At 64.3% G+C, this 57671-nt stretch carries 43 protein-coding genes (2 of these 43 cut by a window edge); 25 read left to right on the top strand and 18 right to left on the bottom strand.

Annotated elements, in window-relative coordinates; genetic code table 11:
* On the bottom strand, positions 1 to 1314 hold the 5' portion of the coding sequence (locus AB7Z56_RS30895; protein WP_063984526.1) for an Hsp70 family protein. The gene continues 18 nt to the left of window position 1, outside the view; the window shows 1314 of its 1332 coding nt (coding positions 1–1314); it begins with the start codon at positions 1312 to 1314; its stop codon lies off the left edge, out of view.
* A 347-nt stretch (positions 1315 to 1661) separates the two neighbouring features.
* Here AB7Z56_RS30895 and AB7Z56_RS30900 point away from each other — a divergent pair, with 347 nt between their 5' ends.
* The 14 genes from AB7Z56_RS30900 (at position 1662) to AB7Z56_RS30965 (ending at position 17851) form a co-directional block, all read left to right on the top strand.
* Positions 1662 to 1799 carry a hypothetical protein gene (locus tag AB7Z56_RS30900; RefSeq protein ID WP_166098301.1) on the top strand — a complete coding sequence of 46 codons (138 nt, stop codon included), beginning with the start codon at positions 1662 to 1664 and terminating at the stop codon, positions 1797 to 1799.
* A 245-nt stretch (positions 1800 to 2044) separates the two neighbouring features.
* Positions 2045 to 3337, top strand: a complete 1293-nt coding sequence (gene oxlT / locus AB7Z56_RS30905; protein WP_063984527.1) for an oxalate/formate MFS antiporter — start codon at positions 2045 to 2047, stop codon at positions 3335 to 3337.
* A gap of 263 nt (positions 3338 to 3600) precedes the next feature.
* Positions 3601 to 4938: an oxalate/formate MFS antiporter gene (gene oxlT / locus AB7Z56_RS30910; RefSeq protein WP_063984528.1), complete on the top strand. Its 1338-nt coding sequence runs from the start codon at positions 3601 to 3603 to the stop codon at positions 4936 to 4938.
* Positions 4939 to 5117: 179 nt separating this feature from the next.
* Entirely contained in the window at positions 5118 to 5546 is a 429-nt protein-coding gene (locus AB7Z56_RS30915; protein WP_063984529.1) for a CBS domain-containing protein, read from the top strand.
* Between the two features lie 98 nt (positions 5547 to 5644).
* On the top strand, positions 5645 to 6664 hold the full coding sequence (locus tag AB7Z56_RS30920; protein WP_063984530.1) for a 2-dehydropantoate 2-reductase: 1020 nt from the start codon (positions 5645 to 5647) through the stop codon (positions 6662 to 6664).
* Positions 6665 to 6675: 11 nt separating this feature from the next.
* Entirely contained in the window at positions 6676 to 7449 is a 774-nt protein-coding gene (locus AB7Z56_RS30925) for a fumarylacetoacetate hydrolase family protein (protein ID WP_063986546.1), read from the top strand.
* 615 nt (positions 7450 to 8064) lie between these two features.
* The gene (locus AB7Z56_RS30930) at positions 8065 to 9471 is read left to right on the top strand and encodes a hypothetical protein (protein WP_231144476.1); all 1407 of its coding nucleotides are present in this window, start codon (positions 8065 to 8067) and stop codon (positions 9469 to 9471) included.
* A 271-nt stretch (positions 9472 to 9742) separates the two neighbouring features.
* Positions 9743 to 9946, top strand: coding sequence for a hypothetical protein (locus tag AB7Z56_RS30935; protein WP_063984531.1), 204 nt, complete (start codon positions 9743 to 9745; stop codon positions 9944 to 9946).
* Between the two features lie 60 nt (positions 9947 to 10006).
* Positions 10007 to 10657 carry a hypothetical protein gene (locus AB7Z56_RS30940; protein ID WP_063984532.1) on the top strand — a complete coding sequence of 217 codons (651 nt, stop codon included), beginning with the start codon at positions 10007 to 10009 and terminating at the stop codon, positions 10655 to 10657.
* A 183-nt stretch (positions 10658 to 10840) separates the two neighbouring features.
* On the top strand, positions 10841 to 11401 hold the full coding sequence (locus AB7Z56_RS30945) for a hypothetical protein (RefSeq protein WP_187387764.1): 561 nt from the start codon (positions 10841 to 10843) through the stop codon (positions 11399 to 11401).
* A 271-nt stretch (positions 11402 to 11672) separates the two neighbouring features.
* Complete coding sequence (locus tag AB7Z56_RS30950; RefSeq protein ID WP_063984534.1) at positions 11673 to 12668, top strand: NAD(P)H-dependent flavin oxidoreductase; 996 nt, start codon at positions 11673 to 11675, stop codon at positions 12666 to 12668.
* Between the two features lie 25 nt (positions 12669 to 12693).
* The gene (locus tag AB7Z56_RS30955; protein WP_063984535.1) at positions 12694 to 13662 is read left to right on the top strand and encodes a quinone oxidoreductase family protein; all 969 of its coding nucleotides are present in this window, start codon (positions 12694 to 12696) and stop codon (positions 13660 to 13662) included.
* A 256-nt stretch (positions 13663 to 13918) separates the two neighbouring features.
* Positions 13919 to 15292, top strand: a complete 1374-nt coding sequence (locus AB7Z56_RS30960) for a cation-efflux pump (protein WP_063984536.1) — start codon at positions 13919 to 13921, stop codon at positions 15290 to 15292.
* Positions 15293 to 15520: 228 nt separating this feature from the next.
* Positions 15521 to 17851: a PAS domain-containing sensor histidine kinase gene (locus AB7Z56_RS30965; RefSeq protein WP_063984537.1), complete on the top strand. Its 2331-nt coding sequence runs from the start codon at positions 15521 to 15523 to the stop codon at positions 17849 to 17851.
* 188 nt (positions 17852 to 18039) lie between these two features.
* On the opposite strand, the gene AB7Z56_RS30970 is transcribed toward AB7Z56_RS30965, so the two are convergent.
* Positions 18040 to 18933: a LysR family transcriptional regulator gene (locus AB7Z56_RS30970; RefSeq protein ID WP_014496684.1), complete on the bottom strand. Its 894-nt coding sequence runs from the start codon at positions 18931 to 18933 to the stop codon at positions 18040 to 18042.
* A 224-nt stretch (positions 18934 to 19157) separates the two neighbouring features.
* Between AB7Z56_RS30970 and AB7Z56_RS30975 the strand changes: the two genes are divergently transcribed.
* From AB7Z56_RS30975 to AB7Z56_RS30995, 5 genes are read left to right on the top strand one after another with little or no spacing between them, the layout of a single operon-like run.
* The gene (locus AB7Z56_RS30975) at positions 19158 to 19634 is read left to right on the top strand and encodes a formate dehydrogenase subunit gamma (RefSeq protein WP_014496685.1); all 477 of its coding nucleotides are present in this window, start codon (positions 19158 to 19160) and stop codon (positions 19632 to 19634) included.
* Complete coding sequence (locus AB7Z56_RS30980) at positions 19631 to 21187, top strand: formate dehydrogenase beta subunit (RefSeq protein ID WP_063984538.1); 1557 nt, start codon at positions 19631 to 19633, stop codon at positions 21185 to 21187. Before AB7Z56_RS30975 ends, AB7Z56_RS30980 begins: the two co-directional genes overlap by 4 nt.
* Positions 21188 to 21197: 10 nt before the next feature.
* Positions 21198 to 24071 carry a formate dehydrogenase subunit alpha gene (gene fdhF, locus AB7Z56_RS30985; RefSeq protein ID WP_063984539.1) on the top strand — a complete coding sequence of 958 codons (2874 nt, stop codon included), beginning with the start codon at positions 21198 to 21200 and terminating at the stop codon, positions 24069 to 24071.
* A gap of 4 nt (positions 24072 to 24075) precedes the next feature.
* Complete coding sequence (gene fdhD, locus AB7Z56_RS30990) at positions 24076 to 24906, top strand: formate dehydrogenase accessory sulfurtransferase FdhD (protein WP_063984540.1); 831 nt, start codon at positions 24076 to 24078, stop codon at positions 24904 to 24906.
* Entirely contained in the window at positions 24893 to 25129 is a 237-nt protein-coding gene (locus AB7Z56_RS30995; protein WP_028151503.1) for a formate dehydrogenase subunit delta, read from the top strand. Before fdhD ends, AB7Z56_RS30995 begins: the two co-directional genes overlap by 14 nt.
* Here the strand turns inward: AB7Z56_RS30995 and AB7Z56_RS31000 are convergent.
* Both AB7Z56_RS31000 and AB7Z56_RS31005 read right to left on the bottom strand, forming a co-directional pair.
* Positions 25086 to 28073, bottom strand: coding sequence for a bifunctional [glutamine synthetase] adenylyltransferase/[glutamine synthetase]-adenylyl-L-tyrosine phosphorylase (locus AB7Z56_RS31000; RefSeq protein WP_063984541.1), 2988 nt, complete (start codon positions 28071 to 28073; stop codon positions 25086 to 25088). The genes AB7Z56_RS30995 and AB7Z56_RS31000 overlap by 44 nt on opposite strands.
* A complete protein-coding gene (locus tag AB7Z56_RS31005; RefSeq protein ID WP_063984542.1) occupies positions 28070 to 29524 on the bottom strand; it encodes a sensor histidine kinase in 1455 nt (484 codons plus the stop codon). The genes AB7Z56_RS31000 and AB7Z56_RS31005 overlap by 4 nt, the downstream gene beginning before the upstream one ends.
* A gap of 280 nt (positions 29525 to 29804) precedes the next feature.
* Here AB7Z56_RS31005 and AB7Z56_RS31010 point away from each other — a divergent pair, with 280 nt between their 5' ends.
* From AB7Z56_RS31010 to fcl, 4 genes are all read left to right on the top strand, one after another.
* Positions 29805 to 29969, top strand: a complete 165-nt coding sequence (locus AB7Z56_RS31010; protein ID WP_231144474.1) for a hypothetical protein — start codon at positions 29805 to 29807, stop codon at positions 29967 to 29969.
* 447 nt (positions 29970 to 30416) lie between these two features.
* Positions 30417 to 32726 carry a polysaccharide biosynthesis tyrosine autokinase gene (locus AB7Z56_RS31015; RefSeq protein ID WP_225048739.1) on the top strand — a complete coding sequence of 770 codons (2310 nt, stop codon included), beginning with the start codon at positions 30417 to 30419 and terminating at the stop codon, positions 32724 to 32726.
* Between the two features lie 69 nt (positions 32727 to 32795).
* Positions 32796 to 33866 (top strand): GDP-mannose 4,6-dehydratase, encoded by a 1071-nt coding sequence (gmd, locus tag AB7Z56_RS31020; RefSeq protein WP_231144472.1) that lies wholly within the window; start codon positions 32796 to 32798, stop codon positions 33864 to 33866.
* Positions 33838 to 34824 (top strand): GDP-L-fucose synthase, encoded by a 987-nt coding sequence (fcl, locus tag AB7Z56_RS31025; RefSeq protein WP_283018562.1) that lies wholly within the window; start codon positions 33838 to 33840, stop codon positions 34822 to 34824. The genes gmd and fcl overlap by 29 nt, the downstream gene beginning before the upstream one ends.
* Before the next feature lie 44 nt (positions 34825 to 34868).
* Here the strand turns inward: fcl and AB7Z56_RS31030 are convergent, their stop codons facing one another.
* From AB7Z56_RS31030 to AB7Z56_RS31070, 9 genes are all read right to left on the bottom strand, one after another.
* Positions 34869 to 35231: a helix-turn-helix domain-containing protein gene (locus AB7Z56_RS31030; protein ID WP_071915570.1), complete on the bottom strand. Its 363-nt coding sequence runs from the start codon at positions 35229 to 35231 to the stop codon at positions 34869 to 34871.
* Positions 35232 to 35496: 265 nt separating this feature from the next.
* A complete protein-coding gene (locus AB7Z56_RS31035; protein ID WP_231144471.1) occupies positions 35497 to 36948 on the bottom strand; it encodes an undecaprenyl-phosphate glucose phosphotransferase in 1452 nt (483 codons plus the stop codon).
* Between the two features lie 208 nt (positions 36949 to 37156).
* Positions 37157 to 38197, bottom strand: a complete 1041-nt coding sequence (locus AB7Z56_RS31040) for a peptidylprolyl isomerase (RefSeq protein WP_283018561.1) — start codon at positions 38195 to 38197, stop codon at positions 37157 to 37159.
* Positions 38194 to 38787 (bottom strand): hypothetical protein, encoded by a 594-nt coding sequence (locus AB7Z56_RS31045; RefSeq protein WP_208072374.1) that lies wholly within the window; start codon positions 38785 to 38787, stop codon positions 38194 to 38196. The genes AB7Z56_RS31040 and AB7Z56_RS31045 overlap by 4 nt, the downstream gene beginning before the upstream one ends.
* 2 nt (positions 38788 to 38789) lie before the next feature.
* Positions 38790 to 40604: a putative porin gene (locus AB7Z56_RS31050; protein ID WP_231144469.1), complete on the bottom strand. Its 1815-nt coding sequence runs from the start codon at positions 40602 to 40604 to the stop codon at positions 38790 to 38792.
* Between the two features lie 52 nt (positions 40605 to 40656).
* Positions 40657 to 41376 carry an energy transducer TonB gene (locus AB7Z56_RS31055; protein WP_231144468.1) on the bottom strand — a complete coding sequence of 240 codons (720 nt, stop codon included), beginning with the start codon at positions 41374 to 41376 and terminating at the stop codon, positions 40657 to 40659.
* 9 nt (positions 41377 to 41385) lie between these two features.
* Positions 41386 to 41790 (bottom strand): ExbD/TolR family protein, encoded by a 405-nt coding sequence (locus AB7Z56_RS31060; protein WP_283018560.1) that lies wholly within the window; start codon positions 41788 to 41790, stop codon positions 41386 to 41388.
* A gap of 4 nt (positions 41791 to 41794) precedes the next feature.
* Complete coding sequence (locus AB7Z56_RS31065; RefSeq protein WP_425364295.1) at positions 41795 to 43735, bottom strand: DUF2341 domain-containing protein; 1941 nt, start codon at positions 43733 to 43735, stop codon at positions 41795 to 41797.
* Complete coding sequence (locus tag AB7Z56_RS31070) at positions 43736 to 45529, bottom strand: ShlB/FhaC/HecB family hemolysin secretion/activation protein (RefSeq protein ID WP_231144467.1); 1794 nt, start codon at positions 45527 to 45529, stop codon at positions 43736 to 43738.
* Between the two features lie 178 nt (positions 45530 to 45707).
* Between AB7Z56_RS31070 and AB7Z56_RS31075 the strand changes: the two genes are divergently transcribed.
* Both AB7Z56_RS31075 and AB7Z56_RS31080 read left to right on the top strand, forming a co-directional pair.
* The gene (locus tag AB7Z56_RS31075; protein WP_283018559.1) at positions 45708 to 46496 is read left to right on the top strand and encodes an RNA polymerase sigma factor; all 789 of its coding nucleotides are present in this window, start codon (positions 45708 to 45710) and stop codon (positions 46494 to 46496) included.
* A complete protein-coding gene (locus tag AB7Z56_RS31080) occupies positions 46477 to 46710 on the top strand; it encodes a FecR/PupR family sigma factor regulator (RefSeq protein WP_354114731.1) in 234 nt (77 codons plus the stop codon). Before AB7Z56_RS31075 ends, AB7Z56_RS31080 begins: the two co-directional genes overlap by 20 nt.
* Before the next feature lie 48 nt (positions 46711 to 46758).
* On the opposite strand, the gene AB7Z56_RS31085 is transcribed toward AB7Z56_RS31080, so the two are convergent.
* From AB7Z56_RS31085 to AB7Z56_RS31105, 5 genes are all read right to left on the bottom strand, one after another.
* Positions 46759 to 47613, bottom strand: coding sequence for a lytic transglycosylase domain-containing protein (locus AB7Z56_RS31085; protein ID WP_231144465.1), 855 nt, complete (start codon positions 47611 to 47613; stop codon positions 46759 to 46761).
* Positions 47613 to 48131 carry a hypothetical protein gene (locus tag AB7Z56_RS31090; RefSeq protein WP_231144464.1) on the bottom strand — a complete coding sequence of 173 codons (519 nt, stop codon included), beginning with the start codon at positions 48129 to 48131 and terminating at the stop codon, positions 47613 to 47615. Before AB7Z56_RS31090 ends, AB7Z56_RS31085 begins: the two co-directional genes overlap by 1 nt.
* Before the next feature lie 59 nt (positions 48132 to 48190).
* A complete protein-coding gene (locus AB7Z56_RS31095) occupies positions 48191 to 49369 on the bottom strand; it encodes a polysaccharide biosynthesis/export family protein (protein ID WP_231144463.1) in 1179 nt (392 codons plus the stop codon).
* Between the two features lie 357 nt (positions 49370 to 49726).
* A complete protein-coding gene (locus AB7Z56_RS31100) occupies positions 49727 to 49939 on the bottom strand; it encodes a hypothetical protein (protein WP_231144462.1) in 213 nt (70 codons plus the stop codon).
* Between the two features lie 285 nt (positions 49940 to 50224).
* On the bottom strand, positions 50225 to 57671 hold the 3' portion of the coding sequence (locus tag AB7Z56_RS31105) for a filamentous haemagglutinin family protein (protein WP_441256715.1). Its footprint extends 5930 nt past the window's final position; only the last 7447 of its 13377 coding nucleotides appear in the window; its start codon lies beyond the right edge, outside the window — the gene reads right to left on this strand; its stop codon occupies positions 50225 to 50227.

The raw sequence follows: 57671 nt of genomic DNA on the forward strand, positions 1-57671 counted from the left end.
CGTAATCCCACCGCTTGCGGTCCAGCGATCGGGATCGGGACTGTGTCCAATCAGCGCGAGGCCGTAGGCGATCGACTCGAACTGGTCGCCCGACATCAGCCGTTCGTTGCCGAACCGGTCGGCGAACAGCTTTCTGACGGCCGGAACGAAGGAAGTCCCGCCGGTCAAGAACACCTTCTCCACCTCGCGCGCGGTGATGCCCGCTTCGCTTAGCACCTTGTCGACGGTGGCAGCCAGCCGGGCGATGTCGTCGGCAATCCAGGATTCAAAATTCTTCCGTGTGATGGTCGCACCGATGTCGACGCCGCCCCCCTTGAAGCGGAAGTCCACCTCGTCCCGCGCCGACAGCGCGACCTTGGCGTCGGATACCGCGCGGTAGAGCGAAAAGCCGAGGTCGAGATCGACGATGGTGATGAAATCTTCAAGGAGCTTCGGCTTCAGCGCGCTGCGCGCAAGCTCCCGGAGCTCGCGCAGATCGCCATTGCTCTTCATCATCGCGAGCTGATGCCAGCGCGCGAGGTTGGTATAGTGGCCGGTGGGGACCGGCAGCACCTTGTCGAACGAGCGGAAGCTGGACCCCTTGCCCAGCCGCGGCGAGACGACGTGGTCGACGATGCGGTAATCGAACGTGTCGCCCGCAATCCCGATGCCGGCGTGTCCAAGCGGCTCCGCACGCAAGGCACCACCCACGCGCGAGAAACGCATCACGGAGAAATCGCTGGTGCCGCCGCCGAAATCCGCAACCAGGACGGTGGCATCGCGCTCCAGCCGTCGGGCGAAGGAGAACGCCGCGCCCACGGGCTCGTAGACATAGCGCGCGTGGCCGGCGCCGAGGCGTTCGAACGCGGCCCGATAGCGCTGCATCGCCAGCGCTTCGTCGGGATTGCCGCCGGCGAACCGCACCGGGCGGCCGACCGTGATGTTGGACGTCTCGAAGCCGAACTTTTCGCCGCCATGGCGCGCCAGCGTGCGCAGGAACGCCGCCAGAATGTCCTCGAACTTGAAGCGCTGCCGAAACACTTGCGTGGTGTTGAAGCTGGAGCTCGCCGCAAACGTCTTGAACGACTGCAGGAAGCGGTAGACGTGGCGGCCTTCGAGGAACGTCTCGATGGCCCATGGACCGCCTTCGGCCTGGGCGCCGGCGCCCGGCCGATCCTCCCAGAAGCACAGCGCCGAGACGTAGACGCTGTGGCGCTGGCCGCCGTGATCGAAGCGGATGGCCTCGACCCGGCGATCGTCCGCCGCGATCGCGACGACCGTGTTGCTGGTCCCAAAATCGATGCCGATCGAGACGGCGGGCGAGGCGCTCGACATGAACCACTCTGACAGTTGATTGGAAAAGGGGGCAGACCACTAACGGCTTTGGCTGGGCCTGCCAAGACCTTGAATGTTGCGGTGCGGTTGGATTTGGAACCCGCGCGCCGCTCTGTCCGCGCTCTTTTGCCTCCGTAATGGGGGCCTTTTGGGGCCGGTCTCGCAACTCCAGCAGCCCGGCTGGCAATTTTGAGCTCGGTTCGGTCCCTTTAACGGATCATTATGCTGCAATGCGGGAGCATGCATGCTGCTATGCAATGGCATGCATGGACACTGGCATCTGGTATACGTAGATTGCCCTTCGAAATGAGACAGCATCACTGACCGTCTCGAGAAAGGGAATTCAGATGTCCAAGACCGCTTCCGTCGCGCTCGCCCCCTCCGCCTCGCTGTTCACCCGCTTCCTGGCTGCGGTCGATCGCTTCCTGATGGCGAGCGCCGAGATTTCGAATCACAACGGCGACCTGCCCCGCTTCGGCCTGTAAGCAGCGCCTCCCGCGCGGCAAGCGCGACGCGCCGGTTTCAGAACCGTCCACATACTACTTTTGATGAATGGCCCCGCAGGACGGGGCCATTTCTATTTGCGTTGTCCCGAGTCACAGCCGCAACCGATGAAGGTCCTGCGGCATTTGCGCACGGTGACCGGACCAGCGCTTGAACCTTGGCATAATGAATACAAGAATGCCTCTCCAGCGCTCGCAGAAAAATTAGAGGCGCCACGGGAGGCTTTATGACGGACATGGTGCAGGCAACGGTTCCAACCGCCGCGCGGGTTAGCGACACGTATCGCTGGGCGCAATTGGCGGTCGGTGTAGCGGCGATGGTGATGATCGCCAATTATCAATACGGCTGGACGTTCTTCGTCCCCGACATCCAGAAAAAGTTCGGCTGGGATCGCGCCTCGATCCAATGGGCCTTTACGCTCTTCGTACTGTTCGAGACATGGCTGGTGCCGGTCGAAGGATGGTTCGTCGACAAATACGGCCCGCGCATCGTCGTGCTCGTCGGCGGCGTGCTCTGCGCCATCGGTTGGGCGATCAATGCGCAAGCCACCACGCTCAACGGCTTCTATCTCGGCATGATCATCGCGGGCATCGGCGCCGGCGGCGTCTACGGCACCTGCGTCGGCAATGCGCTGAAATGGTTTCCCGACAAGCGCGGTCTTGCTGCCGGCATCACGGCGGCCGGTTTCGGCGCGGGCTCCGCGCTCACGGTTGCGCCGATTCAGGCCATGATCAAGGACAGCGGATTCCAGACCACCTTCCTGTATTTCGGGCTCGGCCAGGGCATCATCATCTGCATCCTCGCCTTCTTCCTCTACGCGCCGAAGGCCGGACAGGTGCCTCCCGTTGTGCAGAACGCTGCGTTGCAACAGACCCGCCGCAACTATCAGCCGACCGAAGTGCTGCGCCAGCCGATCTTCTGGCTGATGTACTTCATGTTCGTGATCGTCGGCGCCGGCGGCCTGATGGTGACGGCGAACCTGAAGCCGATCGCAGTCGACTGGAAGGTCGACAGCGTTCCGGTGACGCTGATGGCGGTGACGATGACCGCGGTGACGTTCGCAGCCACGATTGACCGCGTGCTCAACGGCCTGACGCGTCCGTTCTTTGGCTGGATCTCCGACATGATCGGCCGCGAGAACACGATGTTCATCGCCTTCGGCATGGAAGGGTTCGGCATCTGGATGCTCTATCTCTGGGGACACGACCCGCTCTGGTTCGTGCTGCTGTCGGGCTTCGTGTTCTTCGCCTGGGGTGAGATCTACTCGCTGTTCCCCTCGACCTGCACCGACACGTTCGGCGCCAAGTTCGCGACCACCAATGCGGGCCTGCTCTACACCGCAAAGGGTACCGCCGCGCTGCTTGTCCCGATCGCCAACTACATGCAGCAATCGTCGGGCACGTGGGACAGCGTGTTCATCATCGCGGCCGGCGCCAACATCCTGGCTTCGCTGCTGGCGATCATGGTGCTCAAGCCCTGGCGCAAGGTCGTGGTCGCGAAATCGACCGCCGCCGCCTGACGCGCGCCACCACATCTAAACCAAGCACGACGCCCGGCCTCACGGCCGGGCGTTTTCGTTTTTTCAGAACCCGTCTTGGCTACCGCTGACCTGAAGGGAACCGTGCACTTTTCTTGCGCTGCGTCACAAGATTGGGCTTGCCTTCTGGAATATGGTATACCAATGTCCCCGCCGCGCTTGCGACGATAAGCCACAATATTTGCGACACTGGGTCATCTTGCAATCCCAGGTCGCATTCAATCAGGCGCGTTGGGAGGTTATTGATGATTTCCAGCACGGACGGCGCCGTCACAGCTGCGCCTCTTCGCACCGGTTTCCGTTGGTTCCAACTCGCCATGGGCATCGTCTGCATGGCGATGATCGCCAATCTGCAATACGGCTGGACGTTGTTCGTCGATCCGATTGACGCCAAGTATCATTGGGGCCGCGCGGCGATCCAGCTCGCTTTCACCATCTTCGTCGTCACCGAGACCTGGCTGGTGCCGATCGAGGCCTGGTTCGTCGACAAATACGGTCCGCGCATCGTCGTCATGTTCGGCGGCGTCATGATCGCGCTGTCCTGGGTGCTCAACTCCTACGCTGACTCGCTCACCCTGCTCTACGCCGCCGCGGTCGTCGGCGGCATGGGCGCCGGCGCGGTGTACGGCACCTGCGTCGGCAACGCGCTGAAATGGTTCCCCGATCGCCGCGGTCTCGCCGCCGGTGCGACCGCTGCCGGCTTCGGCGCGGGCGCCGCGCTCACCATTGTGCCGATCGCGACCATGATCGTAACGAGCGGCTACCAGCACGCGTTCCTCACCTTCGGCATCGGCCAGGGCCTGATCGTGTTCGTGCTCGCCTTCTTCATCCAGCCGCCGCGGATCTCGATCCCGCCGAAGAAGAAGCAGCTCAATCTGCCGCAGACCAAGATCGACTTCACCCCGCCGCAGGTGCTGCGCACCCCTATTTTCTGGGTGATGTATCTCGTTTTCGTCATGGTCGCCTCCGGCGGCCTGATGACCGCGGCGCAGATCGGCCCGATCGCGCACGACTTCAAGATCGCCGACACGCCGGTGACGCTCGCGGGCTTCCAGATGGCGGCATTGACGTTCGCGATCTCGCTCGACCGCATCTTCGACGGTTTCGGACGTCCCTTCTTCGGCTGGGTCTCCGACACGATCGGCCGCGAGCACACCATGTTCATCGCGTTCGGCACCGCGGCGGTAATGCTGCTGACGCTGTCGGCCTATGGAAACATACCGATCGTGTTCGTGCTCGCGACCGCGGTGTACTTCGGCGTGTTCGGCGAAATCTACTCGCTGTTCCCTGCGACCTGCGGCGACACCTTCGGTTCGAAATACGCAACCACCAACAACGGCATGCTCTACACCGCGAAAGGCACGGCATCCCTGCTCGTCCCGCTCGCCAGCGTGATCTCGGCAACGTACGGCTGGAAGGCCGTGTTCGTGGTCGCGGTGGCGCTGAACGCGACGGCGGCGCTGACGGCGCTGTTCGTGATCAAGCCGCTGCGCCGCTCCTTCATCCTCGGCAAGGAAGCCGAGAGCGCCAACGCTGCGACCGGCACCGCCAAGACCGGCAACGCCAAGACCGAGACAGCGTAGCGACCACACGCCTTTCAATCGGTCGAAAGGGGCGCAGCGATGCGCCCCTTTTCCTTTTTGGCACGATGACAAACGTCAGTATTGCTGCCGCAAGAATTTTCGGATCAGCCAAATCGAATGCTTGACGATTGGCATTATGTATACCACACTTCCCCTGTCATTCACCTAGGGAGGTTGCAATGCTGGTCGGAGACATTCTGCGCAAGAAGACACCGCGCGTTGTCACGGTGCGAATGAACGAAACGGTGGGTATCGCCGCCAAGCTGATGCGCGCCAACAATATCAGCGCGCTGGTGGTCAAGGACGTGGTCCGCTCCGAAGGCAACACCGCGGTCGGCATGTTCACCGAGCGTGACGTGGTGCGCGCCGTCGCCGAGCATGGTGCCAACGCCATTAACGTCAAGGTCTCGCAGCTCGTGTCGGTGCAGCAGCTGGTGTCCTGCAGCTCCTCAGACACGATCGAGCACGTCCGGCATCTGATGAACCGCAATCACATCCGTCACCTGCCGGTCATCGACGATTACAGCCTCGTCTCCGTCATCAGCATGCGCGACATTGCTGCTGCCGTTGACGAAGCGATCAACGGCTCGCCGCAAGCAGCAGCTTAAAGCGTCACACTTCCCCTGCGACTGCCGGCCCCGGCTCGGACCTCTCCGAGCCGGACCGGATCTTTCGTCCCAAAATTCCGGACACCCGCGAGGATTTCATGAAGATCTGCATCTACGGCGCCGGCGCGATCGGCGGATATCTCGGGGTTCAGCTCGCACGCGCTGGCGCCGACGTCAGCCTGGTCGCGCGCGGCGCCCACCTTGCCGCGATGCGCGAGCGCGGGCTGACCCTGCTCGCGGGCGAGGAGAAGCACACCGTGCATCCGCGCTGCACCGACGATCCCGCCGAGCTCGGCGTGCAGGACTACATCATCATCACGCTGAAGGCGCATTCGATCACCGGCGTGATCGAGAAGATGCAGCCGCTGCTCGGGCCGCACACCCGCATCGTCACCGCCGTCAACGGCATCCCCTATTGGTATTTCTACAAGCACGGCGGCCAATACGAGAATTCGACGCTGGAGAGCATCGACCCCGGCGGACGGCAGTGGCGCGAGATCGGCGCCGAGCGCGCCATCGGCTGCATCGTCTATCCCGCCACCGAGATCGAAGCGCCCGGCGTGATCCGCCACGTCTACGGCAACAATTTCCCGCTCGGCGAGCCCTCCGGCGAAATCACCTCGGACGTGCAGCGCCTCGCCGATCTCTTCGTCGCCGCCGGGCTGAAAGCGCCGGTGCTTGATCGCATCCGCGACGAGATCTGGCTGAAACTCTGGGGCAATGTCTGCTTCAACCCGATCAGCGCACTGACCCATGCAACGCTCGACGTGATCTGCACCGATCCCTCCACGCGTGCGCTGTCGCGCGCGATCATGGTGGAGACGCAAGGCATCGCCGAGACGTTTGGCGTCAAATTCCGCGTCGACGTCGAGCGCCGCATCGAGGGCGCCCGCAAGGTCGGCGCGCACAAGACCTCGATGCTGCAGGATCTCGAGCGCGGCCGTCCGATGGAGATCGACCCGCTCGTCACCGTGGTGCAGGAGATGGGCCGCCTCACCGGCATCGCCACGCCCGCGCTCGACTCGGTGCTGGCGATGGTGACCCAGCGTGCCCGAATCGCCGGCCTCTATGACGGCGTCTCCGCGCCTGCCGATCCCCGTGCACTGGCGGTGGCGTGATGGCGGGCGAGATGAAACAATGGCTGCGCTTCCGCCATGCCGGTGCGACCGGTTTCGGCACCCTGACGCAATCAGGCATCAGCGTGCATGAGGGCGAGATGTTCGGCCGCCATGCAGCCACGGGCAAGACTCTGGCGCTGTCGGAGGTCGAGCTGCTCGCGCCTTGCACACCCAGCAAGATCGTCGCGCTCTGGAATAATTTCCACGCGCTCGCCGCCAAGCTGAACCAGCCCGAGCCGCCGGAGCCGCTCTATCTGTTGAAGGCGACCACCACCATCACGACGCCGGGCGCCGTGATCCGCCGTCCCTCTTATTACGACGGCAAGACCACCTATGAGGGCGAGCTTGGCATCGTCATCGGCAGGACCTGCGCCCGTGTCTCGCCGGCCGAGGCGGACAGTTTCATCTTCGGCTACACCTGCGTCAACGACATCACCGCCAACGACATCCTGACCAGCGATCCCACTTTCCCGCAATGGGCCCGTGCCAAGGGCATCGATGATTACGGCCCGTTCGGCCCCGTCATCGCAACCGGCCTCGATCCGGCCAAGCTCACCGTGCGCACCATCCTCAACGGGGCGGAGCGGCAGAATTATCCGATCTCGGACATGATCTTCACCGCGCAGGAGCTGGTCAGCAAAATCTCCCACGACATGACCCTGCTTCCCGGCGACCTCATCGCCGTCGGCACCTCGGTCGGCGTCGGGGTGATGAAGGAGCCGGTGAATACAGTGACCGTCGCGATCGACGGCATCGGCGAGCTCACCAACGAGTTTCGGCTGTAACTCGCTGCGTCATTCCTAGGCCGCAAATCCATCGTGGGCCCGGAATGAAGGCTCGCCGGCCATTTGCGCCGCAGCCCGACAAAAATTGATCCTGCGCAAATCGGCGGTCGCGGCTGCCGCTATCCTTCCCGGCAACAGATCGATTTCTGATGCAAGGGAGGATGTCATGTCGAATGCCAGTAATGCACTTCTCTGGGCGGCTCTGTACTTCGCTCTCTCGTTCGCTGCGATCTTCGTGGTCTGGTTCGCCGACAAGATGCGCACGAACTTCCTCGGGAAATGATAGCCCGAGGCTCGCCGGCTCGCGCCGACGCCTGCTGCTAGCCTCCCCGAAAGGGGCCCACGCAGTGCCGTAGCCCGGATGGAGCGAAGCCTAATCCGGGACGGGCGTTTCTGCGCGCGCAGACCGCGGATTGCGCTTTGCTCCATCCGGGCTTACAGGCCTTGCCCCGCTCCCCGGGAAAACCTGGCACCCTGCTCTCCGCCAATCGACTGACGCAACCAGCAGTGGATCGCGCGACCGGAAACATCTGGCAACCCCGCCCGCCCCTTGATCTCGGTTCCGCTCTCCAATAGCAACTATGGCGAGAATGTGTCCCGGGTGGGGAAGTCACGATGTGGCTGTTTTTCGTGGTTGCCTGGTTTGTCCTGCTAGCCGCCATCGCGATCCTCGCCCAGCAGGCGTTTGGTTATGACGTCGCGCACTTGCCCGCCCTGTTTGCGGACCTGCCTATGCCGCAGCGTCTCGCAACCGGCGCGATCGTGACGCTCGGGCTGGCGCTGATCGGCGCCCCCGCCTGGCGGCTCTCGCGTCAGGACCGGCGCCTCAATACCCTGCGCGACCGCCTCAAGAAGACCCGCGAGGATGTCGTCGTCGCCCACGCCCTGCAAAACCACCTCGACGCCACCGTCCAGCACCTGATCGAAAGCGATCCCCGCGAGGCCGTCTCCGCCCTCCATGACAAGCTCGGCGAGACTGAGCAGCGCGCCCTGCTCCAGCAGGGCCGCAACGAATCCACCGACATGCACGACCAGCTCGCCGAGATCCGCCGGCGCCAGCAGGGGGTGCGAGAGATGGTGGGAAAGGTCGCCGATCAGCGGCGCGCGGTCGAGCCTGTTTTCACCGAGATCCGCGACCGCCAGAACCAGCTCGAACGCTCCCTGCTCGACCTCGAGACCGACGACCGCAAGAACAACCTCGCCGACCGCCTGAAAGATGTTGCGCGCGACGTATCGGCGCTGCTGTCACGGGTGAACGCGGTCCAGGACACTTTCGTGACCCTCAGCCAGTACAAGGAAGATCTGGCGAAATCCCATGCCGAGCTGGTCCCGCTGCGCTCGTCGGACGCCGGCATCAATGCCCTGATCGGCGAGCTCGGCCTCAGCCATGACCGCCTGGCCAAGAGCATCGACGAACTCGAGACCGGCGGCGAGGCGCCGCTCGACACTCGCGTCGAGACGCTCTCGAAGAACAAGATCGAGATCGCGCAGCGCCTCGCCCGCATCGACGACAGCTTCAACATCCTGAAAGCGATCCGGCTCGATTTCGAGGAGCTCGGCCAGCGCCAGGCCCTGCTCGAACGCTCGCTCGCCGACGTCGAAACCGACCCCGACGGCAAGACCCTCGTCGACCGCCAGAACGCGCTGAACGATTTCGTCCTCCAGTCGCGCCAGCGCCTCGGCGTGTTGCAGGAGACGCTGGCGACGCTGAACGCGTTCAAGACGGAGCTGTCGAAGTCGCAGGCCGACCTCGTTCCGCTGAAGGCGCCGGTGTTCGGCATCGAGGCCCTGATCGCGGAGGTCGGCACCACCCGCGATCTTCTTGCGAAAACCGTCGGCGAGATCGAGGCGAACGGCGACGTCACCCTCGCCTCACGCGTCGATGCCCTCGCCAGGAGCAAGCGCGAGGTCGAAGACCGCCTCGCCCGCATCTTTGACAATTTCAACGCGCTCGATGCCTTGCGCAAGGACATCGGCGGCATCTTCTCGACGATCCGGAACAGCTTGAACAGGATCGGGTGAGAGACGCGTAGCAGCAGCGTAGGATGGGTAGAGCGCAGCGAAACCCATCATCGCTCCCCGCGCAGATGGCCGATGGGTTTCGCTGCGCTCTACCCATCCTACCGACCAGGCCGCGCAGCCCGAAACATCCAGACACATCACATCCCTGTACACCCGATCAATGCCGCCAACATGTCCCGCGGGTGCCGCAACTTGGACGCATTCGGCCGCCTTCTATGAGGCGTGTCTGGGGGCACGGCCGTGCCGTGTTTGGACCAAACCTTCTAGGGGTATGACTGTGAAGAAAATTGTAATTGCTCTGGGTGCGACGCTTGCTCTGGTGACGGCTGCGAACGCTGCGGATCTGCCGCGTCGCCAGCCCGTTCCCGTCTATCCTGCGGAGCAGGCGCCGATCGGCAAGATGCCGATTGGCAAGAGCCCGATTGGAAAGGCCCCGATCGGCAAGGCGCCCGGCCCGGTCGCTGCGCGCTACTGACGCGCAACGGAAATACGCGCAAGAAATCTGCGTAAGCGGCCGGTAGTCGAGGGGCACAACGTGACGAACACATCTGATCGATCGGGATCCTGCATCCTCGCGGGATTCGCTCTCGCGGCGATGCTCGCCTGCACCACCCCCTCGGCCTCGGCCCACGAAGCGAACAAGCGCGTTGCCGACGCCAATGCGCTTGCTACGACCGACTCCGCATCACGACCGGCGCCGCAATCGACGCGGCGCCCCGTCGCGCGCGCAGAGAAAGGTCCCTACTACGTCGACTTCCGCGCGCGGACGGCGGCGAGCTGGGGCCATGCGTTCGTCTGGTATGGCAAGACCAGCGAGCGCGCCGTCGAAGTCGCGGGCCTCACGCCCGCCGGCGACACCTGGGCTTATGTGCTCGGTCACCTCACCTGGGTGCCAGCCGAAACCGGCGCGAGCTACGGCGATCTCGATCCGGACTATCTGACCGCGAACTACCGCGTCTATCTGAGCGAAGCCGACGCCAAGCGCGTCTTCGCCTATATCAAGAAATTGCAGGCGAGCTCGCCGGTCTGGAACGCTGAGACCACCAACTGCACCGGCTTCATCGGCGACATCGCCGAGTTCATGGGCCTGCAGGTCCCCTACCGCTGGCAGCGCCCGGAAAAATTCGTCAACAGCCTCAAGGAAATGAACGGCGGCCGCCAGATGGTGCGGCTGTCGGCGGAGTAGCCGTTATTCGCCTTTGACATGATTGGCGAGCATTCCTCGACAGTGCTATTGTAGGTGGTGAGCAGGCGCTGCGGGAAAGCGTCTGGCGTAGCGTAATCAAAACTCAATCGAGGCAAGACCGAGGACTATAAGCAACGCGCCCAGGTGCCGCTCATCCGTTCCACAACCTTCACGGAGGTCGAGATGGCTAACAATCAGACGGGCTCAAGTGCTGACCGGTTGAAGCATCCATTTCTCGAAAAGCTCGGCGCGATACCGGCCGCAGCCGAGGGCCTCTTCGCATACAGCGCGAAGATCGTATGCGGCAAGCAATCCGAGGCAAGCTGCTGTTGTGTCGCCGGCGCCCGGCCGGGCGTGTATGCGACCGAGGTCAACATTCAAAATCTCAACCTGGTGACGGCACCGGTTCTGAAGTTCGTCGTGCCCTTGATCAACTCGGGCGCTGTTGTTGCGCGTGAACCCGACGTCGCCGATCCGACCACGTTCGCTGCACGTCAGGTAGAGGTCATCAAGCTTCCTCCGTTGGGGGCGACGATGGATGATTGCTGCCGTATCGCAGAGATGCTGCTGGGCGCGACCCCGAGCGGAGACACCGCGCTCACCATCGCTATCTTGACGATTGTCAGCCAATTCGAACTGTCTGTCTCCGTCGTCTACACCGCGAACCCTCTGAGCGGAGACGGCATCAGCATCGACGTCGAGTATATTCCATCGCGACTCCTGCGGCTTCGTGGCCAAGGTTGACGCGGGATCCAGTTGGCGCTCGGCCTTCCGGGCACCCTTGGAGCAGCACCTTTGCTACCTCTCCGCCGTCGCCCCTTTTCGTCAGGACGACGGCAGGAGAATACGCCAAGCGCCCCGCACCAAAATTATCCGCCCCACGGAATCCCCTCACGCCTCGCATGATCGCCCCGCCCCCACCGCACGGCGGCGCAATAGACATTTCCCGACCCCGGCGGCATCCTGCCGCCATCAACCGATAACAGAGCGCCACGCGAGGCGGGGGAAACAGATCATGCTGCAGACACGGTTCACAAAGCTCGTCGGCGTCGAGCACCCGATCGTCCAGGGCGGCATGCAATGGGTCGGACGCGCCGAGCTGGTCGCCGCGGTCGCGAACGCCGGCGCGCTCGGCTTCATCACGGCGCTGACCCAGCCGACCCCGGAAGACCTGACCAAGGAGATCGCGCGCTGCCGCGACCTCACCGACAAGCCCTTTGGCGTCAACCTCACCATCCTGCCCGCGATCAAGCCGCCGCCCTACGCCGAATACCGCGCCGCCATCATCGAGGCCGGCATCACCGTGGTCGAGACCGCCGGCAACAAGCCGCAGGAGCATGTCGACGAGTTCAGGAGGCATGGCGTCAAGATCGTGCACAAATGCACCAGCGTCCGCCACGCGCTCTCGGCCGAGCGCATGGGCGTCGACGCCATCTCGATCGACGGGTTCGAATGCGCCGGCCACCCCGGCGAGGACGACACCCCCGGCCTGATCCTGATCCCGGCCGCCGCCAACAAGATCAAGATCCCGATGATCGCCTCGGGCGGCTTTGCCGATGCCCGCGGCCTCGTCGCCGCCCTGGCGCTCGGCGCCGAGGGCATCAACATGGGCACCCGCTTCATGGCTACCAAGGAAAGCCCGATCCACCAGCTCATCAAGGAGAAGATCGTCGCCAATGACGAGCGCGAGACCGAGCTGATCTTCCGCACCATGCGCAACACCTCGCGCGTTGCCAAAAACGACATCTCGACCAAGGTCGTCGCCATGGAGAAGGAAGGTGCGAAGTTCGAGGACATCCGCGAGCTGGTTGCGGGCGCCCGTGGTAAGATGGTCTATGCGACCGGCAATTCGGACGAAGGCATCTGGTCGGCGGGCCAGGTGCAGGGCCTGATCCAGGACATCCCGAGCTGCGCCGAGCTGATCTCCCGCATCGTGCGCGAGGCCGAAGCCATCATTCGCAGCCGGCTCGAAGGCATGATCGCTCATCCGAGCGCACAAGCCGCTGAATAATCACTGCAAGAAGCGAGAGTAATTCATGAAGGCTTATGTCTACGGCCCTGACGGCGCTCAGATTTCCGACGTCGCTCAACCAAAGCCTAAGGGCACGCAGGTGCTGGTCCGCGTCCGCGCCTGCGGGCTGAACCGCGCCGACACCGGCATGCGCAAGGGCCACGCCCACGGCGCCGCCGGCGGTGCCGGCACCGTGCTCGGCATGGAATGGGCCGGCGAGGTCGCCGAGCTCGGACCGGATGCCAAGGGCGTGAAGGTCGGCGACCGCATCATGGGCTCGGGCGGCGCGGCGTTCGCCGAATACACCCTGGCCGATCACGGCCGGCTGTTCCGCGCGCCCTCGAACATGAACTTCGAGGAAGCCGCCACCCTGCCCGTCGCGCTCGCGACCATGCACAACGCGGTCGTCACCGTTGGCGGCGTTCAGCCCGGGCAAGCCGTGCTGATCCAGGGGGCGAGCTCCGGCGTCGGCCTGATGGCGATGCAGATCGCGCGGCTCAAGGGTGCCAAGCTCGTGATCGGCTCGTCGACCGATCCCTATCGCCGCGGCCGGCTCAGGGAGTATGGCGCCGACCTCGCCGTCGACTCCTCCGACCCCAAATGGGTGGACGAGGTGCTGAAGGCGACGAACGGCGAAGGCGTCGACCTCATCGTCGACCAGGTCTCGGGCAAGGTCGCGAGCCAGAACCTCGCCGCCACCAAGGTCAAGGGCCGCATCGTCAATGTCGGCCGGCTCGGCGGCACCCATGCCGACTTCAACTTCGACCTGCATGCCGCGCGCCGGATCGACTATGTCGGCGTCACCTTCCGCACCCGCACCATCGAGGAGGTCCGCGAGATCTTCGACGAGGTCCGCAAGGACATCTGGGGCGCGGTCGAGTCACGCAAGCTGCAGCTGCCGATCGACAAGGTCTATGCCTTCGCCGACATCGACAAGGCGTTCGAGCACATGGAGGCGAACAAGCATCTGGGGAAGATCGTCGTGACGCTGTGATCCCTGGCCGGGCGACGAGCGCGCGGTCTCGTAGGGTGGGCAAAGCGAAGCGTGCCCACCACAGCGGTTGATCAGGAGACACTCGTTGGTGGGCACGGCGCTACGCGCCTTTGCCCACCCTACGAGACTGAGCCGGTGGCATAAGCGAGCATTCAATTCGGAAGCATTCGCAATAGTTTCGCTCCTGCAACTCACTCGCGACTACAGCTGTGGATCGTCGCTTGATGTTCAGCCCTAGGCTGCTAAATCCCGGGCCATGAGCGCACAGCACAACAAGACCTCGGTCGCCGCAATCTCGATCTTCGCCAGCGGCGGCATGGCAGCGGCCAAGTTTGCGGTCGGGATCGCGATCGGCTCGCTGGCGCTGATTTCCGAGGCCCTGCATTCCTCGATCGACCTGGTCGCGACCATCATCACCTGGGCGGTGGTGCGGGTGTCCGACAAGCCGGCCGACGAAGAGCACCATTACGGCCACGGCAAGCTGGAGAGCATCTCCGCGCTCGGTGTCACCGCCCTGCTCTACGTGCTGGCCGGGGGCATCCTGGTCGAATCCTACAGCCGCCTGCGCGAGGGAACTCCGCCGCCGACCATCTCGGCCGTACCGTTCGTGGTGCTGGTGATCGACATCGTCGTGAACTTGTGGCGTGCCCGCGCCCTGCACCGCGCCGCACGGGAAACGCGCAGCCAGGCGCTCGCGGCGGACGCGCTGCATTTCGCCTCCGACGTACTCGGCTCGTTCGCCGTGATCATCGGCCTGATCCTGGCCGCCCTCGGCTTCTGGTGGGGCGACGCCGCGGCGGCCGCCGCCGTCGCCGTGATGATCGCCCTGCTCGGCCTGCGCATGGCCGGCTCGACCGTGCAGACGCTGGTCGATCGCGCCCCCGAGGGCGCGCAGGAGAAGGCCACGGCCGCGATCCTTGGCGTGCCCGGCGTGATCGACGTCGAGCGGCTGCGGCTGCGCATGGTGGGCGCGACCACGTTCATCGACACCATCGCGAAGGTGCCGCGAACCTATCCGATCGACCGCGTCGAGGAGATCAAGCGCAAGGCGCAGGCGGCGGTCGACAAGGCATTCGGCGACGCCGACCTTACCTTCACCGCCGTCCCCGTCGCGCGCGACAACGAGACCGTGCGCGACCGGATCATGGTCATCGCACACAATTCCGGCCTCGCCATCCACCACGTCACGGTGCACGACCTAGGCGCCAAGCTGATCGTCGGCATCGACCTCGAGGTCGACGCCGGGATGCAGCTCGACGCCGCCCATGACATCGCCAACACGCTGGAGCGCAGCATCCAGGAGGAGTTCGGCGCCGACGTCGAGGTGGACGTCCATATCGAACCATTGGAACCGGAACTGCCGTTCGGGGTCGATGCCGTGCCGGAACGGGTGCGGGCCATCGCCTCCGCCCTGACGGAATATGCCGCCGGCGGCGAGATCTACGACATCCACAATGTGCGTGTCCGCAACACCGACGCCGGCGAGATCGTCAATTTCCACTGCCGTGCCACGCCCTCGATGAGCGTGATCAAGGTGCACGAGCATGTCGACGCGATCGAGCGCGCGCTGCGCCGCGCGTTCCCGGGCGTGAAGCGCGTGATCAGCCACGCCGAGCCACCGCGGGCGTGACGCGAAATGTGCGGGGAGTCACACGTTCTCGTTTCGGACTCGCCACGCACGTAAGTTTGCGGACGCAAAATGCGCAAACTGCGCGTTGGATAAGAATAAATTCGCGTTAACGATTCGTTGACTCTCGACAGCCTGCGAAAACTGGATTCAAATCGGTCATGATTCGGAAGCGACGTGGGGCTGCTTCCGAACTCAAGTTGCAAGCAGGTTTTCCAGGGGGCAGAAGGCATGTCGCGTGCAGACGCCGCGAACGTGCGCGTCCAATCCGATTCAATCAAGGGATTGGCGCAATCGATCGCGAAACCTGCCTATCATCGGCTCCTGATCGCGGAGCCGGCGCTGCGCCGCGCCGTGCCGACGCTGATCATCGCCTTCCTGGTCACGATCTGTCTCGGCGCGTTCGTGCAGGTCGTCGATCAGACGCGCCAGAAGCGGCAGGTGCTCCGCCACGACATCTCGGCGCTGGCCGACCTGCTCGCTGAGCGGATCGATCGCCTGACCTCGTCGCGGCAGGAGCGGCTCAAGAACATCGAGAACCTGCCGACGCTGCTGCCCGATCTCATCCCGTCCTGGGGCACGGCCTCCGGCCGCCACGTCGTCGTCACCTCGGCCGGCGTCGATCGCCGCATCCTCGCCCGCATTCCGATCGACCGCGACCCCTCAGGCAACGACCGCCTGCTCGATGCGATCACCACGGCGCAACTGGTCGCGGCGCCGCCGCGCGACAACAACGTCTCCGACATGACGCTGCCGAACGGCAACGCCGCGATGGCGACCTCGCGGCAGATCAAGTCGCTGCCGGGCCTCGTCACCGTGATCCAGGAGCGCAACGAGCCGATCTGGGGCTCGGACGCCGCGCTCTCGGTGACGCTGTCGGCGACCACCGGCTTCGTCGTCCTGATCCTCGGCTTCGCCTTCCACTGGCAGTCGACGCGCGCCCGCGAGGGCGACCTCATCAACGACGCCGTGCGCGGCCGCATCGACACCGCGCTCAACCGCGGCCGCTGCGGCCTGTGGGACTGGGATCTGTCGCGCGGCCGGATCTTCTGGTCGCAGTCGATGTTTTCGATGCTCGGCCTCGACGGTCGCAACGAGCTCCTCACCTTCGGCGAGGTCAACGCGCTGGTGAAGTCCGACGACATCGACCTGTTCGAGATCGCCGACCAGCTCATCTCCGGGAAGATCGACCATATCGACCAGACCTTCCGCATGCAGCACGTCGACGGTCACTGGATCTGGCTCCGCGTCCGCTGCGAGAAGACGCACGGGGCGACCGATTCCAGCGTGCACCTGATCGGGATCGCCGTCGACATCACCGAGCAGAAGAGCCTCGCTGAACGCACCGTCGAAGCCGACCTCCGCCTGCGCGACGCCATCGAGACCATTCCGGAGGCCTTCGTGCTGTGGGACGCGAGCGACCGCCTCGTGCTCTGCAACTCGCACTTCCAGCGCCTGCACAAGCTGCCCGACAGCGCCGTCATCCCCGGCACCTCCTACGAGACCGTGCTCGAAGTCGGCCGCATGCCGGAGGTGCGCACCCGCCACAACGAGACGGCCAGCCAGGGTCCGGGCGCACGCACCTTCGAGGCGCAGCTCGACGACGGCAGCTGGCTGCACATCAGCGAGCGCCGCACCAAGGACGGCGGCTACGTCTCGGTCGGCACCGACATCACCCGCATCAAGGAGCACGAGCAGAAGCTGGTCGACAACGATCTGCGCCTGCGCGCCACCGTCATCGACCTGAAGCGCTCCCAGGCCGCGCTGGAGCGCCAGACCAACGAGCTCGCCGACCTCGCCGAGAAGTATCAGCGCGAGAAGACCCGCGCCGAGGAAGCCAACCAGACCAAGTCGAAATTCCTCGCCAATATGAGCCACGAGCTGCGCACGCCGCTCAACGCCATCATCGGCTTCTCCGAGATCATGGGCTCGGGCATGTTCGGCGAGCTCGGCTCGGAGAAGTACCAGGAATACTGCCAGGACATCCTGACCAGCGGCCATTACCTGCTCGAAGTCATCAACGACATCCTCGACATGTCCAAGATCGAAGCCGGCCGCATGAAGCTCGACATGGAAGAGCTCGACCTCGGACAGACGCTCGCGGAGTCCCTCCGTGTCGTCTCCGGCCGCGCGCAGGACAAGCATCTGACGCTCGACGCCGGGATCGAGAAATCGATCTCGGTCGTTGCCGACCGCCGCGCGACCAAGCAGATCATCGTCAACCTGCTCTCCAATGCGGTGAAGTTCACGCCCGACGGCGGACGCATCGTGGTGCGCAGCCGGCAGCTCGACGACAAGATCGTGCTGTTGATCGCCGACACCGGCATCGGGATCGCGCCGCATTCGCTGGCACGGCTCGGCCGCCCCTTCGAGCAGGTCGAAAGCCAGCTCACCAAGACCTATCACGGCTCCGGACTTGGACTTGCGATCGCGCGCTCGCTGGCGCAGCTCCACGGCGGCTCGATGCGGCTCCGCTCGAAGATCGACGTGGGCACCGTCGTCCGCGTGACCCTGCCGCGCGATGCGATCAAGGCGGCGTCCGGGATGTCGGCTGCGGCCTAGAGCATGGCGGGAAGCTCGCCTGCGGCCATCCTTCGAGACGCCCGCCTCCGGCGGGCCCTCAGGATGAGGGCGGAGTACGCGGCAGCTGTTTCAACGAACGCCGATACAACGGAGCCTCATCCTGAGGAGCCCGCGAAGCGGGCATCTCGAAGGACGAGGCGCTTGCTCGGGCCCTCCCGCTCTGGCCCCTACAGCTGCAGCGACGGCGCGACTTCGCGCGCGACGTTGACCAGCGCCGCGATCAGCGGCGTCATCGGATCGCGCTGCGGGATCACCATGCCGATGCTGTAATTGACATCAGGATCGGTGATCGGGATCGAGCGCACCGTATCGGACAGGCCGAGCGTCTCGGCAAGCTTGGCCGGCATCACGCTCGCCCAGCGCCCCGTCTTCACATGCGTGAACAGCACGAGCAGCGAGTTCGAGGTCAGGGTCGGCGTCGCCTCCGCGCCGACCGAGCGGAGCGCGCGATCGATGATGCGGCGGTTCTGCATGTCGGGCGTCAGCAGGCACAGCGGCACCTGGCCGACCTCCTTCCACGTCACCGTCTCGCGATCGCCGAACATTCCGTCCGGCGCGGTCAGCAGACGATAGCTCTCGTTGTAGAGCGGAATGGTGCGCACCTTGCCGATCGGCTCGTTCTCGATATAGGTCAGCCCCGCATCGACCTCGAGATTTTCGAGCAGCCCCAGCACCTCGGATGAGGTGGTGGACTGGATGCGGAAGCGCACCTCGGGATGCTTGGCGCGGAACGGCGTCGTCAGCTGGGCGACCATGCCGAGCACGGTCGGGATCGCCGCGATGCGGATTTCGCCGGAGAGCTGATGCTTCAGCCCGTTGATCTCGTCACGCATGGCGCGGGCATCGCCCACGATCCGCCGCGCCCAATCCAGCGCCCGCTCGCCCTCGGGGGTAAAACCCTGGAAGCGGGAGCCGCGCTGCACCAGCATCACGCCAAGGATCTCCTCGAGCTGCTTGAGCCCGGTCGACATCGTCGGTTGCGTCACGCCGCAGACTTCTGCAGCGCGTCCGAAATGCCGCTCCTTCGCCAGCGCCAGCAGCAGTTCAAGCTTGTCGATCAACCGGTCGTCCCCTCGGATGCCATCGTGGCATGCAAGCTAGCACGGCGGGTCATTACCAACACGGAAAAACCGGCAAGCGGAACGCGATTAATTGCATTTCCGTATCGTCCGATTGCACTTCCAAATCGATCGGAATTCGCAATCGCAGCATGAGACAGCTTTATTGATCTTCGAACGATTCCAAATAGTTTGCGATCAAGGGACGCTCAATCTGAGAACAAAGAATGACAGCGGTTTACGAGCCTTGGGACGAGACGCGCGGCGCCGAGATCATCGCCGAACATGCGAAGCAAGAGGGCGCGACGCTGGTCATCCTGCACGCCCTTCAGGAGGCGTTCGGCTATGTGCCGGAGGCGGCGATTCCCATGGTGGCGCAGGCGTTGAATCTGTCGCGCGCCGAGGTGCATGGCGTGTTCACATTCTACCATGATTTCAGGCACAAACCCGCCGGCCGCCATGTGCTGAAGCTTTGTCGCGCGGAAGCCTGTCAGGCTGCGGGGGGCGATGCTCTCGCCGCGCGCGCCGAAGCGAAGCTTGGCGTGCCCCTCGGCAAGACCACCGCCGATGATCGCGTCACGCTGGAGCCGATCTACTGCCTCGGGCTGTGCGCGACCGCACCGTCCGCCATGCTCGACGGCCGCCTCATTGGCCGGCTCGATGAGAAGCGCCTCGATGCACTGGTCGCGGAGGCACAGCGATGAGCATGCGTCTATTCGTCTCCCGCGACGCGGGTGCGATTGCGGTTGGCGCCGACGAGGTTGCGCTGGCGCTGGAGCAGGATGCGGCCAAGCGCGGCGTTGCAGTCGAGATCGTCAGGACTGGCTCGCGCGGCATGTACTGGCTGGAGCCGCTGGTCGAGGTCGCGACGCCGCAGGGCCGGATCGCGTTCGGCCCGGTCACCGAGGCCGATGTGCCCTCCCTGCTCGATGCCCTCGCCAGCAACACGCCGCATCTGCTGCGGCTGGGCGCAACCGAGGAGATCCCCTGGCTGAAGCGCCAGACCCGCCTCACCTTCGCCCGCTGCGGCGTGATCGATCCGCGCTCGCTCGACGACTACCGCGCCCATGACGGCTATAAGGGCCTCGAGCGCGCGCTGTCGCTCGGCTCGGATGCGATCCTCGCCGAGGTCACCGCATCCGGCCTGCGTGGCCGCGGCGGTGCGGGCTTCCCGACCGGCATCAAGTGGAAGACCGTCGCGCAAGCGAAGGCCGACCGCAAATTCATCGTCTGCAACGCCGACGAAGGCGACAGCGGCACCTTCGCCGACCGCATGATCATGGAAGGCGACCCCTTCCTGGTGATCGAGGGCATGACGACCGCCGGCATCACCGTCGGCGCGACCAAGGGCTACATCTACATCCGCAGCGAATACCCGCACGCAGTCGAAGCGATGAACGCGGCCATCAAGGCAGCAAAGCGCGGCGGCTATCTCGGCGACAAGATCGGCGGCTCCACCTACAGCTTCGATCTCGAAGTGCGGGTCGGCGCCGGCGCTTACGTTTGCGGCGAAGAGACCTCGCTGCTGGAAAGTCTCGAAGGCCGCCGCGGCCTGGTGCGCGCCAAGCCGCCGCTGCCCGCGCATCACGGCCTGTTCGGCAAGCCGACCGTCATCAACAACGTGCTGTCGTTCGCCGCGATCCCCTTCATTCTCGCCGAGGGCGCCAAGGCCTATGCCGATTTCGGCATGGGCCGCTCGCGCGGCACGATGCCGATCCAGCTCGCCGGCAACATCCGCCATGGCGGGCTGTTCGAGACCGCGTTCGGCGTGACGCTTGGCGAGCTCGTCGACGACATCGGCGGTGGCACGTTCACGGGCCGCCCGGTCCGCGCGGTGCAAGTCGGCGGCCCGCTCGGCGCCTATTTCCCGCGCGCGCTGTTCGACACCCCGTTCGACTACGAAGCCTTCGCCGCACGCGACGGCCTGATCGGCCATGGCGGCATCGTCGTGTTCGACGACAGCGTCGACATGCGCAGGCAGGCGCGCTTCGCCATGGAATTCTGCGCCATCGAATCCTGCGGCAAGTGCACGCCCTGCCGGATCGGCTCGACCCGTGGCGTCGAGACCATCGAAAAGATCATCCGCGGCGAGCGCGTGAGCGAAAATCTCGCGCTCGTCGAAGACCTCTGCAACACCATGAAATTCGGCTCGCTCTGCGCACTCGGGGGCTTCACGCCCTACCCCGTGCTCAGTGCATTGAAGCATTTCCGGGAAGATTTCATCCCGGCCCCGACCACGCTTCAGGCCGCGGAATAGGAGAACGACGATGTCTCTGATCGAAGAAATCGACTACGGCACACCGCGCTCCAAATCGACGACGATGGTGACGCTGACCATCGACGGGAACCAGGTCACGGTGCCCGAGGGCACCTCGATCATGCGGGCCGCGATGGACGCGGGCCACCAGATCCCAAAGCTCTGCGCGACCGACATGGTCGACGCGTTCGGCTCCTGCCGTCTCTGCGTCGTCGAGATCGAGGGCCGCGCCGGCACGCCGGCCTCCTGCACCACGCCCGTGATGAACGGCCTCGTCGTGCACACCCAGAGCGAACGGCTGAAGAAGCTGCGCAAGGGCGTGATGGAGCTCTACATCTCCGACCATCCGCTTGACTGTCTCACCTGCGGCGCCAACGGCGATTGCGAATTGCAGGACATGGCCGGCGCCGTGGGCCTCCGCGACGTGCGCTACGGCTACGAGGGCGAGAACCACGTCTTCGCAAAATCCCATGGCGAGATCAACGCCGCCTGGATGCCGAAGGACGAGTCCAATCCTTACTTCACCTACGATCCCTCCAAGTGCATCGTCTGCTCGCGCTGCGTCCGCGCCTGCGAGGAAGTGCAAGGCACCTTCGCACTGACCATCTCTGGCCGCGGCTTCGACAGCCGCGTTTCGCCCGGCATGAGCGAGAGCTTCCTCGGCTCCGAATGCGTCTCCTGCGGCGCCTGCGTGCAGGCTTGCCCGACCGCGACGCTGACGGAAAAGTCGGTGATCGAGATCGGCCAGCCCGAGCACTCCGTCGTCACCACCTGCGCTTATTGCGGCGTCGGCTGCGCCTTCAAGGCCGAGATGCGCGGCGAGGAAGTCGTGCGCATGGTGCCGTACAAGGACGGCAAGGCCAATCGCGGCCATTCCTGCGTCAAGGGCCGCTTCGCCTGGGGCTACACCAACCACAAGGAGCGTATCCTCAACCCGATGATCCGCGAGCGGATCGAGGATCCCTGGCGCGAAGTGTCCTGGGATGAGGCGTTCTCGTTTGCCGCTGCCAAGATGCGCGGCATCCAGAAGAAATACGGCCGTGACGCCATCGGCGGCATCACCTCGTCCCGCTGCACCAACGAAGAAACCTATCTGGTGCAGAAGCTGATCCGCGGCGGCTTCGGCAACAACAATGTCGACACCTGCGCCCGCGTCTGCCACTCGCCGACCGGCTATGGCCTGTCGCAGACCTTCGGCACGTCGGCCGGCACGCAGGACTTCGACTCGGTCGAGGACACCGACGTCGCGGTCATCATTGGTGCAAATCCCGCCTCCGCTCACCCGGTGTTCGCGTCGCGCCTGAAGAAGCGGCTGCGCCAGGGCGCAAAGCTGATCGTAATCGATCCGCGCCGGACCGAAATGGTGGAATCACCGCACGTGAAGGCGCTGCACCTGCCGCTGATGCCCGGCACCAACGTTGCGGTCGTGACCGCGCTGGCGCATGTCATCGTCACGGAGGGCCTCGCCAACGAAGCCTTCGTGCGCGAGCGCTGCGACTGGGCCGAGTTCGAGGAATGGGCCGCCTTCGTCGCCCAGCCGAAACACAGCCCGGAAGCCACCGCGATCCTCACCGGCGTCGATCCGCAGGTGTTGCGTGAAGCCGCGCGCATCTACGCCACTGGCGGCAATGGCGCGATCTATTACGGCCTCGGCGTCACCGAGCACAGCCAGGGCTCGACCACCGTGATCGCGATCGCCAACCTCGCGATGGCGACCGGCAATATCGGCCGCCCCGGCGTCGGCGTGAACCCGCTGCGCGGCCAGAACAACGTGCAGGGCTCTTGCGACATGGGCTCGTTCCCGCACGAGCTGCCCGGCTATCGCCACATCTCGGGCGACGCCGTGCGCGACCAGTTCGAAGCGCTCTGGAACGTCAAGCTCAACCCGGAGCCGGGCCTGCGCATTCCCAACATGTTCGATGCCGCAATCGAAGGCACGTTCATGGGCATCTACGTGCAGGGCGAGGACATCCTCCAGTCCGATCCCAACACCAAGCACGTGGTGGCGGCGCTGTCGTCGATGGAATGCGTCATCGTTCACGACCTCTTCCTGAACGAGACCGCAAACTACGCCCATGTCTTCCTGCCCGGCTCGAGCTTCCTCGAGAAGGACGGCACCTTCACCAATGCCGAGCGCCGCATCCAGCGCGTCCGGAAGGTGATGTCACCGAAGAACGGCATGGCCGACTGGGAGGTCACCATCGCCCTCGCCAAAGCCATGGGCTTCGAGATGAACTACAGCCATCCGTCCGAGATCATGGACGAGATCGCGGCACTGACGCCGACGTTTACCGGCGTCTCCTACGCCAAGCTCGACGAACTCGGCTCGGTGCAATGGCCCTGCAACGAGAAGGCGCCGGAGGGCACCCCGGTGATGCATATCGGCGGCTTCGTCCGCGGCAAGGGCAAGTTCATCGTCACGGAATATGTCGCGACCGACGAGCGTACCGGCCCCCGCTTCCCGCTGCTGCTCACCACGGGCCGCATCCTCAGCCAGTACAATGTCGGCGCGCAGACAAGGCGCACCGAGAACGTGGTCTGGCATGCCGAGGACCGGCTCGAGATTCATCCGCACGACGCCGAGCAGCGCGGTGTACGCGACGGCGACTGGGTGCGGCTCGCGAGCCGTGCGGGCGAAACCACGCTGCGCGCGGAGATCACCGACCGCGTCTCACCGGGCGTCGTCTACACCACCTTCCATCACCCGGACACGCAGGCCAACGTCATCACCACCGACTATTCGGATTGGGCCACCAACTGCCCCGAATACAAGGTCACGGCGGTGCAGATCTCGCCGTCGAACGGCCCGTCCGACTGGCAGAAGGCCTATGACGCGCAGGCGCAGCACTCCCGCCGCATCGCGCCGGCCGAGGCCGCGGAGTAACGGCATGCACGTGCCGGTCCAGGCCATCGACCGCGAGATCTGGCGCGACGGTGCCGCGTCCGAAGGCACGCGCCTGATCCCGGAGGAGACGCCGCTGGCGCTGACCTATAACGGCGGCAGCTATGCCGTCATGATGGGGACGCCGCAGAACCTCGAGGATTTTGCGGTCGGCTTCAGCCTGGACGAAGGCATCATCAGGTCGGTCGACGACATCAAGTCGCTCGAAGTGGTCCGCCTCGACGACGGCATCGAGCTGCGCATGTGGCTGGCGTCGGAAGATGCCGCGCGCATCAGCGAGCGGCGGCGGCACATTGCCGGCCCGACCGGCTGCGGCATTTGCGGCATCGATTCAATCGCCGAGGCCGTGCGGCCTGCGGCCGTCGTCCCACCAGGGTCCAGCTTCACGCCGCAACAGATCATGACGGCGATACAGGCGATCGCGCCCCTGCAATCGATCAACATGCAGACGCGCGCGGTCCACGCCGCGGCCTTCTGGTCGCCATCGAATGGCATTGTGGCCCTGCGCGAGGACGTCGGCCGCCATAACGCGCTAGACAAGCTCGCAGGTTCGCTGGCGCGCAGCCGGACGGACGCTAGCGTGGGCATGGTGCTGCTGACGAGCCGTGTCTCGGTCGAGATGGTGCAGAAGACGGCCGCAATCGGCGCCCCGGTGCTGGTCGCCGTCTCGGCGCCCACCGCGCTCGCGGTTCGCACCGCGGAAGCCGCCGGCATCACGTTGATCGCGATTGCCCGCAGCGATGGGTTTGAAGTATTCACGCACCAGAGTCGCGTTACGGCTCATCGTGCTCAGGAGATTATCGATGTCGTCGCCTGACCGCCTCGTCTACATGGCCAACCAGATCGGTACCTTCTTCAAGAGCCAGGGCCACGACAAGGCCGTGCCGGGGATCGCCGACCACATCAAGAAGTTCTGGGATCCCCGGATGAAGCGCGCGATCTTCGCCCATCTCGACGCGGGCGGCGCAGGCCTGGAGCCGAACGTGCGCGAGGCTCTCACCTCGCTGAAGCAGACGACGTCCCTTCCAGCAGCGCCGTAAATACGCGCCTCACCTCGCTCTGCGTTTCCTTCACGCGCGCCTCCAGCGACGAGAAGTCGGGCGCATCGCCGGCGCGCGCCATCACGCGCTGAAGGTCGGTGCCGGCGGTCTCGGGCTTGAAGCCGTCGCTGACGCAGAGCCGCAGGATCTGCGTCAGGTCGTGATAGAGCCGCGCCGCCGCGCGAAGGATCTCCGCCTCCGATTGCGGGAGCACGTTGAGCTTGGCGGCGTTGTCCAGAACCTGAAGGGTGCTGACGTCGAGAATTTCAGGCTTGTCATGGGCGTGCACGAGCTGGAGATATTGCGCGATGAAGTCGATATCGACCATGCCGCCTGCAGCGTATTTGAGATCCCAATGGTCGCTCTCGCCCTTCTCCTGCGCGATGGCGCGCCGCATGTCGGCGACGTCGTTGGCAATGGTCGCCCGATCGCGGCGGCGGGTCAGGACATCGCGGATGATACGCTCGATCCGCTCACGGAATTCATCCGAGGCCGATACCACGCGGGCGCGGGTCAGGGCCATGTGCTCCCAGGTCCAGGCCTCGTTGGCCTGGTAGTCCGCGAATGAGACGAGGCTCGACGCCACCGGACCGGCGCGTCCCGACGGGCGCAGCCGCATGTCGATCTCGTACAGCACACCGTAATTGGTGCGTGTGGTGAAGGCACTGATCAGGCGCTGGGTGAAGCGCGCGAAGTAGTGGGCGCCCTGAAGCGATTTGGCCCCGTCGGAGTCCGGATTGTCGCTGTCGAAATCGTACAGCAGGATCAGGTCGAGATCGGACGATGCCGTCATCTCGCGGCTGCCGAGCCGGCCCATCGCGATGATCGCGGTCTCCTGATCCTTGATACGTCCGTGTTGGGCGGCGAAGCGTTCGGCGACAAGATCGTGCACGGTGTGGACGATGCCTTCGGCGACATCGGCGAAAGCCGTGCTGGCCTGCTGCGCCGAGACAGTACCGGAGAGAATGCGCGTGCCGATCAGGAACAGGCTCTCCTGCCCGAACAAGCGGAGACGGTCGAGAAATTCCTCATAGGAGTCGGCGTCGCGCACCGTCGCGGCCAATCGCGCCGACAATTCCTGCTTGTCCGGCATCGCGCCGAAGAATCTGGGATCGATCAGGCCGTCCATGAGCTGCGGCTTCCGCGCCAGCATCTCGCCGAGCCGCGGCGCCGCGCCGAGCACCAGCGCCACGAGCGCGACGAGATCGCGGTTCTGGCCGAGCAGCGTGATCAGCCGCCCGCCAAGCTGGAGTGCCTGGAGGAACTGATCGAACGCCACGACGGCGCGATCCGGCTCCTCGGCCCGCGCGAGGCCGTCGATCAGGGCCGGCACGAATTCGACGAAAGCGCTTCGCGTCTGGTCGTTGCGGAACACGCGGTAGTCGCCTGTGATCCAGTCGCGTATGGTCTGCGCGAGCGCGGCCGGCTTCTTGAAGCCGAGCGTCGTCAAATATTGCAGCAGGCGCGGATCGTCAGGACCTGCGCTGTAGTCGAGCGCCGGCAGCTTTGCCGTGCCGGTCGGGTCATCGCCCTCGAACAGCTTTTCGTAATGTCCCTGCACGATCTGGAGCTGCCGCAACAGGTCGCGCGCAAAGGCTTCGCGATCCGGATAGCCAAAGAAGCGCGCAAAGCGCTCGACCGCCTCCTTGTCGTCGGGCAACGCATGGGTCTGCTCGTCGGCGATCATCTGGAGGCGGTGCTCGACGCGGCGCAGGAATTCATACGCAATGGTCAGCTCGTCACGCGCGGCAAAGGTGATCCAGTTGCTGGTGGCGAGAATATCGAGCGCAGCGAGCGTCGGCCGCACCCGCAACTCCGGATGGCGACCGCCGGCGATCAGCTGCTGCGTCTGCGCGAAAAATTCGATCTCGCGAATGCCGCCACGCCCGACCTTGACGTTGTGCCCCTCGACCGCGATCTCGCTCTGGCCGCGATAGGTCTGCATCTGACGCTTCATGTCGTGGACGTCGGCAAGCGCGGCGAAGTCGAGATGCTTGCGCCAGACGAACGGCGCGATTTCGGCGAGCAGCGCCTCGCCCGCTTTGGCATCGCCGGCGCAGGCACGCGCCTTGATCATCGCAGCACGCTCCCAGGTGCGCCCTTCCCGCTCGTAATAGTTCAGCGCGGCGTCTCGCGAAATCGCCACTTGCGTCGAGGACGGATCGGGACGCAGGCGCAGGTCGACGCGGAAGACGTAGCCGTCATAGGTACGCTGCTGGAGAATGCGCGCCACGCCCTGCGTCACCCGCACGAAGAACGGCTGCGGCTCGATGTCGGGTGCGAGCGTCGTGGCATCGGGATCGAAGAACACGATGAGGTCGATGTCGCTGGAATAGTTCAGCTCGCCCGCCCCCATCTTGCCCATCGCGAGCACGATCAGGCCGCAGCCCTCTTCCGGAGCTTCGGGATTCGGCGGCAGGATCTTCCCACGTGCGGCTTCCTGCCGCAGCTGGTACTGGAGCGCCGCCTGCACCGAGGATACCGCGACATCGGTCAGCGCCGCCGTCACCCGCATCACCGGCCAGACGCCGCCGATATCGCACAGCGCAGTGAGAAGCGCCGCTTCGGCCTTCATCCTGCGAAGCAGCCGCATCACCTCGGCTTCGTCGCCTGCCGCGAGCACCGCGTCCCTCGCCTCCGCGATCAGCAGGGCGAGATGCGCATCCGGATCGCATTCCAGCAACCGGATCAGCCGCAGCGGGTCAGTGCGCACCAGATCGAACAAATAGGGCGAGAATTCTGCGATGCCGGCCAGAATATCCCGCGCGAAGGGATGAGCCAGCAACACGCCAAGACGGGCCGATTGCGCCGGCTCGAGCTCGGCCAGCCAGCTTTCAAGACGTCGTTCGTCGGTGGTGGAAGCGGCAATATGGGGAGCCTCCGCAAAGCGCGCGGCGAGGCTCTCACCAGTCTTGTCCGCGTTTCCCGGCGCGGAGTGGTTCATGCCACCTTCTGTGGCACATCCTGCATTGGCGGAGCAACCCTGTCGCCGGCGCGCGCCGGGAGCACCAGCGTGGCGACGAGGCCAGGCTGGGCATCACCCAGCCGCAATTCTCCGCCATGCAACGTCGCAACCGCGGCGGCAAGGCTGAGACCGAGGCCGGAGCCCGGCAGCGTGCGGCTGGCTTCAAGCCGCACGAATCGCTCGACGACATGCTTGCGGTCGGCTTCGGGGATACCAGGGCCACGATCGGTGACGCTGAGCAGCACCTGGTCTCCCTCGCGCCTCGCCTCGATGATGATCTGCCTGGAGTCCATGCTGACCACGGTTCCACCGGTCTGCGCGACCGGCTTGCCGTACTTGATCGCGTTCTCGACCAGGTTGGCGAGCGCCTGGCTGATCAATTCGCGGTTGGCGTGAACCGGCGTCGGCTCGGCCTTGACCTTCAAGGTCATGCCATCGTCCTCGGCCAGCGGCTCGTAGAGCTCGTGGATGCCGCCCGCGACTTCGGCGGCGTCGAAATCATCCATGTTGCCACGCGCCTGGCCGGACTCGGCGCGCGCGATCATCAACAGCGCATTGAAGGTGCGGATCAAGCCGTCGGATTCCTCGATGGTCCGCTCCAGCGCCGCTCGGTAATCGGTCTCGCTGCCCGATTTCGCCAGCGCCTCCTCGGCGCGGTTGCGCAGACGCGTCAGTGGCGTCTTGAGGTCGTGGGCGATGTTGTCGGAGACTTCCTTCAGCCCCGCCATCAGCGCCTCGATCCGCTCCAGCATCGCATTGAGGTTTTCCGCAAGACGATCGAGTTCGTCGCCGCTGCGCCCCACCGGCAGGCGCCCGCTGAGATCGCCGGTCATGATGCGCTGCGCGGTGCCGGTCATCGCATCGATGCGCGTGAGCACGCGGCGCGCGACGAAGATGCCGCCGCCGAGGCCCAGCACGACCACGATCAGGATCGACCATTGCGCGGCCTTGGCGACGATCCCGAACAGGCGCCGCCGCTCGTCGAGGTCGCGGCCGATCAGGAGGCGGAAACCGTTTTCGAGCTCGGTGACGCGCACCAGCGCGCGATGGTCGCGCTCGTCGGCGTCCTCGATCCGCTTGTAGGCCGTCTCCGACCAACCGCGCGTCGCCATTACGCCCGGCGCCAGCGAGCCGACATTGCCGGCGATCGCCTGCCCGGTCGGCGTGGTCACGAGATAGAGGTTGGCGCCCGGCCGCAGCGCCCGGTACTCGATCGCGAGCACGAGGCCGCGCAGGCCGCGACGGCCGTAGATCTCGTTGATCTCCGAGGTCTCGGCATTGACCGTCTGCGTGATTTCCTCGGTGATCAGCCGCCGCGTATTCCAGGCGAAATAGCCGAGCAGCGAGGCCGCGAAAATCGCAAACAGGAACAGGTAGACCAGCGTCAGCCGGAATGCCGTGGTGCGGACGAGTTTACCGAATGCCGTCACGGATCCGGTACCCAATCAGAGCGCTGCGCGTGCTATCACCGGTCATCGCAACTTCTCATATTCTCTTTTTGTTTCAAGCAGTTACCGCATCTTATGCTGTCTGGTTCCCGGCCGTCTCTGGCGAAAAAGCGGCAAGTTGGCGCGACTCTCTTCCGAGGCATCTGGTCAGTGGAATGGAACGTTAAAGTGGCACTCAATTCGAACCAAGTTAAATCCCTGCAAGCTGGCGTTCATGCGGACGGCGGGGCTATCTGGTCATGGGCGGGAGCGGCGATCGGGTGTGGCCTTCCGCTTCACTGACCTTGACGGTAAACGGCGCGCAAATGGTGTTCGCCGCGACGTACTGACGTTGAGCGGCGCGCCCAACCATGCCCGCGAATACAAGGTCATCTTGAAACGCGATGGCGTCGATCCGCGCGTCGAGAAGCGTCCCGGCAAGACGTGAGGCTTGGACCGCAAGCCACTGAACTTTGCGAGATCACGGAATGGCACCCGCCCCGGCCGATGCGCCATTTCCTCGACACGCCGACGCGAAAGGACGGCGCGTGACATCCGGCGTCGTCCGCCGCGATAACACATAACATATCGAACGACGCACCTACATCAGTTCATATCAAACTGTTGCAAATGTGTATTATTTGTTCGCTAGAGAAAGCCATCAACGTTACGGGGGCTGGCGTCACAACTCGGCGGGCCGGGCTCGGTCATGGCAAGACCATGAGTCGAGATACTCCTAGCTGGTAGAGTTATGCGACGATCAATGCCTCTCCCGCTGCCCTTGGGACCAGACAGGGTGAGATGCCCCGGTCAGGTGGAATTTCGCTGCGGTCGTGGCAGCGCCTTTTTGCTCCGAGCAACCGCCCGCCCGCCGAGGATGTGATCGACGATGGACATGCCGTTGCACAGAACCCGCGTCAACTATAGCGGTGGGCGGGAAGAAGCTTCGTCCTCGATGTCGGCCTTGATCGACCAACTGTCCGGACTGGCCCGGCGACAGTATCGGGTCATTCTCATCGTGCCTGCCGTGGCCATAGCCATCGGCCTGCTCTATCTGCTGGTCACTCCCTCGCAATACACCGCGACCGCTACGCTTTTGATCGACAGCAGCACGCTGCGGGTCCTGCAGAACCAGTTGCAGCCGCAGGGGGATATTCCGCTCGACACGCTTCAGGTGGGCTCCCAGGTCGAAATTCTCGCCTCGCGCAAGCTGGGACTCGACGTTGTAAGAAGCCTCAAGCTCGCCGACGATCCGGAATTCGCCGGTGGCTGGAGCCTGTTCTCGCGTCCGGACGTCACCTCAAACACGGTGGAAGAACGCGAGCAGAGGGCGCTCGATGAGTTTCTGGCCCACCGCTCTATCACGCGCGGCGACAAGACTTATGCGCTGAACATCTCATACACGTCGCGTAGCCCCGAGACCGCGGCCAAGGTCACCAACGCGATCGCGGAGGCCTATATCGACGACCAGCTCGGCGCAAAATACCAGACAGTCACCCGCGCAGGCGCCTGGCTGCAGGACCGGATCAACGAGCTGAAGTCGAAGGCGGCGACAGCCGATCGCGCCGTCCTGGAGTTCAAGGAAAAGAACAACATTGTCGACCTCGGCGGACCGAACGTATCGGCCGGCAGCGCGAGCCGGCTCATCGGCGAACAACAGCTGTTCGAACTGAACAGCCAGCTCGCCGCCGCCCGCGGCGCCACCAGCGAGGCCAAGGCCCGGCTCGACCGGATCGAGCAAGTCCGGAAAATGGACGTCAGCGAGGGCGCCGTCGCAGATATCCTGAAAAACGAGGTCATTACGCGGCTCCGCAATCAGTATGTCGACCTGTCTGCGCGCGAGGCCAACATCTCGACGAGATATGGTGCGGACCATACGGCCGCGATCAACCTGCGCGACCAGATGGAGGAAACGCGCCGAAACATCCGCGGGGAGCTCGGACGGATCGCTGGCAGCTACAAGAGCGATTACGAGATCGCCAAGACGCGCGAAGAAAGTTTGGAGCGGTCGCTGGCCAGCCTGGTATCCGAGGGCCAGCTCACCAACCGCGATCGGCTTGGATTGGCCGAGCTCGAAAGCTCGGCCAAGGTATATCACACGCTCTACGACACTTTCCTGCAGCGTTATATGGAGGCGATACAGCAGCAGTCGTTTCCGATCACCGATGCACGCGTGATCAGTCCAGCCGTCGCGCCGAAGAAGAAGAGCAAGCCGGTGGCGTCATTCGTCCTTGCCATCGCGCTCACGATGGGCCTGATGGCGAGCTTTGGAATTGCAGCCTGGCGCGAGGCAGTCGACGGCGTCTTCCGCACGGGATCGCAGGCCGAACAGGAATTGGGCGTCCGTTGTCTGTCGGTGATTCCGCTCGCGGCTGGACAGGCACCTCGTGCACCATCACCTCCGCGATCGATCGCGACCGGATTCGATGCAGAGGCCGGTCGACTGGGTCCGCCGCCGCAAACCGTGGAGAACGTGGCGGCGGATACACCCCATTACGCATTCATCGATCCGTTGAAGCGACGCGCAGTCGACGATCCGATCTCGGTCTTCACCGAAGCGTTTCGCGCAATCAAGATGAGAGCGTGGCTGGAATCCACCATCCGCGAGAACAGGCTGATCGGCATCACCTCGACCGTCGCGGGCGAAGGCAAATCCACCGTTGCCGCGAACCTTGCGTCGCTGTTGGCCGATGCCGGTCGACGCGTGATCCTGATCGACGCGGACCTTCGCAATCCTACGCTTGCCCGCTCGCTCACGCCACGGCCGTCAGCCGGATGGCTGGAGGTGCTGAGCGGGAAGATCGATCTCGCACAGGCCACGGGTCGAGACGCCGCCACGGGACTGGCACTGCTGCCTCTGCTGCTGACCGAAGCTCCGGTCCATTCCGACGAGGTGCTGGCATCGCAGGGATTTCGAACCCTGCTTGATCGACTGCGCGAAAGCTATGATTATGTTATCGTCGACCTTCCGCCGATCGCACCTGTCGTCGACGTGCGTGCGATCGTCCCGGTGATCGACTCCTTCGTGTTCGTGGTAGAATGGGGAAGCACCAGGATCAAGGCGGTGCGGCGCCATCTGCTAGCCGAGCCGGACCTTCACGATCGCCTGCTTGGCGTGGTGCTGAACAAGGCCGATCTGAGGGTTCTCGAAAAATTTGAGCAGCCGGGTGTTTATCAGAATGGATACTACAGAAGTGGCAGCTAGAGGTGCCGTTGAATCGATGCTTGGAGGGCGCCACGCCGGATCCCCGCTTCGGCGGGAGCGAGCGCTCGGATGAGCAAGCGGATCGCTCTCATCACCGGCGTGACCGGTCAGGACGGCGCCTATCTCGCCGAATATTTGCTGTCGCTCGGCTATGTCGTGCACGGCATCAAGCGGCGCTCGTCCTCGTTCAACACCGCGCGCGTCGATCACCTCTACCAGGACCCGCACGTCGGCAACGTGCCGTTCCTGATGCATTACGGCGACATGACGGATTCGACCAATTTGATCCGCCTGGTGCAGCAGATCCGGCCGACCGAGATCTACAATCTCGCCGCCCAGAGCCATGTCGCCGTCAGCTTCGAGAGCCCGGAATACACCGCCAACGCCGACGCCATCGGCGTGCTGCGCCTGTTGGAAGCGATCCGCATCCTCGGCATGGAGAAGGAGACGCGGTTCTACCAGGCCTCGACCTCCGAGCTCTACGGCCTGGTGCAGGAGATACCGCAGAAGGAGACCACGCCGTTCTATCCGCGCTCGCCCTACGGCGTTGCAAAACTCTACGGCTACTGGATCACGGTGAACTACCGCGAAGCCTACGGCATGTTCGCGTCGAACGGCATCCTGTTCAACCATGAGAGCCCGATCCGCGGCGAGACCTTCGTGACCCGCAAGATCACCCGCGGCGTCGCCCGTATCGAGGTCGGGCTGGAACAGACGCTCTATCTCGGCAATCTCGAAGCCAAGCGCGACTGGGGCCATGCCAGGGACTATGTCGAGGGCATGCACAGGATCCTGCAGGCCGACAAGCCCGACGACTTCGTGCTCGCCACCGGCGAGATGCGCTCGGTGCGCGAGATGGTCGAGCTGTCCTTTGCGCATGTCGGCCGCCGCATCGCATGGCGCGGCAAGGGCGTCGAGGAGACCGGAGTCGACGAGACGAGCGGCAAGACGGTGGTGAAGATCGATCCGACCTATTTCCGTCCGACCGAGGTCGATCTCCTCGTCGGCGACGCCAGCAAGGCGCGCGAGGTGCTCGGCTGGACGCCGAAGCGCAGCTTCGCCCAGCTCGTCGAGGAGATGATGACGAGCGACCTGGCGGAGGCAAAACGGGATGCGGCCAGTGGCAAACGCACCGTTTGAGCTGAGGGGCAAAAGCGTCTATATCGCCGGCCATCGCGGCATGGCCGGAGCCGCGCTGGTGCGCCGGCTGGCGCGGGAGGACGTGCGGCTCATCACGGTCGACCGGCGCGAGGTCGATCTCTGCAACCAGGCCGCCGTGTTCGACTGGTTCGCCAGGACGCGGCCGCAAGTGATCTTCCTCGCCGCGGCCAAGGTCGGCGGCATCGTCGCCAACAACACGCTGCGCGCCGAGTTCATCTACGACAACATCGCGATTGCCGCGAACGTGATCCAGGCCGCGCATCTCAACGGCGCCGAGAAGCTGATGTTTCTGGGCTCGTCCTGCATCTATCCGAAGCTGGCGCCGCAGCCGCTGCGCGAGGACTCGGTGCTATCAGGCCCGCTGGAGCCGACCAATGAGCCCTACGCGATTGCCAAGATCGCCGGCATCAAGATGGCGGAGGCCTATCGCAGCCAGTATGGCAGCGACTTCATCAGCGTGATGCCGACCAATCTGTACGGGCCCGGCGACAATTATCACCCTGAATTGAGCCACGTCGTCGCCGCCCTGATCCGCCGCTTCCACGAGGCGAAGGTATCGGGAGCAAAGAGCGTCATCGTGTGGGGCACCGGCACGCCGCGGCGCGAGTTCCTCTATGTCGACGACATGGCGGATGCCTGCGTGCACCTGATGAAGACCTATTCGAGCGCGGAGCTGGTCAACATCGGCACCGGCGAGGATATCACCATCGCCGAGTTCGCGCGCGTCGTGGCCGCCATCGTCGGCTACGGCGGCGAGATCAGTTTCGACACCTCGCGCCCCGACGGCACGCCGCGCAAATTGCTGGACGTCAGCCGTCTCGCTAAGCTCGGCTGGCGCGCGACGACCTCGCTCGAGGACGGCGTGAGGCGCGCATACGAGGCGTTCCTATCGAGCCATCCAGCCGCGGTACGCCAGCTGTCTGAGGTCTTGCGCTAGACGAGTAGGGATCATACGGACGGCCCGAAAGGCCGGTTCTGGCGCTAGCCGCTGTCGGGGCGCCGCAAGCGCGTTCCCTGGCGCGCCCGAAGTTCCTCTTCGTATTTCAGCTTTTCCAGCAGCATGTCGGTCACAAGACGTCGCAATTGCGCGTTCTCGAGCTCTAACCGCTTGATTGTGTCTACACTGCTGGCGTCGGCCGAACCGAGCGGCCGGCCATCGGCTTCGCTGCGCCGGCCACCAACCGGCTCGGACGAGTCGGGCATCTTCTTCCAGCGGTGGTAGGTCATGATGCTGACGCCAAGCGCCTTCGATATTTCCCGCTGGGTCTTCCCCTTGGCCGCAAGTTCGTTGGCTTGCGCCAGCTTGGCCGAAATCTCCTCCGAGGCATGCCTCTTGCCAACCATCGTGGTCCTCTCCGGCCAGAATCTTGCCAGTCCGGACTTAGTAAGCGCGAATCGTGAACGTTTTCAATAGGCCAGCGAGAAATCCTGGACCGGCTATCGGCCGGCAGACCCGTCAGCGCATGCGTCCGCCGATGCGAGAGGACATCATAAAGTGCGGTCCCGTGCTCCAACCGGTCGCGCCGCCGAACAGATCATTCCCAAATGTACCAATGTTAACTCTTGCGACGACACCGCTTCGAGGCCGGTTGCGGCCGAAAAGCTCTGGTCAATATGCGTTGCGCGGCCGGACCAATTCGAACGCCGTCTTCAGCATGATATGAATATCCAATATCAGGCTCCAATTATCAATATACCATAAATCGAGTGCAACTCTCCGTTCCATGAGCTCGAGCCGCGGCGTGCCCCCGCGATAGCCTTGAACCTGCGCCCAGCCGGTAATACCCGGCTTGACGTGATGGCGGAACGCGTAGTTCGCGATCATGCTGCCGTACTCGTAGTCGTGCACCAGCGCGTGCGGCCGCGGCCCGACGATCGACATATGGCCCTGGATCACGTTGAGCAGCTGCGGCAGCTCGTCGATGCTGGTCTGGCGGATCAGGCGTCCGACCCGGGTCACGCGCGGATCCTGCTTCGTGGCCTGCACGACCGTGCCGCCGTCCTCCTGGACCCTCATGCTGCGCAGCTTGTAGATCACGAACGGCTTGCCGTTGAAGCCATGGCGGCGCTGCCGGAAGATCACCGGCCCCTTCGACTCCAGCTTGATCGCGACTGCGACGAGGATCAGTGCGGGGGACAGTACGACCAGCGACGTCGCCGCCACGATGATGTCGAGCAGCCGCTTGGTCAGGCGATCGAGAACCGACAGCGGCGCCGGCTGCACCTCCACCATGTAGAGCCGTTGAGGCATCGAGGTCTGGTGGCGCAGCACGGTCGACACCGCGCGATCGGGCAACAGGCGCACCGGAAGCGGAATGATGCGCAACCGGTCGAGCAAGGCCTCGATGTCGCGGGGACCGGACCAGGACAGCGCGAGCACGATCTCCTCGGCAGCGGCCTCCCGTATGCGCTTCATCAATTCGTCTTCGTGCCTCCCCGGAGCAGAGAGTTTTGGCGCTTCGTTTCTCGGCAAAATGATGCGCTCGACCTCGTGGAGGCCAAATCTGGCGAGCAGGTCGCTCCTTCCGAACTGGGCCAGCTCGCCTTGCGTTCCGAACACCACCACACGCCGGCCGCGGATCGTGCCGGCGACAAGCGCCGAACGAAGGCGTCGTTTCCCCAGCCAGCGCGCGACGAGAAGGCCGGCGCCGCCGATCGCGAAGAGGCAGACGACCGAGCCACGCGAAGCGTCGCCGCCGGATTTGAACAGAAACAGCACGACCGCGAGGACGAGAGCAGCGAGACACCAGCCGGCCAGGACCCGCCCGCCGTCGAGCTCGTCGTCCAGCAGCTGGTTCAACCGGTAGAGACCGAGGAAATGTGCGACCAGGACATAGGCGAAACTCGCCACCAAACCGAGCCCGGCATAGAAGGAGCCGTCGGCGGTGCCACCAAGCGCGCGCTGATAGGCGATGCCGCCGATGGCGCCCGCTGCGACGATGATCAAGCAGTCGACGGCCGCGAACAAGGGTTCGATGAAGCTGAACGGGATCGCCAGACGGACCCTCGATCGGCCTTCGAACGCCGATATCGGCTCACCCGCATTGGTCAGATCGGTCACAATTCGCCCCCGGGTCGGTTCGCGATCCGGATATCACGGGCATTGTACCATAATTATGATACTTTTACTGTCGATTAACCAATGCATCATCCGTGGATGACGACGCCTTCGCCTCGTCATCCGATTGACATGAATCTGCAATCCGCCGCGTGCTCAAGCGCGATGAGATCAGGCTGAATTGCCATCGCGCTTCAGGCTATTTGTTCGTCTAGCGCAACGGCGCAGCGTCCGGCTTGGCGTCGGGTTTGGGCTCGATCAGCCTGGACAGCGCGATCTCGTTGACCACGGGCGGGGTCTGCTTCAAGAGCTCCGCCACATAGGCGCGGCGGTTGGCCTCGATGCGCTCGGCCCGCATCCGCTGCACGAGGGCCTCCCGCACGTCCGCCAGCGGCCGCGTATGCGACGCCTCGGTGTCGAGCAGCTTCAGGACGTGCCAGCCGTCCTCGAGCCGGATCGGATCGGCAATGCCTGACTTCGGCAGGCCGGTGACCTGGCCACGGATCTCGGTGCGCATATCGGGCTCGGCGACCCAGCCGATCTCCCCTTCCCGCCCCGCAGTTGCCGCATCGTCGGACGATGCCTTCGCGATCGGACCGAACTCCGCGCCCGGCTGCTTGATCTTCCGCACGACGTCATCGAGCTTCTTGCGCGCGGTGTCCTCAGCCGCCTTGTCGGCGTCCTTGGCGAGGTTGACCACGATCTGGGCGAGACGGAAGCGGCGGGGAACGAGGAACGCGCTGGCATTCGCCTCGTAGACGCTCTTGATGTCGGCCTCGCTCGGATAGCTGTCGCCGAGCGCCGTGACTGATTGCAGGTAGCTCTCGACGATCAAGGTATCGCGTGCGCGCGCAAGCTGCGTCACGACGGCCGGCTGCTGGTCCCACTTCTTGGCCGCGGCCTCCTTGAGCACCAGGCGGTTGGCGAGGATCGCGCGCACGGTCTGGCTCAGCAGCGCCGGATCACGCGCCATCGCGGCCTGTTGGCGCGCATCGAGAAGCTGGATGGTGGCGCGCACCTCTTCCGCGGTGACGTCGCTGTCGCCGACGCGGGCGATGATCTCGCTGCCCTTCACGGCCGCATTGTCCTGTGCCGCAGGAGCTGGCTGGACCGCCGCCGGAGTAGCCGGCGCAGGCGTTGCGCGCGGGGCTGCGGGCTGGGGTGGATTGCGCGTCTGCGCGAGTGCCGGCGATGACGCCGCGGCGTGGAGCGCACCGGCGAGCAGCACGAGCTTGAAAACGTTCCGGGTCATGGCTTGGCCTTCTGTTCGATGATCTGGTCGCGAAGATCCTGGGCGGCGTTCTGATGCTCGACCCGCTTGAACCCGATCACGGGATCGTGGTGGATCACCTTCTCCAGCGGATCCATCTTTTCATATTGCTTGACGGTATCGTCGGCGATCCTGACGAGACGGACATTCTTGGCCTCGCAGGCCTTGGCGCTCGCCTTCCACGTCGTCGCCTCGCCCTCGAACTTGGAGCGCTCCGCGTCCTTGGTCCGCGCAACGCTCGCCGCCTCACCATAGGCGGCCTTCCACTTCTCCAGGGAATCGTCGCGCTCGGCGATCCGCTCGTTGAAGTCCTTCACCGCCTGGCGATAGGCCTGCTCGGCCTCCTTGACCTGGGCGCGATAGCCCTCGATCTGCTTACGCAGACGGTCGCGCTCCTGCTCGGCCGCGGTCAGCTTGGCCTGGACCGCGGCCCGTTGATCCTCGGCGGCACGCGCCTGCGCGGTGGCGCTGCGCAGCGCCTCGCGCAAGCGATCGCTTTCCTGGTCGGCATGGGCGGCCGAGGCGACGACGAGCGCCAGTGCAGCAATTGACGACAGACGCAACAGCCGCATGATCAGAACCTCGCGTTGAGATCGAGCTGGACGATGTCGACTTTGTACGGCAGGCCGGCGATGTTGTTCGCGCTCATCCAGCGCACCGAGCCCCAGATGTTCTCGCCGAGGCCGACATTACCGCCGATGAAATAGCCCTTGAGATTGGTGCCACCGAGGCCGAAGTCGGAATCGACGAACGCGTCAACCATCGCGTCGGACTCGAGGTACTTGTAGCCGACATGCGCGTTCCAGTCCCAGAGATGCTTGATCTCCTTGTTGCCGACGGCCATGCGCGCGAGCCAACCCTGATTGCCGCCGTTGTACACGCTCGCGCTGCCGTCTGTCGTTGAGCCGAGATTGTTCACGGCGACGGAAGCGACTGCTGCGCGATCGAAGGCGGTGTTCCAGATATATTCTGCGTCGAGGATGACGTGGATCGGATTGAACTGGGTCAAGTCAAGCTGAGCACTCGCGACAACGGGCCGGAAATCGCTGGCAAGACCATAGTACTGGTAATCAAAGGTCTGCACCGGGATCGGCACGTCTGGAATATTGCGTAATCTCATATAGGTGTTGCCCTTCTGGGCAAAGCTCGGGCGAAGGAGGTCGGTATCGCATGTGTCGCTCGCCAGATACACAAGACACGAACTCGACAGCCGCCCTCTCACGTTCGTGAAGTCGTAGTAGGCGACCGCCATTGTCAGATTGGTTTCGGCATCGAACCTTGCGGCGAACCCCGTCTGCGCGCCGAACAGCCACTTGTCGCGGCTCGGTAGCTTGACCGGTACGACATTGTTGCGCTGCAGATCCGCGATGTTCAGGCCGGCGTTCAGATCGGTGTTGAACACCGGAAAGGCACCGCCAACAAAGAACGGTGTGAAGCCCTCGTCGATCTCATGTTTGGCTTGCACGGCAAAGCCGTCGAAGCCGAGGTCTTTGTACCAAACCAGATCGGTAGGCGACCAGAACGGATTATCGAACCGGCCGACCGAGGCCACGACATCCTGCACGGGTTGATACTTGACGAACGCACGATCGAGCCACAGCGCATATTTGGAGAAATTTCCGCCATTGCCACCGAACGTCTGATTGGTCGAGACCGGAGAGCTATTCTCACCCGTCGCGATCCTCAGACCCGCGGTAAAGCCATCGAACAGATCGATGTCGGCACCAAGCCTGGCCCGGAAACGGAAACGATTGCGATCCTGCGAGACATTGTATGACGGCGGGAAATAGGGGTTGGGCGGGGCGTTGCTCTCCTCTTGGAATGGCGACCCTGTGTTGATGGCGCTAAAATTGGTGAGCGGCGCATTTCCGGCCGGGAAATAATCTCCCTCATACCGCGCGCGGATGTCGCCGTAGAATCGGATCCGCTGCGCCCATTCCGGATATTTGCCGGGCGAAGCCCAATTCTCCTTGTGGGCGCGGTCCATCACCTCGGCCCTGATCTCCTCGCGCAACTGCTTCTTGACGATCTCGGGCACGTAAGTGACGCGCTTGGTGCCGGGCGGCGACGTTGCGTCGGCAGCGCTCGTCGCCTTCTTCTCCGCGCCTTCCGCTTTGGCCGCGGCGTCGCGCGTCGCCTGGCGGGCGACATAGGCTTCGTCGTCGGCCTGCTTGACCAGGACCGCGGCCTGTTCCTCGCTCAACGTTCCCTGCTTCACGAGCAGATTGATCAGATTGACCGTCGCGTTCGATGAAGGCGGCGCGTCGCGCGAGACGGTCGGACGCTTGCCCTGCGGCATCCCGTCGTCCTGCGCCGCGGCGGGGACTGCGAGCGCAAGCAGCACCGCTGCCGTCGCTGCCAGTTCTCGCGTCTTCATTTCACGCCACATGACATCACCTCTTCTGCTCTCAACTCACTCACAGTCACTCGTCTCACCGCACTCACCCCCGGTTCTGGCCCGTGAGGCGGATGATCATCGGCATCGGCATGTCCTTTGGCGGCGGCTCGCGTGCGCGCAGGCCGCCCACCACCTGGTCGCGGATGGCCACGTCGAGCGCACCGTCGCCCGTCGATGGCGACAACTGCACGCGACTGACCCGGCCCGAACTGTCGAGCCACACCCTGGCGACGGTGCGGAACGCGGCGTCGCGAGATTTTTCATTCGCCTGCAGTCCCGCGTCGATCTGCGATTGCAGCATGCTCGCGTACCAGCCGAAGCGGCTGTTGCCGCCGCCTCCGCCGCCCCCGCGTCCCTTGCCCTGTGCAAAGCCGCCGCTGCCCGGCCCGGTGCCGAGACCGAGATCCGGCGGCCCCGGCGTCGGATCCGGTCCGGCATCGGGCGGCGCGTCCTTTGGAATGTCGACCGGCTTCTCCTCGACGACATCCTTGACCGGCGTCTGCTCCATCACCTTTTGCTCGGGCTGCTGTTCCGGCTGCTGCTCGGGCGGGGGCGGCGGTGGTGGCGGAGGCGGCGGCGGTGGAAGCACCATCGTCACCTGAAGCTCGTTCACCTTGCGCGGCGGATCCTTGTCGCCACTCATCACCATGATGACGACGCCGACCACCAACGTGATCACGACCAGCGCCGAGCCGCCGAGCAGCAGATAGCGCCGCCATGCCGGCGGGCCGTCGTCGTCGTTGCTGTCGTCGTCCCACGCCATCGTCCAGTCTCATCGCGCCGACGGCTTGGTCGCCATGCCGACCTGGGTGAAGTTGAGGCGGCCGAGCAGATCGAGCACGTCGACGACGTTCTGGTACTGGGTCTGGCTGTCGCCGCGCACGACGATCGGGAATTCGGGCGTCAGCGCACGCTGCTGCACCAGTCGCTGCTCGAGCTCGGGCAGCGTCACGGGAATGGTGTCGAGGAACAGCTTGCCGTCGTTGGCGACCGTGATCGCCTTGGTGGTCTGCTGTGCGAGGCTCGGCACCGCGCTCGCCTTCGGCAGGTTCACCTTCATGCCCTGCACGGTCGCCGTGGTCATGATGATGAAGATCACCAGAAGCACGTAGGCGAGATCGAGCATCGGCGTGATGTTGATGTCGTCGTACGGCTTGCTTTCGGACTGGACTTGCATGGGTTCACTCCGCCGCCTGCTTCACCGGCTCTTCCGGCAATTCGTAGGACTCAGCGATCCGCGTGATGAACTCATCGACGAAGACCTGCATCTCGCTGCTGACATCCTTGATGCGGATCGTCAGGTAGTTGTAGGCAAACAGCGAGGGGATCGCGACGCCGAGGCCCGCGACGGTGGCGACCAGCGCGGCCGCGATACCCGGCGCAATCGCATTGACGTTGACGTCGCCGCTGGCCGCGATCGCCGCGAAGGTGATCATGACGCCGACCACTGTGCCGAGCAGGCCGAGGAACGGGCCGCCCGAGATCGCGATCGTCAGCATCACCATCAGGCGATTGAGGCGCTGGCTCTCCCGCACGTAGCCACTGTCGAGCACGGCGCGGATCGACTGGATGGCCTGCGGCGACAGCCGGCGGTAACCGCCACCCGCAAAGCGGCGCCGGATCTCCTGCGCACCGGCCGCGAACAGGCGGTAGAGCGGCGCGGCATGGACCACCTTGCGCTGCTTCTTGCCGAGCTCGCCCCCGAAGCTTGGATCGTTCTCCTGATTGTCGAGCTGGAGCAGCCCGCCGATGTCGGTCGAGGTCTCGCGAAAATGCTTGAGGAAGATCGTGTTACCGGCCGAGACGCGGTTCAGATACGAGATGCGATCGACCATGACGTACCAGCTGATCAACGCCATGATCCCGAGCAGGCCGATGACGACCCAGCCGTCCAGCGTCACCGAGCGCAGGATCACGCCGAAATAGCCGCCGCTGAACCAGCCCGCGTTCTCCTCGTCGACGCTGAAGGAGATCAGCTTGGCCTGGTCGGGCCCCTGCCCGACCGCCGACAGCTTGATGAAACCGGCCGAACGCGCGACCTTTGCGATCGCAAGCTCGTCGACGTCACCGGCAAAGCCGGCGGCAGAGCCAGAAGGCGCGGCTGCGGGTGGCGTCGCCTGAGCCGCGTCGGCTGCGGGCGCGGCTGCATCCGCGGCGGGAGCTGCCGCGGTAGCGGCGCGACCGAGTTGCGCCACGCCGGTCATGGTGGGCAGGGCCGCAGCAAGCGTCGCGACCTGGTTGCCGTCGACGTAAAGGATGATCTGAGCACCCTTCGCCGTGAACGCGACCTGGTGCCAGGTCCCGGCCGCGATCGCCGTCCCGCCGGCGGCACGCTGCGTGTTGCCGCCGCTCGTGACCTCCACGAACGCCACACCGTTGTCCAACCCAACCGTCAGCCCGTTCGCGCCCTCGTTACGAGAGAACAACACTGCGCCCGGCTGCGGCGCAATCATCTTGATCCAAAGCGACCAGCTGAGTTCACCGCCTTCCGCGGTCACGAGCGAGGGCGAGCCGGGAAGCGTAAGCGCAGTCTGCCCATCGAGGCGCGCGCCCTGCCCGATGATGGCGCCGTCAGCAGCCGGGACCGCGTTCTGGGCGGTGTTCGCCCAGGCGGTGATGTCCTGCGCCGGCGTCGAGCGGTCGTTGAAATGATAGACCAGCAGGGTGTCGGGATCGTAGGTGCCCTTCGCGTCGACCGCGGTCGGCGCCTTCTGGTTTCCGTAGTAGAGCCAGATGTCGTTCTTGGTCCCCGGCTTCAGGTCGGGAACGCCGACCCAGACCAGCGCTTCGCCGAGCAGCGAGTCGTATTTCTCGACATGGTGCTTGAGCGGCGTCTTGTCGTCGCCGGCAACGAAGCGAAGGTCGCCGCCGTCCTCCTTCGCCCCACCGAAGCGAAAATTGCCGACATGCAGACGCACGAGAATCGGCGTGGTGCCGATGGCATCGCTGATCCCTGCGCCGGACGGACCGGTGTCGATCGTGATCTTCTTGCGCAGCGTCCACTGATCGTTCCACCACGCCGCCGCGGGCGACGGCCACAGTGCGGCGAGGAAGACGAAGGCGAGCATCACCGGCGCGCTCAGGCGAAGTCCGGGGCGTGATCCAAAGCGAAGGAGCGACATCTAGAATTCTCCCCAGACCCGAAAGCTGAACCGTGGATGATTGGCGACGGTGACCTGCTGGCTGGTCAGCGGCATACCGACGAAAACAATGCTGTTGAGGTAGCGAAGGGTCTTCATGCGCATGCCGACTCCGTAGCTTGCGAGGTCGAAATGCGATTCCTGATCGATGAGCGGCTTGTGGATTCTGGTATTGCCGCCGTCGGCGAAAGCGAAGAAACGAATGTCGTCGAAGGCGTTGTACTTGATGGATTCGCCGAGCGGATTGGGCAGCTTCTGCTCGAGATATTGTGCGAGATTGGGCGTGCGCAGCTCCAGCGTGCCGGCGACGCCGTAATCACCGATCACCTCGGATTCGAGATAGCCGCGCACCGTGTCCTGTCCGCCGAGGCTGAATTGCTCGCTGGACACCAGCGGCTGATCCGCCGCCTGTCCCTGCAGTTTCGCGTAGAGCTGGAACCCGCCGGCGAAATCCTGAGTGTGCGAGATATCGGCGTGCAGCGTGATGAAGCTCGCGGTCGCGTCGAAACGCTTGGCGTCGAACTCGTCGCGGCTGGAGCCGATGCCGCGCAAGCCTGCCGTGATCGTTGCGTTGAGCTGCGTGAGCCGCCCCTCGCCCTGCCAGGTTGCGCCGTAGGTGCCGACGAGCGGCACATAGGTCACGGGCGAGTCGAAGGCATCGGAGCCGAGCTTGAGCGACTGCTTGAAATCCTTGTAGTCGATCCCGAGGGACAGCGTGTGGAACAGTTCGCCCCTGGACGGCAGCGTCAGCACCGCACGCCCACCGACCACCTGGCCGGGACCGACAACGTTCGAGCCGCCGACGGTCGCGACCGAGCTGTCCGAGGTCAGGCCATAGACGAGGACACTGAGCCAGTCGATTTCGGTCCGCGCCAGGTACGAACCCGACACGACCATGGCGTCCTTCGGGTTCATCGGCGAGACCTGGTACGTCCAGGTCATGGAATGACCGAGCTGCCAGAGATTGTCGTAGCGCATCGAGATGCTGGTACGCAGCGGCGTGGTGCTCGGGCTCTGCTTGTTGTTCAGCTCGATGCTGCCGTGGAGCGGAAGCGTGTCCTCGATGTTGAGATCGACGTCGACGGTGCCGGGCGCGACGCCTGCTCGCAGCGCCGGCGTGACGCGCCGGTCGGGCCAGCGGTTCAGCGCGACGATGTCCTTCGTCACGTCCTGAAAATTCGGTAGCGTTCCTTCCTTGAGCGACGGCGCAGCGCTCTTGACGTTGTCGAGGTCGAAATAACGCGAGCCCTTGACGCGGAGGCGTCCGACCCGGTTCTCGGTAACCTTGAGCACGACGAAGCCGCGCTGCGCATCCTGCTGCGGCACGGCCACGCTGACGGTCTGAAGGCCCTTGTCGTGATAGGCCTTCTCCACCGCGGCGCGGGCCTTCTCGACATCCTGCGAGCTCTTGTCCGGACCGAGGAAGGGATAGACCGCAGCCTCGATCTCGATCTGCGGCAGATTGTCCGCGCCCTCGACACGATACTCGTCGATATCGAAACGGGTTTCCGGTGCTGCCGGCTTGGCCGCCTCCGCCTCACTCTTGGCCGGCTTGGCGTTTGCGGGCGCAGCAGCAGCGGGCTTCGCCGCAGCCGGCTTGCTCGCGTCGGCCTCGGATTTCGCCGCGGCCGGCTTCGTGCAGATCGCGCAGATGATCAAGCCGCAGATGGCGAGACGCGAGGCACATGCCGCATCAGACCGACCACTCCGCACAGCGCGCAGCGGCGGCGGCGCATGACGGCGCGCGCCATTATGATACAGACGACGCGAATTCACCTCAGCCTCGATATCATGCTCGCATTGCAGACGCCCTTCGGCGACCGCAGCGTCCTTCGGACAGCCCGAAACCGACCGAGACGCCGGTCTGCGAGGGCCTTATCCGATAGACGTTGCGCGCGCAGGCGCAGCGAAAACTTTTTTACGATGCTCGCGACACCGCTCAATCGCTCGTGTGATGATTTCACGCAACATAACGCCACTATCACTCGATGCCTGTTACTCGATAACAGTTCGTCACATTACCGTTGTGCGGCCTTACTACCGTCCGGCCACAAATTGGGGACTGAGTGAAGTGGGGCGTAGCATGACCATCGACAGCATCAGCAGCTTGCGGACGCTTCTGCTCGCAGAGTATGTCGACTTCGATCGCAGGTTGACGCGCCGACTGGGCTCCTCGGACCTTGCTTCGGAAGCGCTCAACGAAACCTACCTTCGTCTCGAAGGCATGCGCGAGCTTGGGCCGGTGCGCAGCCCGAAGGCTTATTTATTCCGCATCGCGCTCAATATCGCTGCGGACCGCCGCCGCGCCGAGAAGCGCCGCCTCACCGTCGACGAGGTCGATGCCCTGCTCGAAATTCCCGACGACCGGCCCGACGCTGCGCGCGTGATCGAGGATCGCTCCGAGGTCAATCTGCTCAGGCACGCAATCGCCGAGCTTCCCGAGCGCCGCCGACGCGTGCTGATGCTCTCGCGCATCGACGGCATGCCGAACCGAGAGATCGCGGCCCTTCTCGGCGTCACCGTCCGCACTGTCGAGACCGACCTCAAGCAGGCAGTCGAGCATTGCGCTGATCGTCTCAAACGTCCCGTGCGGACCAAATTCGGTTTTCAGCGTCCAGCTTCGTCTTACGTACATAGATATGCCGATCGCGAGCATCCGCTCACGCCCGGCGTGTGCCGGAAAGCGCTGGATCGTGACGAAGCGAAGCCATCAGGTCGATCACTTGGATCCCTTAATCCGTGAAGCCCTTTCATGGATCATGCGCCTCAAGTCGGGCGAGGCGACGCTTGCAGATGCCGAACAGCTTATGGACTGGCGCGGGCGAAGTTCCGCGCATGAAAATGCTTTCCGCGATGCGGTAAAGTGCTGGCGCGCCATCGGCCAGGCGCTTGCAACCGGCCGTCCCGCGCCGGCAAGCCGGCGGCGACGCGCATCGAAGGGCAAAGCGCGCACCTAATGCCTCAGGCCTGACCTGCGAGCCGCAGGTTCCTGCTCCTGCAGCCTGTCAATGCAAATCAGACGGCGTCTTGCGGTCGGCTACGCTGCGCAGGCGCGTGTTCAGAGCAGCGAAATTGATCGTGCTCCCCCCCGTCAGGACGCGACCACGTGCGGGCGCGCTGCTTGCCGAAGTCCGTCCGAACGTCGGTGGTGGAACGGAGCCGGTGACGGCGACGCCGTTGGCCGCCAGATGCGCGCGGACGCGCGTGCAATACTCGACCGACAGATACGAGAATCGTGTCTCGCCATGGCCGGCGCGATATTTCATCGTCGCGGTGCAGAGATCGCCGTTGGCCCGGCGCCAGGCACCGGCGAGATAGCGAACGCCGTAATGCACGTTGACCTCGGGCGAAGCCAGCTCCGCCGGCGTCCCGGCAAAACCCATCATCCGTGCAGTCGGCAGCATCACCTGCATCAACCCGACTTCGCCGTCCATGCCGACCACGGCGGGATTGTATCGGCTCTCGACCGCCATCACCGCATCGACCAGCGCGGGCGGCAGGCCGAAAGCCAGCGCTTCGCGCTCGACCAGTTGCCGGTACTCGGCACGGCCAGCGCGCCAGTCGCGGCCGAACATGGCGCTCGTGCGGTACGTGAAATTGGCAAGCAGCGGATTTGCGGGAGGAAAATCGGCGGCGGTAAGCGGACGCGGCGCAAACGGCTCCAGCGCCAAAGGCTCCACTGCGCCATCATCAGCATCGTCCACAGAAGCCGCGACGTGGCCGATTTCGGCCTTGCTGCGCTCGTCGTGCTTCTGGGCGCGCGCCTCGCCGCTCGCGACGATCAGCAGGCACAGCGCTGCGACCCGCCACGACCAGCGTATGCTTCGACTGGCTTGCAGATGTGAAGCGGATCCAGGCATCAGCGGTGCGGCGGCACGATGGTAGGAGCGGATGGCCTAAAGGGAACGGCCGAACGACCGTAATTTGAGCCATATTGCTGGCGAATCGCCGCCTCGTTCGGGTTGCCGACACGCACGTCGGACGAGCGCGCGTCGACCGGTGGCAGGTTGAGCGAAGGATTGACCTTGTTGACCTCGCGCTTGAGTTGCTGATTGATGCAACCGAACGCGCTCTCGTTTCCGATCTGCACATCGACGCAGCGTTCGTACGTGGACTTCGTCGCCTGCCCGCCGATGATGGTGCCCTGCCGCTCCACCGGCGGATTGCCCGGATTGGCGGATTGCGCCCCCGCACCTCCCGCCGCCGCGAGCGCGACGAGACCGGCCGCGAGAGCGTGGCCACCCGTGCGCGCGGACCAATACAAAACTCGGCTCATAGCCCTGTTCCTCCACCAGCCGGCAGGTTCGTTGGCCGGGCCGCGGGCGAGCATTAACATAATTCGATATCGTCGAATCGTATCCTGCACGATGAGTAACATTTGCGGTCCCGCCGTCAAGGCGCCTCCTCCGCCTCCATCATCGGAATGCCCGACCGGCTTCACTGCAAGACGGTGGTCGTCGAGGAGGTCGGCCCCGGGAAGCGGATGTTGTTGACGAGGCTCACTCCGCTCTCCGCGGTCACGAGCGCCGTGTTGATGAAGGTCAGAACCTTCGTGACATCCACTTGCGCAGCGTTAGCGGCGTAGAGCACGTCGAACGGACGCATCGATAGCTTGGTGGCGATGAAATATCCGGCCGGATCCTGGAAGTTGACGTTGAAGACGATCGGCACGGAATCGCCGTCGAACCTGGAGCAGTCGACGCCGAGGCGCTGCGCCACCTCGCGCGGCTCGCGGCGATAGAGGAAGACCGATGCCGGATCGGCCTGGAGGTCGAGCAGGCCGCGCGCCTTCGCGACCGCTTGCGTCAGGTTGATACGCCAGGCATCGAAATTGAACTCGCCCTGCTGGCCGGTGGCGCCGAACGCGATGAATTTCATCGGCTCACGGTAGAGATAAAGGCGGTCTCCAGGCTGCACGAAGGCGTTGCTCGCCGGGAAATAGACCAGATTGCCGAACGGCACCGTGGCGCGCTTTCCGCCGCGCTCGAGCACGACCCACGTCTCCCAGCCGGCGCCGCTGATGCCGCCCGCGCGCGTGATCGCGTCGGTGATGCGGTCCTGCGCGCCAGCCGACGGCATGGGGAATCGCACCGGCGTCCTGACCTCGCCGAACACGCTGACGAGCGAGGAGCGCTGCTGGCTGGATGTCACCACGACCTGCGGGTCGATCGCGCGTTTCTTGATCTGCGCAAGAATGTCTTCCTGAACCTGCACATTGGTGCGGCCCGCGGCGCGGATCCGGCCGGCATAGGGCACCGTGATGTTCCCGTCGTTGTCGACGGCCTGATCGGGCAGATTCACGAAATTACCCGGGCGCACGCCGGCTTCCAGCGGCACGTAGAGCCCGCCCGCCGCGGCCTCGAAGATCGTGACGCTGATGACGTCGCCTATGCCGAACTTGATGCTCGAGGGCGGACGCGTGTCCGCGAGATTTCCCGATAGTCCGTTGGGCTCGTATTTCTCGAGCACCTGCAGGACCTCGGGATTGAGCTTGACGACGGCAAACGGCAGCACCGTCGTGTTCTCGTTCCTGATGTCGAGACTTGCCGGCCCTGACATCGGAATGAACCCACAGCCGCCGAGCACGGCCGACGAGATCAGGCAGCATGCGATCAACAAGAATTTCCGAAATCGCATGACCGTTCGTTTCACACCAAGCTGACGCACACCTGGACCGGCTTGCGGGACGCCTCGCGGCGGAGCATGCCTCCCGCGCCGCCGGCGCAGGTGATGTGCGGTTCCTGCTGAGTAGACGCTCCGCGCAACGCATCTGCGAAAACGAGCACGGCAGCCGACGAGACTTCAGGGCCACAAATCCCGCGGGCGCCGCCGCGCGTTTCGCGCGCGGCCGATGAACCCGACGGAATCGGTCAACCGAACGTGTCACCGCCCCCGCAGCGATCGCTCGGGTGGATCGATTGCTCAAATCGGCGAAGACGCGGCGCCCGGCGGCCGAAAAGGCCCCGGATCACATCAGTTCGAGGACAACAGCTCACGCAGGCGCGCGAGCTCGATCTGAGTTTCGGAGACCATACGCATCAACAATGCATTCTCGTGCTCGAGATCTCTGATGCGGCGAAGCCGGCCGTCCGCGTCCTGTTTCAGTCCAAGATCGTAGACGTTGGCCTTCAATCTAGGCAGCGCGGATTCGGAGCAGACCGGTTCGGTCGGATTCGTCGCGCGCATTTCAACCCCCAAAACAAAATTACAGACAGGCCGTCTCCAAAATGGGACGGACAGCAGCCCACTGCCCGCCTCCCAGAAGCCTGTTGCCGACCTTGTAGGTCTGTTTCTTATCGTTGCTGTGACCAATCCTAAACAAGAAGTCAGATTTCTGGACGAAAAGCGTTCATTCGGTGGCAGGTGTGCTCAGCTTGTCCGGCGTCTCGCTCAATCGTGATGGATGACGGCGACACGGAGCTGTCGACCGCGACCGCAAGCCTATCAATCTCGAGTTGAACGCGCAGACCATCACTGCTTGTCGTTCCCCGATGGCGTCGTATCGGACTCCTTCTTGTCGGTCGCCTGGTCATCCTGACCGTCGCCGCCGCCATAGCCGATCACCTCGACGATGAAGATCGAACCCTGTCTGCGGGCCCCGGTTGCGGTTGGCGTTTCCGCCGACTTGGCGGCCGCGCCGGCCGTATTCGAGCCTGCCGTGAGCGCGCCGATATTGGGAACGGATACGGTCGGAATTCCGGTCGTGCTCCCCTGCACCTGGAAATTGCTGGCGTTGGCGATGACGGGTGCGACGAAGACTGCGCTGCCCGAGGCGCGCACGCCGGCGGTGCCGAAATCGATCGTGCCGCGCGGTGCGAGAAGATAAAGCTGGGACGCGGCTGCTTGCGACGACGCCTGCAGCGTGCCGATGCCCGCGCCGGTCACGAAGCCGCCAAGATCGATCGACTGGTAATCATCCTGATCATACAGCACCTGCAGCGCCGGTGCCGACAAGGTCGTCTTGGAGCCGCGGCCGGCGTCGAGATTGCCGTTGGAGCTCCACATCAGGATGTCGCCGCCCTGGGTCGTGAGCACGCGGCTCGAATTCACCAGCGCACTTTGGTCTGTGAAGGTGTTGATCGCGCCGCCACCCAGGGTGAGGATGCCGATATCCCGCAGCTTCAGCGCCGAGTTGGGTTCGGCCGCAAGCGAGCCGACGATGATATTGCCACCCGGGCCGAACATCGAGATATCGCCGCCGAGCTGGGTCTGAACCGTGGCATGCAGCAGGTTCATGTCGCCAGTCTTGACCAGCTGGCTGGCGCCGTTGCTTCCGCTGCCGAGCACATTTGCCGTGTAGCCCAGTCTCGCCGGGAACATCGTCTCGATCATGCGGTAGCCGCGCTGCGTGTCCGACGACGTGCCATCCTTCTGGCCGATGCCGACGGCTTTGAGCTCGGCGAAGAATACCTGGTCGATAAAGACGTGCTGGAGGTCAGCGGGCAAGGCCTGGAAGGCCGCGAACACGCTGGCATCGGTGTCACTGTCGCCTGCCGGCTTGCCGATCCGGCTCAAGAAGGAGCGCAGCTCGGACATGTAGTTATGTTTGACGCTGCCGGCATTCGCCGGATCGATATAGGAATTCACCACGGCGGCGTAATCGACACCGAACTTGGTGCCGAACATCGTGATGATGTCGGCGCCCTGCTTGGTGCCGGCAGCGTCCGTCAGCGTCGCATTGCGCCGCGGATTATTCGCCGGGCCGAGCAGCGACTGGTTGTAGATGCCGACCGAACCGCCTCCCGTTTTTTCCGAAATATAGATGTTTCCGACCGGCGTCGGGCTGGAATTGCCCACCGACACAATGCCCTCCTGAACCGGAGCCTGGGTCGCATTGTCAAACGCCGCCGGGAGGAATGGGCCAATATCGCCGCCGGCCTGAACCACGAGGAAGCCGGGTCCGGCCACCTGCAAGCCACCGCCATTGTTAAAGCCGGTGTAAGTGATGTTCCGGCCGGCTGCGATCGTGCTGACGTCGCTGGTATGGATGTTCTGCACGATGATGTTGAGATCGACGATGTCGCGCCCCGCATAGATGCTGGTCGGGCGATTGATCTCGATGCGCTGATAGACATTTTCAGTCGAACTGGTGGTCCTCTTGCCGTAGCTTCCCGTTGCCTTGATATCGCCGGTCGCGGCGTAAATGCGGGCGGTCGTGTCGAAACCGTCGGCTACATCGTTCTCATGCGCAAGGATCGCACGGCTGGACGACTCGTCATTGCCGCTATTGGGACGGAACGGATCGAACGCAGCGTCGATCAGAGACGGCCCGGCGGAAATAAGCGGGCGTGAGATCGATTGCGACGTCGATGTCTGCGGGTAACCGAACGTGAGGTCGATGCTGCCCTGCGCCAACAAATTGAAAGTGCCGTGCTCGGATGGGCTGAGCACGATGCCCGGCGCTGGAACCGCAGCCGAAGCACCCGAAGCATTCTGATTCAGGATGTTGCTGATCCCGGTCGTTATCAGATTGCCCTGCAACGCGATGGCCTCGAAGCTCGCAGGATAAGTCGCCGGAGCCGCCTGAACATTCAGGCTGTTGGCGGGATTGATGGCGATCGTCGTGGGCGCGATGGCGATCGTCACGTCGCCCGACTGCGCCACCAACCGAACCTTGCTAGCGGAGCCGTAGGCATCGAAATACAGCGGTAGCGTCGGGTCGGGCTTCAGCTCCAGGGGATTCGCCTTGCTCGGTTGCTGGGCGTGCAAGGCAGCCGGGTTGACAACACCCGCCATCGCGATCGAGCCGTTTGCCGTCATCGTGATCTGCCCGGTATCGACAGCAAGCAGCGGAAGGTTCGGAAGCTTGAGTGTACTGTTCGCGTACTTGTAGACATAATCGTTCTGGCCGATGTCGCCGCCCGCGACGATGCTGGCGTGGCCGGATCCCTCGTAGAACGAGCCGCCCCGGATGTCGCCGCCGGCGCGCACGACCATGTTGCCGCTGCCGTAGAGATGGGTCACGGGCGTGCTGTTCGCCGACAGGCCGCCGGTGACGCGCCCAGTCGTCGGAGCCGACACCGACACATCGAGCATATTGCGCCCGGCGAGAACGCTCACATTTCCGCCTGCGCTCAGGAAGCCCTGCTGGAAGCTGCCATACTGGATCCACCACGCGGTTTGCGAGGCGATCTGCGTTCCAACCGGCGCGAAGACACCGGCACCGAGGATCGAAGCGCCGGCGCTGGGCGTCACAGCGGAATTGGATAGCAGCCAAGGCTGATAGTACTGAGGCACCTTCTTGTAGACCGTGTTGCCGTTCTCATCCTTTGTTGCGATCACCTTGGTGCCGCCCACGACATCGCGCTGCGCGTCGACGACGACGTCACCGCCCTTTTCGGGGAAGGCCGCCGCAGTTGGCGGTCCGTAATAGAGCTCAGTGGCTCCGGCCGCGAAAGCCGCGTTGCCATATCCCAGCACGCGGGGCTCGAAGAAGCCGTCCGGATTGGTCACGACAACGCCGGAGGCCTGCAAGCTGTAGGGATTGGCATAGGTCGCGGTATTGACGCCAGCCGCGTAGATCACGCCAGGCGCAGCGACGTCCCTCATGATCACATCTTGGGCTGCCGAGATGGTGATGTTGCCAGTGCCCGTCCGTATCATGGTCGGAATGCTGACATCGACCTTGGTGGTGCCGTCTTTCAGGAACTGGCCATAGCTGCCGTGCTTGTCGACGATGACGTCTCCCCTGCCGTTCGCAAGGGGGACCCTGCCGGTCGGATTGGCGCTCGAGATATCGGAACCGGCGGTCAGGATGTAAGCCCAGGACGACGGCGCCGTCACCGTCTTGATGTTCGCCTGGCTGCAATCGACGGTGCAGACGAGCAATGTGTGCGGGAACAGATCGGCACTCGCGAGATCCTGCGAAGCCGGGCTGATGCCGTTGCCGCTATCGCCGATCTTGTAGGGCGCGATCGGCAGCTGGCCGGTGGTATAGTCGTTCAGATAGATCGAACCGAGATCGACCGAGCGGCTGGTCGCATAGTTCGCGAGCTTGTCCGTGTAGCCCTTGTCGAGATAGTTCGCGAACTGGAAGAAGCCGTCGGAAATCGAGGCGTTGACGTTGATGTTTCCGGCAGCGCGCAGCGACAGCACGCCGGCGTCGAGCCCGCCCCAGGGTGTCGCGAGACGGTAGGTGAAGTTCACGTAGCTCGATGCCGGATCGAAATAGGTCACGCCGCCGTCGGTTGCGAGGTTACCCACCGTACCAGCAGCCAGATTCCAGTTGCTGCTGACGGTGATGTCGCCCTTGGAGTTCACCAGGTCGACGCCCGGCTGCACGTGCACGACGTCCGCGCCGAGGCTGTCGACCAATGGAGCAAGGCGCGTGAACAGGTTGGTGAAGCCGTAACTCTGCCCGTTATAGCTCCACGTCCCCTTGGTGATCTGGGAGATCGTATCGCCGAAGAACACTCGGTCGGGGCTCGTGTCGCCGGTAAAGCTCGCGACACCCGGTTTGCCTTGGTTGGCAGGGTCAAACGTGTCGTAGACCCCGCTTGAACTCCATGGAATGAAGTTCTTCGTCTTACCTACAAAGGTGATCGTACCGTCCGGATTCCGCTTTGATGTACCGGAAAGATTGTTCGCGGCCGAGAATCCTATGGTGGCGTTCCCGTTGCCCAATCTCACCTGGACCGACGGTTGCACGGCGCTGCTGGCGCCACCGCTCCCGGGCACCACATCAGCAGACACAATCGTGAGGAAGGAATTTGGTACGCCACTAAAGCGTCCGACAGACGGTAGCACGACTACGCCGTTGGGCCCAACCTTCACGCTCGCCAAGGGACTGGTGTAACCGCTGCCCGGGTTGGTGATAACGACGAACAGCACCCCGTTGGCATCGACCTGCCCATAACCCTGGGCGGCGACGCCGCCCGCCGGCGGCGGATCGATCGTGACCGGAATATTCGTCTGACCTGGCGCGTATCCGAGATTATCGGCGGCAGTGAAACTGTATATCCCCATGACGAAGTTCTTGAGCACTGCGCCATTGCTGTTCGGAATTGAAACATCGCCGCTGACCACGCTGGTAAAGCCGTTGGCCGTGGTGACACTCGAAAACTGCCATCCGGAAACGTTGGTCCACGATCCATCCGTCGCAAGTATTACATTCCCGTTCGGGTCCAACTTGTACCAGCCGGCAGGATCGATCGTGCCGAACCAGCCAAGGCTTGATCCGTCGAGGCCGTGGTTGCTAGCGGTGGTGTCGAACGCGATGAAGCCGTTCACGGCGACCGAGCGCGCGCCGACGATGCCGACCTTTGAGCGGTCGTTGACGTTGTTCGTGGCATCGATCACGGGAAGCGCGTCGAAGGTCTTGTCGCCGTCGGCGTAGAAGTTCGTGCCGTGCGTGCCCGACGGGTTGGCGACATTGCTGATCGCTGCAATCTTGACGTCGTTGTTGCCATCCAGTGGGGCGCGGAACGTCACGGTGCCGCCGCTCAGGCCGCCCCTGGTGCCGCCGGAGACGTTGATCTGCGTACCCTGTTGCAGCCAGATTTTCGACTTGGCGTCCCAGCCGATTCCGATGGTGACGTCGCCGCCACGCTCGTCGGCGTGCGTGGTCGAGGCGTCGATCACGCCGCTGCTCGCCAGGAACACCGAATTGGCACCGTAGAGCGCGACCTTTCCGCCGGCCTGCCCGGTGCCGTCGATCGTGCTGCCGCCATAGCCGGTGGCATCCAGCGTGCCGCGGATGATGACCTGACCCAGTTGCCTTTCCTGGAAGATGGGAATCCAGGTCGGATCGTCCGCCGTAAGCGTAATGTTATTGGCCTTCAGCGTGTGCCCTGCCGCCAGTTCGAGATTGCCGGTGCGGGTGTGGATGTCGATCGCGCCGGTGAGGCCGCCGGCGAGCAGAATGTCCGCAAGCGCCGTCAGGTCGGCCGCACCGCCTGTATCAAGCTTGAACCGGCCGCCGAGGCCGGGACCGCCGGTGCCGAGCAGCCGGCCGGCGAGCATCGCGCCGCCGCGGAGCGCGTCCACCTCGATCGTCCCGCCATAGCCTTGACCACCGCTCGTCGTCGCGACGTCGATGGTGCTGCTGGCGTCGGTGATGACCTGGCCTCCGCCCGTGGCGTTCGACCCGATGTCGGCATACAGCACGACCTTGCCGCCTGACAGATAGGTGTCGACGTCGACCAGCGTCTTCTTGTAGCCGCGCGCCGAGATATACGCGCCGGGATTGAGGGTAACGTTCCCCGCGATCGCACCGAGCGTAATCGTGCCGGCCTGCGCCTGAATGGTGCTGCCGACGGCAATGTTCGACGCCGTGACCGTGAGAATGCCGCCGGTCTCGTCGCTGTCGGCAGGCGCAGTTGCGGCCGAGCCGCGCGTCACCGGATCGACGATGGAGATATCGCCCGACGCCGTCAGGACAAAACCCTGAGGAGTTCCCGCGGTTGCGCCGGAGACCAGAATGCGCGGCGTGCTGACGGTGAGGTCGGTCTTGTCGCCGTTCGCGCCGAGCGTCATCGTGCCGGGGCCTTTGACGACCACGCTGTCGTCGGCCGACCATTTGACCTTGGAGAAACCGGCAATGGTGAAGTCGCCGTTGACGACATTCCCATTGACCCGGCCGCTGCCCAGGTCGATTTCCTTTGCAGCCAGTTCGAGGCTGTTGCCGTTCGCCGCCGGAGCGCTGACGGGCGGGCTGGCCCCGGTGTTCTTGAGCGTGATGTTGTTGCTCGCCGAGATCAGACCGTCGCGTGTCAGGGTGGCGCCACCCGAACCCGCCACGGTCATCGTGCCGGTGGATGCGACACTGACCTTGCTGTTGGGATCGAGCGCGATCTGGGTGTTGGCGGCGTAGGTCGTGGCGACGCCTGCGGCGGATGTGACGGTGACGCCGACGCTGAACTCGACCGTCGCCGAGGAGGAAAACGCCAGCACCGTTCCGGCGCGCAGATTCAGGCTGGTGCCGGGATTGAGCACCTCGCTGCCGAGCGCGATGCCGGTGGCGTCCAACGACAGACTGCGCGCACCGGAATTGAAATCGCCATACACCGTAACCGGACCAGACAGCGCGCGCAGGGCCAGTGTCTGCACGTCGGCGAACTGGGTGCTGTTGGCCGGCAGCACCAGGCTCTTGCCGGCAACCGCCGAGGCCGCTCCGACGCCGATGGTCGGCGCGATCAGGTTGACCAGATTGGCGTGCAGGTCCGTTGTATTGATGGCGATCGCGTTGTTGGAGGCGGTGGCTTGCAGCGTCAGCGTGTTGGTCGAGATCTTGACGCCGTCGGCGATCGCCACCTTCCCGCTGTTGCTGGTGTCACCGCCCGCCAATGTCAGGCTTCCGGTCACCGGCCCGGCCGGCAGCACGGCCGTTGCGGTCGCGACATCCTTGAATTTGATCGTGAATGCTGGCGCCGAAACTCCGGTCGCAGTCGGCCCCGTCAGTTGCAGCGTCGGGTCGTTGCTCGCCACGAACAAGGCGCCGCGCCCCGGCTGTTGCGCACCGCCGTTCGCGTAATAACCGAGAGCCAGCCGCGCGGGGCTCGTGGGATCGAGGAGTTTTGCAAGATCGGCACCCACGATCTCCGTTCCAGAGAGCGTCCCGCCTAAAGCCGCGGCGAGGCTCTGGGCCGTGACAGGCGCCTGCCCGTCCGCAGCAACGACGTAATGGCGCCCGAGCCCGGCATGAACGACACCCGTAGTTTTGATGATGCTGCCGGTATTGATGGTCACCGTGCCGCTACCGGCCTCCGGGACATAGACCGGAAGATCCAGCAGGACGGACTGCGATCCGACCGTCACCGATTGCGTGACTTCCTGCCATTGGCCGACCTGCTGGGCGACAAGCAGGATCTCCGGCGCGCTGAACGTCTCGCCGCGCGTATCCACGACGACATTGCTGGCCGTCGGCGTGATCAGCGTGCCCGTTGCGAAGTCGCTGCGGCTGCCGCCGATCAGAATGCTC

It is taken from the genome of Bradyrhizobium sp. 482_C4_N1_8 (genome assembly GCF_052075965.1).
GTDB classification, from domain to species: domain Bacteria; phylum Pseudomonadota; class Alphaproteobacteria; order Rhizobiales; family Xanthobacteraceae; genus Bradyrhizobium; species Bradyrhizobium barranii.

Bases quoted from the DNA above. Each gene is read 5' to 3' on its own strand.
- AB7Z56_RS31000 (WP_063984541.1), bottom strand. From the start codon at position 28,073: ATGAACCACTCCGCGCCGGGAAACGCGGACAAGACTGGTGAGAGCCTC.
- oxlT (WP_063984527.1), top strand. From the start codon at position 2,045: ATGACGGACATGGTGCAGGCAACGGTTCCAACCGCCGCGCGGGTTAGC.
- AB7Z56_RS31015 (WP_225048739.1), top strand. From the start codon at position 30,417: ATGCCGTTGCACAGAACCCGCGTCAACTATAGCGGTGGGCGGGAAGAA.
- AB7Z56_RS31040 (WP_283018561.1), bottom strand. From the start codon at position 38,197: ATGACCCGGAACGTTTTCAAGCTCGTGCTGCTCGCCGGTGCGCTCCAC.
- AB7Z56_RS31100 (WP_231144462.1), bottom strand. From the start codon at position 49,939: ATGCGCGCGACGAATCCGACCGAACCGGTCTGCTCCGAATCCGCGCTG.
- AB7Z56_RS30950 (WP_063984534.1), top strand. From the start codon at position 11,673: ATGCTGCAGACACGGTTCACAAAGCTCGTCGGCGTCGAGCACCCGATC.
- AB7Z56_RS31055 (WP_231144468.1), bottom strand. From the start codon at position 41,376: ATGGCGTGGGACGACGACAGCAACGACGACGACGGCCCGCCGGCATGG.
- fcl (WP_283018562.1), top strand. From the start codon at position 33,838: ATGCGGCCAGTGGCAAACGCACCGTTTGAGCTGAGGGGCAAAAGCGTC.
- AB7Z56_RS31075 (WP_283018559.1), top strand. From the start codon at position 45,708: ATGATTTCACGCAACATAACGCCACTATCACTCGATGCCTGTTACTCG.
- AB7Z56_RS30915 (WP_063984529.1), top strand. From the start codon at position 5,118: ATGCTGGTCGGAGACATTCTGCGCAAGAAGACACCGCGCGTTGTCACG.
- AB7Z56_RS31030 (WP_071915570.1), bottom strand. From the start codon at position 35,231: ATGGTTGGCAAGAGGCATGCCTCGGAGGAGATTTCGGCCAAGCTGGCG.
- AB7Z56_RS30925 (WP_063986546.1), top strand. From the start codon at position 6,676: ATGAAACAATGGCTGCGCTTCCGCCATGCCGGTGCGACCGGTTTCGGC.
- AB7Z56_RS30980 (WP_063984538.1), top strand. From the start codon at position 19,631: ATGAGCATGCGTCTATTCGTCTCCCGCGACGCGGGTGCGATTGCGGTT.
- AB7Z56_RS30965 (WP_063984537.1), top strand. From the start codon at position 15,521: ATGTCGCGTGCAGACGCCGCGAACGTGCGCGTCCAATCCGATTCAATC.
- AB7Z56_RS30935 (WP_063984531.1), top strand. From the start codon at position 9,743: ATGACTGTGAAGAAAATTGTAATTGCTCTGGGTGCGACGCTTGCTCTG.
- AB7Z56_RS31045 (WP_208072374.1), bottom strand. From the start codon at position 38,787: ATGCGGCTGTTGCGTCTGTCGTCAATTGCTGCACTGGCGCTCGTCGTC.
- AB7Z56_RS31065 (WP_425364295.1), bottom strand. From the start codon at position 43,735: ATGTCGCTCCTTCGCTTTGGATCACGCCCCGGACTTCGCCTGAGCGCG.
- fdhD (WP_063984540.1), top strand. From the start codon at position 24,076: ATGCACGTGCCGGTCCAGGCCATCGACCGCGAGATCTGGCGCGACGGT.
- AB7Z56_RS30960 (WP_063984536.1), top strand. From the start codon at position 13,919: ATGAGCGCACAGCACAACAAGACCTCGGTCGCCGCAATCTCGATCTTC.
- AB7Z56_RS31050 (WP_231144469.1), bottom strand. From the start codon at position 40,604: ATGTGGCGTGAAATGAAGACGCGAGAACTGGCAGCGACGGCAGCGGTG.
- AB7Z56_RS30945 (WP_187387764.1), top strand. From the start codon at position 10,841: ATGGCTAACAATCAGACGGGCTCAAGTGCTGACCGGTTGAAGCATCCA.
- AB7Z56_RS30975 (WP_014496685.1), top strand. From the start codon at position 19,158: ATGACAGCGGTTTACGAGCCTTGGGACGAGACGCGCGGCGCCGAGATC.
- gmd (WP_231144472.1), top strand. From the start codon at position 32,796: ATGAGCAAGCGGATCGCTCTCATCACCGGCGTGACCGGTCAGGACGGC.
- AB7Z56_RS30930 (WP_231144476.1), top strand. From the start codon at position 8,065: ATGTGGCTGTTTTTCGTGGTTGCCTGGTTTGTCCTGCTAGCCGCCATC.
- oxlT (WP_063984528.1), top strand. From the start codon at position 3,601: ATGATTTCCAGCACGGACGGCGCCGTCACAGCTGCGCCTCTTCGCACC.
- AB7Z56_RS31090 (WP_231144464.1), bottom strand. From the start codon at position 48,131: ATGTTACTCATCGTGCAGGATACGATTCGACGATATCGAATTATGTTA.
- AB7Z56_RS31085 (WP_231144465.1), bottom strand. From the start codon at position 47,613: ATGCCTGGATCCGCTTCACATCTGCAAGCCAGTCGAAGCATACGCTGG.
- AB7Z56_RS30900 (WP_166098301.1), top strand. From the start codon at position 1,662: ATGTCCAAGACCGCTTCCGTCGCGCTCGCCCCCTCCGCCTCGCTGTTC.
- AB7Z56_RS30995 (WP_028151503.1), top strand. From the start codon at position 24,893: ATGTCGTCGCCTGACCGCCTCGTCTACATGGCCAACCAGATCGGTACC.
- AB7Z56_RS30920 (WP_063984530.1), top strand. From the start codon at position 5,645: ATGAAGATCTGCATCTACGGCGCCGGCGCGATCGGCGGATATCTCGGG.
- AB7Z56_RS30955 (WP_063984535.1), top strand. From the start codon at position 12,694: ATGAAGGCTTATGTCTACGGCCCTGACGGCGCTCAGATTTCCGACGTC.
- AB7Z56_RS31060 (WP_283018560.1), bottom strand. From the start codon at position 41,790: ATGCAAGTCCAGTCCGAAAGCAAGCCGTACGACGACATCAACATCACG.
- fdhF (WP_063984539.1), top strand. From the start codon at position 21,198: ATGTCTCTGATCGAAGAAATCGACTACGGCACACCGCGCTCCAAATCG.